We start from the raw sequence: 57,671 nt of genomic DNA, 5'->3' as shown, positions 1-57,671 counted from the left end.
TAAAAGCCAAATAAATAACTGCTACTATGGCTAAAATAACTAAAATACCGATCAACCATAACAGTATTTTTGTAGGCAACCCCATTTTTTTACTTCTTTTATATTCCGAGCGGCTCAATTGTATCACTCCAATTCTCTATTCTATGAGTTTAAGTTCATTCAATGAATTATTATATAGTAAACCATGTCCCTTGACATAGTGCTTAAGACCTATTTATATTTACAGAAATTTAATATTTCGCATATCCATTTCCACTATTTATTATTTGCAATATTTCCTCATGGCACCCTGGATTACTAATAATAAATGGGCCACTTGTGGCATAATCTAAATGTGTATTGCTTAATGTTGTCATTGTCAAACCAAGTTCCTCTGCGAATAAAAACTGTGCAGCTATATCCCATGGTTTAGGATTGGTATTGATATGTGCACCAAATTGTCCTTGTATCACTCTTACTGAATCAAGCCCACATGAACCGATAAAACGATAACTAAAAGCAGCATCGTATAAATCATTAATCGTGTCATTATTCATTACTTGTGAATTGAATGAAATAATTGCATCTGCCAAGTCCATTGTTTCTGGTGGTGTAATAGGTTCACCATTGGTATAAGCTCCATAACCTCTTACTGCTTTATGTAACTGTTGATGTGGATAATCATATATGTAAGATAATGTTGGCACGCCATCAACGAAATAACCTAATATAATACAATAATCCTCTTGCTGCTTTACCAAGTTTGTTGTGCCGTCAATCGGATCCATAATCCATACATGTCCCTCTTTTGGAGTTACTTCGTCATTCGATTTTTCTTCTGCTAATAATTGATGGTCAGGATAGTTATCATTTAAAAATTGTTGGAATTGTAGTTGAATTGTTTTATCAACATTTGTCACTAAATCAAATCTATTGTGTTTTGTTGATGTTTCCATCTCTCCAATTAAATTTGGTATCACTTGATCTAACGTTAATAACCACGACCTAATTGCATTATCTAGTTCGATTAGTTGTTCTTTATTCATAAAATACACCTCTCGTAATTCACTATTTTAGTTATGTATAATTTTCTCTATTCTACCACAGATGACTGATATGCTTATAGCTTAGTTTGCTAAAGTAGAAACAAAAAAACCGACTAGCAATACTAGTCGGCATTAGAAAGGAAAGTAAGTAATAAATATTGAAGATGTTTGAATAGTAACTTGCGCGATTAGATATGTAACAAAAACTATATGTAATAGCCTACCCCTTTGCAATCTAAATCGCTATCCCCTTTTGTTACTGTCTATATATTAACATAACCTTTCGTAAAATGTAAGCGTTTTCTAAAAATTTATTTGTAACTTTTTTGTAAAATGCCTAAGAATGTCGTCACCATCGTATTTATGCTATAATAAATGTAATATGTAATCAATGGGAGGTGACTTTCTATGAATAAGCGTGAGCGACAAAATAAGATTGTTAATGCCATTCATCATAATAAACAAATTTCTGCATCTGATTTAGCTAAACATCTGGACGTCTCAAAGCGGACAATCTTAAGAGATATTCAAGATTTAGAAGACCAAGGTGTCAAAATATTAGCTAAACATGGTAAATTGGGTGGTTACCAGTTACAAGAAGCACAGCAAAATTACGCCATTGAACTTACAGAAAGTCAACTTTCTGCATTATTTTTAGTATTAAATGAAAGCCAATCTATTTCATCTCTTCCATATAAAGAAGAAATTCATGCAATTATAAAAAAATGCTTAAATTTACCATATAATAAATTGCGTAAAACTTTAAAAAAATTAGACCGTTACATTAAATTTGATGACCAACATCACGAAATATTACCAACCTTATTTTCTGATTTACTAATTTATTGTACCGAACGTAATGTTATGGCAATGGAATACTCACATTCTAATGAGCATACGCAGACAGAAAATGTCATTTTTATTGGATTACTGTGCGAACAAGGCCTATGGAAAGCGATTGTCTTTGAAATAGGATCTGGCCGTACAAATGAAATTCCAATTGTTGCTATTCAAGATATCGCATACTCTTTTGAAAAAAAGATCAAAACACATGATATATCAATTAAAAATTATAAAGAGTTTTTAAACCCAGCTGAATTGTAAATTCATAATATAGCTAAACGCTAGTTATTAGTAAAGTCGCATATTTGCACACCAAATCAACATCCATCTGATTGATAATGTAAATATGCGTCTTTAGTTTATTTATATTATCAATCCTTTCCACTTCTTCAGTTATACTTCTTACTTTTAAACACTTCATTACATTTTCATAAGGAGTGCCTCATGTCAAAACAAGTTTACAGTCATATTAAGAATCAACTCAAGCACCTACTCACTTTATTAGAACTTTTTAAATATAAACTAGTAATGGAAGATACAGATATAATAATTACTCAAACAGAACTCCAACAATTTATTAATCAAGCATATAATTATGCCACAATTCATTTTCAATCAAACCAATGCCCACTCATCCAAAATTACCTCCACATGATAACTGACTTACAACAAAATCCCATTTCCCTACTGACTGTTGGTAATACTTATAGTTATATTGATAATTATCAAATATGTGTATATAAACTCTACGAACAATTTGTGCATTTCTGAAATATTGTTACATATTGAAATGAGTTTATTATTCATATTGTAATATATTTTCAAATATAATATAATGTAAGCGATTACAAATATCAGGAGGGATAGCTATGCATGGTTTCTCTGTTTATTTAGGACAGCCTATCAATCAACGTTACATAGATAATTTGATTAGCCTAGGCTATGATACTATCTTCACTTCTATTCAAATTCCTGAAGAAGATGAAACTACTAAACTTATATATTTACAACAATTATTGTCTCACTTACAAGATTGTTCAATTACTTACATTATCGATGTACAACCTACGTTACTCAATCAACAACTCTATGACTTATTGCATCAATATCAAAATTCTCGTTTTTTAATACGCATTGACACAGAAACATCATTAACCGCTGTCAACGAGATCATTCGCCATAACTTTGAATGTTGTCTAAATGCCAGCACAATTGATGCAACCTTGCTTGTTCACCTTTCCAACCATGTCGTTAACTTCAAAGCAATTAGTTATTGTCATAATTATTACCCACGTCCAGATACTGGTTTAAGTTCACAGTTTGTAACCGCACAAAATTCACTTATTAAAACATTTAATCCAAGTGCAGAAATTTTTGGATTTATCGCCGGTACAGAAAAACGTAGTCCCTTACACAAAGGGTTACCTACAATTGAAAAAACGAGATGGACTCATCCGTTATGTAGTGCACAAAATCTAATCGATACAGGTATTGATGGTGTCATCATTGGAGATACATCGTTAGCCAATCATTATGCAGAAAGATTAATAAAACTGTTACATGACCGTCATTTTATCTTGTCGCTTGCTCATATTGAACCATATAGCGAAGACATTTTATTTCAATCGCATACTGCACGACCAGATAATCCAGAAAGTGCTATACGCTCGCAAGAAGCACGACTGTATAAATCTCAGCAAATAGCACCTAATAATAATTTAAACAGAGTGTTCGGTGACATAACATTAGATAATCATTTAAATGGGCGTTATGAATGTGAGTTGCAAATTATCAAAGAAGATTTACCAAAACATCCACATGTGAATTGCGTGGCACGTATCTCTGCAGCAGATCACCCTCTCATACCATTGATAAAGCCAAATGATACATTTGAATTTCAAAAAGGAGTTGCAGACAATGAAACATTTAACGACTGAAAATAGAAATGAAGCTACGATGCACTTAGATGAAATGAGCATTGAAGATGCACTAACTATTATGAATGAAGAAGATCAACGTGTACCTCAAGCAATCAAACAAGTTATCCCGACGCTCAGTAACATTATCAACTTGACGGCAACACAATTTAGTAAAGGAGGAAGATTAATTTATATGGGCGCTGGCACAAGTGGCAGATTAGGTGTACTAGATGCTGCAGAATGCGTTCCTACTTTCAACACTGAACCTACTGACATCATCGGACTTATCGCAGGTGGCGAAAAAGCTATGACAACTGCAATTGAAGGTTCCGAAGATAACGAGACATTAGGAGCAACAGATTTAAAAGATTTAGCTTTAACTTCAATGGATGTCGTCATTGGTATTGCAGCAAGTGGTAGAACACCGTATGTTATAGGCGGCTTGCAATATGCACAATCTATAGCCGCACAAACTGTAGCAATTTCTTGTAATACAGCAAGTGAAATTAGTAAACACGCTGATTATCCCCTAGAAGTTAATGTTGGTCCCGAGGTATTAACTGGTTCTACACGCTTAAAATCTGGAACTGCACAAAAGTTAATATTGAATATGATTTCCACGATTACGATGGTACGTTGTGGTAAAGTCTATGATAATTTAATGATTGATGTTCGACCAACAAATGAAAAGCTTGTACACAGAGCAATCGGTATCATTCAAGATATTTGTGATATTAATTCAACACAAGCACAGCAACTATACGACAAAGCTAATCAAAATTTAAAAGTAGCAGTAGTAATGCATTTATGTGATATAGATAAATCTGCAGCTGAAGCGAAATTAAGTGCACATAACGGTGTAATTAAACAAGCAATACAATCATAAATTAAACAAAGCGGGTGATAGTATGGCAAATGAAAAAAAATTAGCGCATTCAATTATTGATAACGTCGGTGGTATGGAAAATATAGACAACATAATTAATTGTATGACGCGCATACGTATAAAAGTTCATGACGAAAGTAAAGTCGAATTCGATAATTTAAAAGCAATTGATGGTGTAATGGGAGTTGTTCATGATGACCGCATCCAAGTCATTGTCGGTCCAGGAACCGTAAATAAAGTAGCTAACGAAATGGCAGCTAAGAGTGGTGTGGCATTAGGTGACACGATACCGCACGATTATAAAGCTGCAGCTGAAGCAAAAGCAAAGATAAACAAGGAATCATATCAACAAAAGCAAAAGCGTGGTAAATTCAACAAACTCCTCAAAACTATTGCTAATATATTTATACCTTTAATACCAGCATTTATTGGGGCAGGTTTAATTGGTGGTATAGCCGCTGTTCTAAGTAATTTAATGCAAGCTGGTCAAATTTCAGGTGATTGGATAACACAACTTGTGACAGTTTTCAATGTCATTAAAGATGGTATGTTAGCTTACTTAGCGATATTCACCGGTATTAATGCAGCAAAAGAATTTGGCGCAACTCCTGGTCTTGGTGGTGTAATCGGTGGTACTACATTGCTAACAGGACTAACCGATAAAAATATGATTACTAACATTTTTACCGGAGAGCCACTACAAGCAGGACAAGGTGGTATTATTGGAGTTATCTTCGCTGTATGGTTACTCAGTATAGTAGAAAAAAGATTGCATAAAATCGTACCAAATGCAGTCGATATTATAGTGACACCAACTGTTACATTATTTATTATTGGTCTATTAACAATCTTTATCATAATGCCACTGGCTGGCTTTATTTCATCTGGTTTAGTTTTTGTTATTAATTGGATTATTGGTATAGGTGGTATTTTCAGTGGATTTATCATAGGTGCCTTTTTCCTACCACTTGTGATGCTCGGTTTACACCATATCTTCACCCCTATTCATATCGAAATGATTAACCAAACTGGCGCAACTTATTTATTACCAATAGCAGCAATGGCTGGTGCCGGTCAAGTAGGTGCTGCCTTAGCATTATGGGTAAGATGTCGCAAAAATCAAACATTACGCAATACATTGAAAGGTGCACTACCAGTTGGATTTTTAGGTATCGGAGAACCTTTAATATATGGTGTTACATTACCACTAGGTAGACCTTTCTTTACAGCATGTATAGGAGGCGGTATAGGTGGTGCTGTCATAGGTGGCATCGGACATATTGGTTCTACCGCTATTGGACCTAGTGGTATCTCATTATTACCACTCATTTCTGATCACATGTATTTAGGCTATATAGCTGGTTTACTCGCTGCTTATTTAGGTGGATTTGTTTTCACTTATTTACTCGGAACGACAAAAGCTATGCGAGAATCTGACCATTTAGGTGATTAATTATGACAAATATTTTCCATCAAATCGATAACAAATATTTTGAATTAACCAAAAGCGAGAAGAAAATTGCAGACTATATTTTACAATCACCGCAACACATTATTTCCATGTCAGTACAAGATTTAGCGGAAACTGTAAATACAAGCACCGCTTCCATCGTAAGATTTAGTAAGAAAATGTCTACTCAGGGGTTTCAAGACTTAAAAATTGCTATTTCTAGATACTTACCTACTGATAATATGAGTAATCATCATATCGAACTGAAAGCTGGAGAATCAGTAGAAACACTCACCAATAAAATGATTTCGCGCGCAACAAGTACAATGCACGCTGCAGCACAACATATTAACGCCAATATCGTTGATCAAGTCTGCTATGCATTAAAACATGCTAAGACAATCTTTTTGTTTGGTTATGGTGCTTCTTCCATTACAGCAGAAGATTTGTTTCAAAAGTTTTCGCGAATTGGATTGCCGGTCAGATTAATTAAAGAAACACATTTGTTTATGACTACACTCGCAACACACGGTGAACAAGACTGTATTATTTTTATTACCAATCAAGGTAATCATAGTGAGTTACAAGCAATGATTAAAGTCGCCAATGATTATCATATTAATATTATTACAATAACAAGCTCTTATAATAATTACATTGCTTCACATGCTAATTTTACAATCATCTATGGTACAACCGATGAAAATGAATTACGTATGGCTGCTACTACTTCATTATTTGCCCAATTATTCACTGTAGATATTTTATATTATCGCTTTATCGCTTTGAATTATAATGAAGTTTTAGATGCTATAACACAGTCAAAAATGGCACTTAATAATTATCATAAACATATCTCAAAAATTAAATTCAAACATTAAAAAGCAAAGTGCTGTAATAAGCACTTTGCTTTCAAAATGTAGACAAACTTTAGGTGAACGTGACTAAGGTTCCTCTATTTATATCTATTGGATGATTTTATTAAATACCAGTAGTCTTTCAGAGCATTACCACTCCTTTTAATAACCACATTGCCATTTTTTAAGATTCATGATTCCACAAATTAGTGTAGTATCCATGGAAACTTTTATAATTCCTCTGTATCGTTTCCCTTTACGACCATGTTGCTTTTTTGCATCACTGATTTTTTTCTATTGTTGGAGTGCATAATTTATATATTATTGGCAGTGATTTGGGCGGACTCCTGCGGGAATAGCACTAGCCGAAGACTACAGGCTAACGCAGTGATCGCGGAAAGCGTGCACAAAAAACTGCCAACAAAATAAAAGCAAAGTGCTGTAATTAGCACTTTGCTTTTATTACTTCATTGTTTATTGTTGAAAGAATTCAAAAATATTTTTGGCATTGTCTGTATTATCAATATTACCTTTGAATTTTTCCGAACCTTGACCCATAGCATAGGTATTTACATCTTCACCAGTATGCCCATATGTTGTCCATCCAGTATTAGATTTATCATTGATAGGTTTTTGAATCGCGTCCTGTAATTTTTGTAATTGATCTTCGTATTCAGAATCGTCTTCTTTTAACCCTTTCATATTTTCAGCTTCTTCTTTAATATCCGACATGTTATCTTTAGAAATTTCGAAGCCGTAACCTTCATTAATTACTTTTTCTGGATTTTTACCATCTGCAATTTGTTCTGTCATATATTTACCAGAATGCTTCATACTATGAATCGCATCTGGATTCCATTCATAATCTTCACCTTTAGCGACTGACATTCCACCAGTAGCATGGTCAGCTGTAGCTACGACAAGTGTATCAGGGTTAGATTTGGCATATTCGGTAGCATGTTTAAATGCTTTTTCAAATCCGCCCATTTCTGACATTACACCTGTAACATCATTAGGATGTCCTGCTTTATCAATTGAAGCACCTTCAACCATTAAGAAGAAACCTTTATCATTTTTAGATAAACGGTCTAATGCACTTTTTTCCATATCTACAAGTTCTGGATTTTTATTAGGCGCATCTATGTTTAATGGCATATCATTTTTAGCAAACAATCCTAATACTTGATCTCCCTTAGAGTTCTTCAAGTCATTTTTGTTTTTAACAATATCATAACCATCTTTTTTAAATTTCTTAGTTAAATCACCGTTATCTTTACCAAAGTATTCTGAGCCACCACCTAGTAAGACATCTACTTTATGTTCACCATTTATTTTATCATTATAAAATTGTTGTGCGATTTCGTCTTTTTTATCACGATCATCTACGTGAGAAGCATAAGCTGCCGGTGTAGCATCTGTAATTTCAGCAGTTGACACCAATCCAGTTGATTTACCATTTTCTTTAGCCTGTTCTAATACAGTTTTAACTTTTTGCTTATTGGCATCTACTCCAATAGCACCATTAAATGTTTTATGGCCAGAACTGAATGCTGTAGCACCTGCTGCAGAGTCAGTAACATTTTCTTTTGGATCATTGGGATTTGTACGTTGTGTACCGACTAAATGTTCATCAAAAGCTGTTTTGTCCATCTCTTTTGTATTTGGGTCATCTGCAAAATAACGATATGCTGCATTATAAGAAGGTCCCATGCCATCGCCCACTAGGAAAATCACGTTTTTAGGATTTTTAGTGTTCCCAACGTATGATACTTCGTCTTTGTTTTTTGCTGATTCTTTACTTGAAGCTTGAGAGATTGAAGACGTTCCAATAGAACTAGCAGCTATAGAAGTCGCTAACGATAATGTCGCAATTTTCTTCCACATATTCATGCTAAAAAACTCCTTTAGGATATGTATTTGTTAATCTATGGTTTATTTTAATAAACTTTTTTTGAGATACTATTGAGATAACATTAAGTTTGTGTAAATAAGACGGTTTAATGTAAACAAGTGAGCGATAAATCGAAGCATTACTTCGATTTATCAACTCACTTGTTTTTAATTTCATAGTTCGCCTTTAAAGTAGTCTTAAAGTACAAACGAGAAAATTATTAAATTTAATCTTGTTGTTTATGATAACCTTTCACAAAATAGAAAGTTGTCACAAACGCTAAGAAAATTATACCAATTACTACTGAAACAACTGTTTCTTTATTAAATAACATACCGATAAGTACAATAATTAAAAATGCCATTGTTATATAATTTGATAACGCGCCTCCAGGCATTTTGAAAGGATGGCCTTCTAATAAAGCAGGGTTCCCTTTACGGAACCGTAAATGGCTTATTAATATCATAAACCAAGGTACCATACCTGGTAAGATTGATGCACTATATACATAAACAAATATACTATCTGCACCTTCGATAAACATTGGCAAGATTACGTTAAGTAATGCACCAATTAAAATACCGATAGCAATTGCTGTTACAGTATAAACAGGCACACCATTTTTCATTACTTTCAAGAAAATCTTAGGCATTTGACCGCGCTGTGCTAATGTATACGCCATACGACTAGCACTGAATATACCAGAGTTACAACCTGACATCGCTGCAGTTAATACAACAAAGTTAATTAAACCAGCTGCAATAGTAATACCTACTTTAGCGAATGTTGCTACGAAAGGACTTCCTAGATTACCAAGTTCATCCCAAGGATAAACAGTTACAATAACAAAGATAGCACCAACATAGAAAATAAGTATACGCCAAATTACACCGTTTACAGCGCTTTTAATATTTTTTTGTGGATCTTTTGTTTCACCAGCAGTAATACCAATTAATTCTACACCTTGGTATGAACCGATAACGATAGATAATGCAAAGAAGAATCCAAGCCATCCATTTGGGAAGAACCCACCATTAGCCCATAAATTAGATAAGCCAATCGCTTCGCCACCATTACCTAAACCAAAGAAAATAATGCCGAAACCTGCAATAATCATAAGAATTATTGTTACTACCTTAATCATTGCAAACCAAAACTCAAATTCGCCAAAAGCTTTAACCGAAACTAAATTTGCGCATAATAACAATGCTACGACAATGACTCCAGGAATCCACTGTGGTAAATCCGGGAACCAATAATTCATATATTGTCCTACAGCTATAACTTCACTCATCCCGACGACTATCCATTGGAAAATGTTACTCCAAGCAGTCAAATAACCTGCGACCGGATGTATGTAATCACTCGCAAAGTTTGCAAAGGAACCTGTAGTTGGATATAGATAAACCATCTCACCCATAGCTCTCATTACTAAAAATAAAAAGATACCTGCAATTAAATATGCAAATATTACTGAAGGTCCCGTCCATTTAATTGTACTTGTAGCCCCCATAAATAGTCCAACACCTATAGTTCCACCAAGTGCAATCATTCTAATTTGACGCGCACTTAGCCCCCTATGTAATTCATGTTCTTCATTCATTTTATTTAAACCCCATCTCTTTCAAATATAAGTGAGAAACAACACCTATGCATGTCGCTATTATACTATAAATTCTAAAAATTTAAACGATATTTTTTGTATATGAAAGCGTTTTCATTTCCCGCTATTTATTCTATAATATTTTTACAATAATTGCAAAATGTATTTTTTTAATTATTGGATTCTTACAAAATGTAATAATCAACGCACAGTCGCATTACACAATACACTTGCACTTAAATATGATATGTTATAATTCAATTTAGCTTTAACTTAAAGGAGTCCCTTATGAATAAACAATTACTACGCCGTACAATATATACATCAATCGTTTTTGGTTTACTATTTTTCTTTTTGAATTACTTTGGCTCTCAAAATGTCAATGTAGCGCCACTTATAGGTAAATCAATATTAGCAACATGTGTGCTAGCAATTTTATACTTCACATTATTTTCTATGATGCATACACCTGAATTAAAGTTCAAATTTGGTACAACCATACCCATTGCAATGTTGCTTAGTATTTTAATAAGTAGTCTGTTTGGAGCTATCAAAATTGGTATCATAGCAGGCTTGCTTATAGGCGTAATTGCTGGTTATATTTGGGTCTTTATCGAATCAAAGCGTAACGGAGGTGATTCGAAGTGAGTATCTTTTTAGGTATCGTTATTATCATTTTATTAATTGTGAGTCTCATTCCTAACCTCAAAGCAGTTAAAAACAGTAAGCAAACTGGTGAAAAAAATCCTAGATTTGCAATTATGATTGGCATAGATGCAATTTTACTGGTCCTAGTAATTGTAACGTTAGCTTTTCAATTTTTTAAGTAACTAAAAATATACATGTCTATTAAGCGACCGAATTTCTAAATTATTTAGCAATTGGGTTGCTTTTATTTATGTGTCACTGTTGTATCAACGATTGAATACTAGTTGTCTCGTTAACAATGGTCGCTTATGATTAAAACTGATATTGCAATATCAAATAATACAATGCAGTTGCACCTAATAGATATACAACTGAACCTATAAAAAATGATCTTACTTGAATATGAAATGGTATTGTTTTGTTAAAAATTGGGCCCAACACTAAATTACCGATAGCAAGTATTAATGGACCTCCTAAAAACAAAAGTAAAATATATAAATTCATAATGACGTACCTTCTTATTTAGTAAAATAATCAGCAATAATTTCACGTGCGGTTACATTTTTACCGATGAATGGGACTGAACTAAAATCTTGTGCTACTGTCATATCATTCGTATTTACAACGACATCTAATCCAGCTGTAACTGCTGCAGTTGCACCATTAACGGAATCCTCTATTGCTAAACAGTTCACAGGGTTATAATTTAAACGTTGTACTGCAGTTAAATATAATTCAGGATTAGGCTTAACTTCTGCAACGTCTTCTCGCCCTACTATCACATCTATATACTGCTCTAAACCTAGCTTATCGAATGTTGGTTGAATATCCGCGCGATAACTACTTGTAGCAATTGCCATTGGAATATGATGTTGTTTTAAAAAGATCATTAGTTGTTCAATCTCGTCATCGATAGGTAGATCGACACTCGTACGATTGTGGTCTGTGTAGATTGCCTCTTTAGCCTCTTTACCTAATTCCTTCTCTAAGTAGTCATGTAATTCAGTAGCTGCACCGCCTATAGAAGACCTATAGTAATCAAGTGATAAAGGTGTACATTCATGTGCTAATAAGTGTTTATTAATAATTGTAAATAAATGTTTCTCAGTATCTATAATTGTGCCATCAAAATCAAATACTACAGCTTTATACATGGTCATACCTCCTTAATGATATGTTTCTTAATTTAGTCTATCATATTTTATTTTGTAACACTCTAGCAAAACGAAAGACGCTCTCTCCCCATTAAGTAAAAAGCGTCTCACAAACATACATTATTTTAGTATAAAGTCACTTAGTTATTTTTTAGACCAATATCTAGCTAAAATAGGACCCGATATATTATGTATCAAACTAAATACCGCTCCAGGTACTGCTGCTAACGGATTAAAATGGACTGTTGCCAGAGATACAGCTAATCCAGAATTTTGCATACCTACTTCAATCGATACTGCCTTTTTATCAGCTCTATCTAATTTAAATAGTTTAGCAAATGTATAACCTAAAGCATAGCCAATAATATTATGCAGTATAACTACTCCAAAAATCAGTAAGCCAGTTTGTAATATTTGTGATTTACTGCCACCGACAACAGAGGCCAAAATAAGCGAAATGGCTACCACAGAGACAATGGGTAATGCAGTAGCAGTAGTTGTAGCAAGATTCTTAAATAGTTTCTGTAAAACAAAACCAATAATAATAGGTATTAATACTACTTGTACCACTGACCACAACATACTTCCAAATGAAACCTCTAACCATTGATTAGCAAATAGAAAGATTAAAGCTGGTGTGATAATGGGTGCTAATAATGTAGAGACACTTGTTATCGCTACTGATAATGCTACATTGGCATTCGCTAAATAACTCATAACATTACTCGAAGTCCCCCCCGGACAACATCCTACTAAAATGACGCCGATAGCTATCTCAGGTGGCAAATTAAATATTTTAGCAATGGCAAATGCAGTTATTGGCATAATTGTATACTGCAGTATGACGCCTATAATAACAGCACGCGGTGCTTGAAAAATAATTTTAAAATCCTTAGGGTCAATAGTTAACCCCATCCCCAACATAACAATCCCTAATAAATAAGGTACAAATTGACTCACTGTCGCTAATTGCGCTGGAAAGACAAAACCTATAATGGCAGCGAGTAACATCCAGAACAAGAATGTGTTGGTTGCGAATCTACTTACCTTTGTTAACATCATTCAACACTTCCCTTTTAATAGTAATAAAGAAAAATGTATCACATTTTAGAATTTAGCACAATACGTTTTCAGAAAATTGCAAAGATTTAGATTTATATTGTTCATTCCAAAGACCTAGTGTCAGAAAGAAAAAAGAGTGGTACAATTTAATAGAATTAGAAGTGGGTAAAAAATAAAACTCCATTAAAATATTATGCTAATTACACTTCATATATTATTTTTCAGTTCGGAGGGTTTTGATGTTTATAGATAAAACTGAGACTTATATCTTAAATATTGGGGAATTAACAAAGCGCAAACAACGTAATAAGTTATTAAAATTATTGCGCCAGATTACTTTTTGTAAGTCCATACAACACTCAATAAAAAAGAATAACTCAATTTACACAGTAGAAATTATTTTACCGAAGCAACAGTTACCATATGTTATCACTTATCTCAGTCTGCACAACTACACAATCTTTCAAATTTTAACTTCATCAGAACTCGATACATTATTCGATTCAACTCAATTGCCATTATCTTCAAAGCGCTTTGAATTACAAATTGATGGTTTAAATGATGCATTCATCAAAGATAAAGTTATAGATATTATTAACGTGTTAGACAATACAGAAGCTCTATCCTATACATTCACAAAAAATCGCATTAACTTACACTGTTCTGCTGATACATTTTCAAAAATTATTTATCACATTGCTATCCGTAATATTGATATACTTAAAGCAATTTATTTTCCACGCGTTGCACACAAAATGAAATCACATATATCGTAATAATTTACGTTTATTGTATAACATCAATTTAAAGTTACATTAATTACTTGAACTTTAACGTAACCGTGCTAAAAACTAAGTACAAAAAGAGACTGGGACGAAATTAATTCGTCCCAGTCTCTTTTCATAATGCCCATAGATGACCGAACTGAAAATATGCTTAACTTAATCTTTTTACTTTAGTCATTATAGACGGAGAGGAGACCACGAAAACTTTTTATTACCATTAGATCTCTGTCTCACTCTCCTTTTATTATGCTTCATCTTCAGTAAATACCATATTTTCAAATGCTTCTCTTACTTGTGGTACTGACATTCCAACAATAACTTGAACGTTTTTACCACTTTTTACTAATCCATGTGCCATCTGATTATGAATAAAGTAATCATTATCTTCTACTTTTTCTTGGTCTTTCACTGTTAAGCGTAATCTCGTCGCACAATTTGTGACATCTTTAATGTTCTCTGCGCCACCCAATCCTTGTAAATAGTAATTCGCTTTATCAGTATATTCATCGCCTGTAGCTGCATAAACAGAATCATTAGCACCTTGTTTTTCTTTGTAATCTTGCTTACTATATAACTTCACTTCTGATTTCTCTTTATCACGACCTGGTAATGGTATATTAAATTTCAATATTAAAAATCTAAATACTACAAAATATATACCTGTAAAGATTAAACCAATAATTATTTGGATAACATAAGTTAACCAATGGTTTTGTGCTAGTGGAATCCAATTTGTAGCAAAGAAATCAATAAGTCCGCCACCAAAGTTTCCTACTAAACCAAAGCCATACATAATTGTATCCATTGATGCTGATAGGATTGCATGTAATACAAATAAATATGGAGCAATAAATAAGAATGTGAATTCTAATGGCTCAGTAATACCTACTACCACAGCTGTTAATGTTGCTGGAAGAAGTAAAGCTGCAATTTTCTTCTTGTTTTCAGCAGGTGTAGTTGAATACATTGCCAACGCTATACCAATTGATCCGAATACTTTACCGTTACCTTGTAACATAAAGCCGTATGGAAACTGTTCTTTTAATGGTTTAGTACTATTGGCAAATTCATTAACGTGTTTAAACCATTCTGCTTTTAAACCATGATTTACTACTACTGGTCCTACTTCTATTGGAGCGTAAATAAAATGATGTAGTCCTGTTGGAATCAACACCCGTTCTAGGAAATGGAATAACCAGACGCCAATAAAACCAGAGCCTACAATAAATCCTTGTAATGATGTTATACCAGCTTGAATCGTAGGCCATACAATACAAGTAAGCAACGCCATAGGAAGCATAACAAAAAATGAAATACTTACTACAAACGTTAATCCTTGGAAGACACCTAGCATTTCAGGTAATTTTTTATTGTAGTATCTATTATGTATCCAAGTCACTATACTGGAAATAATAATACCACCTAAAATATTTGTATCTAATGTTTCAATACCGGCAATAGCTTTTAATCCTGTAACGTTTTCTACGCCTTTTTCTAAATTGGCACCAAATGTATGTGGCCATTGCGTTAAAATCGCATTAATAAAAGTATTAAACATTAAATATCCCATTAATGCAGCTAACGCAGCATGTCCCGGTGCTCGCTTAGCTAGTGAAATAGGTAAACCTACTACAAACACAATTTCCATATGATTGAAAATTGTCCAGCCACCCGATTCAATCACTGACCATATTTTAAACCAAGTTGTTCCATCCTCTGCTATACTTCCCATAATTGCTGGATTTTTAAATAATGTAGCAAATCCTAGTACAATACCAAAGAAAGCAAACATAAGTACCGGTACAATCATGGCACTACCAAAACGTTTTATAGCATTCATTACTGCCACCCCAATTCATAAAATTAAATCTCATTAATCAAATACTGTTATTTACAACTTTGACCGTATACAAGTTGTATGTCTTAACAACATCTTAAGGTAAACGCTTACATATAAACAAGGGTTTGACTTAAAATTGAAATCTTTTGTATAATCAGATTATATTTTCAAATGAAGGAAATATTTTCAATTATGAAGAGGTGAATGCGTTGTTACTAGACGAACGCTTAAATAACAATTTCGAAAAGTTAAACGATAACGATATACAAATTGCACATTATGTAAATACACATATACGAGAATGTAAAACTATGAAAATCCAAGAGCTTGCTGCACGTACGCATGCTTCCAATGCTTCAATACACCGGTTTACTAAAAAATTAGGATTCGATGGTTATAGTGATTTCAAGTCATACTTAAAGTTTGAAACAGAACATCCCTCACAGTTACCATCCGATTCCATAGACCAATTCAAACAAGAAATATCCAATACATTCTCATACTTGGAACGTGTGGATTATCACTTAATTACAGATAAAATCTACCACGCAGACACGATTTATTTATATGGTACAGGTTTAGCTCAAATGAACGTAGCACAGGAAGCTCGACGTATACTATTAACTATCCATAAAAATGTAATAGTCTTACATGATATTCATGAATTTAAAATGATATTAAATAAATCGACAAATAAAGATATTTTCTTCATTATTTCTTTATCAGGTGAATCACAGCAATTAACCGAGATCACCAATTATTTGCAAGTGAGACAAAAATATTTCTTTTCTATCACAACGTTAAAAGATAACAATTTAGCACAAAAAGCCAATTATAATATTTATGTTTCTAGTAATACTTTCTATTTAACAGATGGTACCGATTATTCAAGCTTTATTAGCTATCATATATTTTTTGAAACTGTACTACGCAAATACCACGAACGTATGGTGCAACAAAATTTCACATAAAAAAGACGAAGCGATATCAAACATTACTGTCTGCCATATTGCTTCGTCTATTATCAAGGTGACTAGATTGCTAATACTTAGTATATAAATGTGTTCAGCATATAGTCACCTATTTATATATACTAAATTGTTGTATTTATATTCCGCGCACTATAATTTTAATTTATTCTTTAAATATTTTTATAATTTTCACGATAGTCTTCAATTGTTTCCTGTAGCCTATCGAATAACATTTCGAAACCATGAGCTGTTGAATCATGATATTCTTTTTTCTTTTGCTTATATTCTAATTGCGTCAATCGTCGCTCTTTAGGAACTATCGCACTATACGTAAATAGCATTTGTGTAATACCAGCTTCACGCTCAAATATTTCAACTTGAATAGTATCTTCACCATCACTCAGTTCTGGCATGCCGATTGTCATTTCAATATAGTCATGCGGTTCAAGGGTAACGAATGTCCCTTGGACTCTATTTGCTTTCCCTTTGCGTACATCAACAATTTCATATTTACCTTCTTCACGCGCATCAATTGTTATACTTTGATTCGTCCGTTCAGAAGTCATAAACCAACGTTTCAAAAATTGTTGCTCAGTCCAAGCTTGATATACCAATTCTGGTTCAACTTTAAACAATCGTTCCAATTGTACTTGCACATTATCATTCTCAATGTTGTACTTGGCCAAAATAGTCACCTACCTTTAATCTTACCTTTATCTTACCGTAATACTCATCAATTCAAAACTGTAACGTTTCAAATAAAATTAGTAGTTGTAGTTATAGTTATTAACTAATATATTTTATCGTCAAAACACTAGAACGTCAAAGTAATCGCTACTTTTGTGTTTTTGGTTTTAATTTTGGTAGTTTTAAGAAAATAGCAACTAAGCCACAAAGACCTAATAGCATTGGATAAAAGCTATATGGCACCAATTCTAATGGAGATACTTTTGCTACACCTGCAGCAGCAATAAGTTGTGGACTATATGGTAGGATTCCTTGGAAACAACTAGCGAAAATATCTAAAATACTTGCGGATTTTCTTGGATCCACGTCATACTCGTCAGCAATATCTTTTGCTAATGGGCCTGCCATCAATATTGAAATTGTATTATTAGCTGTAGAAATATCAGCTGTACTTACTAAACCAGCTATACCTAACTCTGCCCCACGCTTTGATTTCACTCTATTCCGAACAAAATTCAATAACCATGCAATGCCGCCATTATGTTGGATAAGTGCTACAAGTCCACCAATCATTAATGCAATGATGGCAATATCTTCCATACCTATAATACCTTTAGAAATAGATTGTAATAAACTCGTCCACTTAAATGAACCATCAATCAGACCTATAATTGCTGATAATAACGTACCACCTATTAACACAATTACAACATTAACCCCTACTATCGCTAAAATTAAGACCATAAGATAAGGCAATACTTTAATAAAGTTAAAATCATAATTTTTTGTGTCAGCAACTTGTGTACCTTGTGTCAAAAACCATAGCGCGATAATAGTTAAGAGTGCACCCGGCAGAACAATTTTAAAATTGACTTTAAATTTGTCGCTCATTTTTGTTTTTTGAGTACGTACTGCTGCAATAGTAGTATCTGAAATCATAGATAAATTATCACCAAACATGGCACCGCCTACTACTGTAGCCATAGTAATTGCTGAAGATATGTCTGTCGCTTGACTAAGTCCAAAACCTACTGGGGCAATGGCTGCAACAGTACCAACTGATGTCCCCATTGAAATCGATACAAACATCGAAATTACAAACAACCCTACAATTAATAAATTCTCAGGTATCAATGTTAATCCGAGATTAACAGTAGATTGTACGCCTCCCATATCTTCCGTTGTTTGTGAAAAGGCACCCGCTAAAATAAAGATCAACACCATTAAAATAATATTAGGATGACCTGCACCTTTTGTAAAAATATCTATTTTTTCACCAAATGGCTTTTTCCTATTTTGTACCAAACCAAAAATTGAAGCAATGACAATTGCTACATTTAATGGCATCGTAGTAAAATCACCTGTAATAATACCAACGCCTAAAAATAATAGTACAAATACTATTAATGGCGATAGTGCCCAAAAACTACCTTGTTGTAATTTACTCATAACTAACCTACTTTCTTCATATTAAAAAAGCTCTTTCCTTATTGAAGAAAAGAGCGGCATTAGACCTTGTCATCTTATCTTCTAGCAGTATGTTTGCTGCTACTGGAATTGGCACACGCATTACCATGTTGCCGAAGCTTCCTAGGGCCAGTCCCTCCACTTCTCTTGATAAGCTATTTAAATTCGTTATTACGTTACAACATTTTAGATAGTACGTCAACAGTTTGTAGCTAAACTATTAACTGAGTAACTATAAAATTAATTGTTTGGTCTAATTATCGTAAATGTTTCACCTATGTGAGCATAATCATTACCAGCTAATCTACTAACAGCTTGTAAAGTGTCAGGGTTTATTTTACTGTCTTCAAAATATACATCATCAGCTATATGAAACATGACTACTTCACCAATAATAAGATCAGAACCTTCAAGCTTATCACCTAGTGGGATGATTCTATCCAGCTTACACTCCATACGTACTTTAGCTTGTGCAATCCCTGGTACATCTACTGCTTCAGAATCCACAAGATTTAATGATGTTCTTTCTAATTCATTTAATTCTATAGCAATAGGAGCTGCCGTCTTATTTACTTCTTCTACAATATTATTATCTGTAATATGAACAACAAATTGTCCGGTTTGCTCTATATTTACTGAAGTATCTTTTCTTTTCCCATTTGCTCGCGTTGTTGAAATCATTATCATTGGGGGCGCACTATTCACCACGTTAAAAAAACTAAATGGTGCTGCATTCATTACGCCGGTTTCGCTTTGAGTCGTGACAAAAGCAATGGGTCTCGGAATGACACTACCACTTAATAATTTATAATTCTGTTTTTTAGTTAATCCTTGTGGGTCAATTCTTTTCATTTGTTCATACTCCTAATTCAATAATAAGCGATTCCAAATACTAACAAAATTCAATGCTAATACAAGTTACTCTTATGTTTAATCTATTTGTATACCAATAGAATTTCATAACCTTGATAAGACATTTTACCGCCATAAATCAAGGGGTATTCCCGTACTAATTATTCTTGTTGTAGTAAATCAGCATTAGAAAATTTAATTCTTAGATTTATATTAGACATAAACACACTCGCCTATTAAATTTTTATACTTTTGTTTACCCCAAAACGCTGGTAGCAATTACATATTATACCATTCATTCGTTTAATAATTTTTGGACAAATGCTACAAAATAATCAGGTACTAATCGTAATATTTCTTCGTTCGGATCATATTTTGGGTGATGTAAATCATACATACTATCTGACCCAATAAATGCAAATACACTTGGGTACTGGTTTGAAAAACCTGAAAAATCTTCTCCTATAGTTAACGGTTTATCCATTATTGTGACGTTATAACCAACGTTACGAGCCACATCGATAGCATCCTGTGTTAGTTGTTCATCATTTACCACTGCTCCCGGCAGTTTATGATAAGTTAGCTCAATTTCCACATCAAAAGTTTGCGCAAGGCCATCACATATTTGTTGTAAACGTTGTTCTATTAAATGTTGTACTTCCACGTCAAACGTACGTACTGTACCTTGTACATAAGCATTGTCAGCAATTACATTCCATGTATTACCTGAAGACACTTCACCGATAGTCACGACACCTTGATCAAAGGCAGATAAATTCCGACTTACTATTGATTGAATACTAGTAATGAGTTGGCCTAAGACGATTGTTGGATCATTACCTTGTTCAGGTTTAGCAGCATGTGCACCTTTACCATGGATTGTTATTTCAAAACGGTCTACTGCTGAGGTCACCGTTCCTTGTTTGATAGCAAATTCACCGACAGCTAATGAAGGATAATTGTGATAACCTAATACTGCTTTCACACCTTCCAATGCTCCAGTATTAGTAATACTATATGCGCCATGTGCTATTTCTTCTGCAGGTTGAAAAATAATGCGTACACGACCATTTAATTGCGTTTCCATAGCTTTAAGTTTTATTGCTACGGCTAAAATACTTGCCATATGAATATCATGACCACAAGCATGCATTACGCCTTCTGCAGTCGATTTAAAATCATGTTCAACTTGTTCAATTATAGGTAAAGCATCTATATCAGTACGTACCGCTATAAACTGCTCACCTTGTCCGACTTCAGCAACTAAACCTGTATCCAACGGCAAATCTAATATTTTAATATCATATGATTCCAAAATAGTTCTAATTTTTTTAGTTGTTTCATATTCATAATCTGATACTTCAGGATATTGATGTAAAAGACGTCTCCATTTTACATAATCATCAAAACTTGTCATCCCTTCTCACTCCTTTGATATTGTCGATGTGTATATTTTATAGAAACATATAGTTCTTATTCTGCCTTAAAACAGCTTTCCATTTATACACATGACTACTTTTATTAAATAACCGACTAAATCAATCGCTTTTATTTACTATAGCCTATTATAGCAAGAAGTAATAACGAATAGTTTAAACTTGCTCGTTAAAAAGCTAAGCTATTTTTTCCAACAAGCACATGTTAAAACGTTAAATTACTCCCATTCGTAGTTTTAAACAGAGACTATGTAAATTAATTTATGTTCTTTATATTATCATAGTTAGCGGAATTTAAAATTTAACATTAAAAATAGGACAGGCATAAATCATTTACATGTTTATCGTTGCTTCAATAACATGCTATGATTATGCTTGTCCCATAGCTCTTTATATTAATTTTGTAACTGATATTGATTATCTACAATAACTTTGCCGTCTTTTATAACTTTAGAAGCATGATTAATACCATAATGGTAAAGAACATATTCATGATTAGGTGCGTCCCAAATGACAATATTCGCTTTGTCACCTTTATCAATAGTTCCGGCATCAACGTCAATGGCTTTAGCCGCATTTACAGTTACTGCATTCCATATTTCATTTGCAGAAAGCTTTAATTTTAAGGAAGCAATAGCCATGACTAGTTGTAAATTGTTAGTAACACAACTTCCTGGGTTAAAATCAGTAGCAATAGCAATCGCACCATTATTGTCAATCATGCCACGTGCATCTGCATATTGTTCCTTACCTAAATAAAACGTTGTTCCAGGTAATAGCACAGCTACAGTATCACTATCACGTAATTTTGCTTTGCCTTCTTCGCTAGATGCTACAAGATGATCTGCAGAAATCGCTTGTTCATCAATAGCTAATTCCAAACCACCTAATGGATCAATTTCATCTGCATGAATTTTCACTTTAAAACCTTGTTGCTTAGCTGCTTCCATATATACTTTAGACTCATCAATAGTAAAGACGCCTGTCTCACAAAATATATCGGCAAAGTCAGCATATGGTTTAACTTCTGGTAATAAGTCAATCATTTCTTGTAAAAATGCTTGATTAGACGTTGCGTCTTTAGGCACTGCATGTGGCCCTAAAAATGTATGTCTCATAGTTAAATTATATTTCTCAGCTAATTGATTGGATACTTTTAATTGTTTTAATTCATTTTCTTTATCTAAGCCATATCCACTTTTACTTTCAATTGTAAGCACACCATGTTGAACCATAGTTAATAAGTTTTTTTCAGCTTTAGAGAATAATTCCGCTTCACTCGCTTGTCTAGTGGCATCTACTGTATTTAAAATACCGCCACCCTGTTCTAAAATTTCTAAGTAAGATACACCTTGTCTTTTTAAAGACATCTCATGCTCACGAGAACCTCCATGTACTAAATGCGTATGTGCTTCAACAAGCGCAGGTGATACCACTTTATCACTAGCATCAATTGTCTCTGTCGCTTCATATTCAGTAGTATAAGGACCAGAATAAACAATTTTGCCATCATTAACTACAACTGTCCCATTTTCAATGAGTTCTAAGTCATTTAACTCTTGCCCTTTTAATGGTTTGTCTGTTTTTTTTGGTAAAATTAACTGTTTAATATTTTGAATAACTAAATCATTCATTATGTGTCACCTCTTTTGTAATCATTGGAATATGAATACCTTTCTCTTTTGCCACTTCTACAGACTTGTCGTATCCAGCATCTGCATGTCTCACAACACCCATGCCTGGATCAGTTGTTAATACACGTTCTAAACGTTTTTCTGCACGTTCTGAACCATCTGCGACTACGACCATACCAGCATGTAGAGAATAGCCCATTCCTACGCCACCACCATGGTGGAATGAAATCCAAGAACCGCCTGCAGCAGTATTCACAAGTGCATTTAAAATAGCCCAATCACCAACTGCATCTGATCCATCTTGCATACCTTCAGTTTCTCTGTTAGGACTAGCTACTGAACCAGAGTCTAAATGATCACGACCAATGACAACAGGTGCCGAAATCTCGCCATCACGTACTAATTTATTTAATGCAACTCCCATTTTTGCACGTTCACCATAACCTAACCATGCAATTCGAGATGGTAACCCTTGGAACGCAATTTTTTCCGTTGCTAAGTCTAGCCAACGATTTAATTTTTCGTTATCTGGGAATAATTTTCTCATTTCCTCATCTGCACGTTCAATATCTTTTGGATCTCCACTTAATGCTGCAAATCTAAATGGCCCTTTACCTTCACAAAATAACGGTCTTATATAAGCAGGAACAAATCCTGGGAAATCAAATGCATTACTTACACCATTATTAAATGCAACTTGTCTTATATTATTACCATAATCAAATGCAATAGCACCATTTTGTTGAAATGCTAGCATTAACTCTACATGCTGTGCCATAGATTGTTCAGATTTTTTAACATATTCTTTAGGATCTTTCTGTCTAAGTGCTTTTGCCTCTTCTATTGAATACCCTTGTGGTATATAACCATTTAATGGGTCATGCGCACTTGTTTGGTCCGTGATAATATCAATTTTAAAACCTTTATCTAAAATTGCTTTATGAACATCAACAGCATTGCCTATTAAACCAATAGATAATGGTTGGCCAGCCGTTCTTGCTTCATCAGCTAATTTTAGCGCTTCGTCTAAACTGTCCGTTTTAACATCACAATATTTCGTTTCAATTCGCTTATCGATTCTAGATTCATCGACATCGACACCGATTACGACACCACCATTCATAGTTACTGCTAATGGTTGAGCACCACCCATGCCACCTAGTCCTGCAGTGAGTGTTACCGTTCCATTTAATTTACCATTGTAATGTTGGTTCGCTAACTCACCAAACGTTTCATAAGTTCCTTGTACAATTCCTTGAGAGCCAATATATATCCAACTACCAGCTGTCATTTGTCCATACATCATTAATCCTTTTTTATCCAATTCATTAAAATGCTCCCAGTTCGCCCATTCAGGAACTAATACTGAATTTGACAGTAATACTCTTGGTGCTTCTTCATGTGTCTTGAATACAGCAACAGGTTTACCAGATTGGACTAACATAGTTTCATCCGCTTCTAAATTACGTAATGTTTCTTCAATTGCTTCAAATGCTTCCCAATTTCTAGCTGCTTTGCCAATACCGCCATAGACAACTAAATCTTCAGGTCGCTCTGCTACTTCTGGGTCTAAATTGTTATACAGCATACGCAATACCGCTTCTTGTTCCCAACCTTTACATTCAATATCTAACCCTTTTTTAGCTTGGATTTTTCTCATATTTATTCCACTCCATTCCTCTGTTTAATTACAGTTGTCATGTATAGTCATGTCCAGCGACTACAGAAAGCAAACCCCTTATTAATATGCTTTGTGTTTACAACAGATAAAATTTATGTACCTTATGACTTAAGTATAATATGATTATTTATAGATAACCAATATTAATAAACTAATGATTCATAACTTAAAACTATAAATAAACGTTAGGAGTGTTATGTATATGAAAATAATTCAACTAGAGTATTTTCTAGCTATAGTAAAATACAATAACTTTACACAAGCTGCTCAATTTTTACATATAAGCCAGCCTTCTTTAACAGCTACGATCAAAAAAATGGAAGCAGATTTAGGCTACGATTTATTTACGCGTACGACAAAAGATATCAAAATTACAGAAAAAGGTATCCAATTTTATAACTATGCTGTTGACCTAGTACAAAACTACCATCAAACAATGGAGAAAATGCATGATTTAAATATTAGTGAAGTCCCTAAAATTAAATTTTCCATTCTGGAATCTACAAATCAATGGGTATCTCAAATCATAACGACACACCGTTCAACTTTTCCAAACCAAACTTATCAAATCTCGGAAGTACATGATCAAGCGATTATATTAGAGAACTTGTTAAATTTTGAAACACATTTAGCTTTAACCAATGAACAAATCACTCATGAAGACATACAGTCTATTCCATTATATGAAGAATCGTATGTCTTACTTACACCACAAAATGCTTTTAAACAACAACGTACAATTATTATCAAATCATTACCACTAATATTACCTTCTAAAGGTTTACAAGTACGCAAACATTTAGATGATTATTTCATGCGTATGAATATTCATCCTAACATCGTTATTGAGGCTGACCGTTTTGAAGCTGCTACAAATTTTGTACATCGTGGTTTAGGTTACGCTGTTATTCCAAGATTTTATTATCAGTCATTCAATGCTAACAATTTAGATGCAATTGAGATTAAACCAAAACTTGGGCGCACAATTTTTATTAATTATTACAAAAAACGAAAGCACTCTCAACGTGTGCTTTCGTTGGTAGATCACTGTAAAGATTATTGGAACGTCATAAAATAAAGTGATGGAAAAAGTTAGCTGTTAATTTTGCTGTCCTATTATCAACATCATATTGAGGATTGGTTTCGGCGATACTAATCGTTGAAACCTTTTCGCTAGGTATAATTCTTTTGGCCATTTCTAATACTAGGTTCGGATAAAGTCCTAGCACTGCTGTAGCACTGACTCCTGGTGCAAAGGCACTATCAATGACGTCCATACATATTGTGAACATAATGACATCATGATGATGTATAAAACGTTCTATTTTTTCTTTAATTGGTGGTGATAATTGGTGTAATAACTCGTCGGCATATACATATTGTATACCTTTAGCATCCGCATAATTAAATAGTGCTGCTGTATTGCCCCCTTGTTGAATACCAAGTACCAAATATGCAGTATTATCATCTTCTTCTAATATTTGTCGAAAACTTGTACCCGAAGTAGAACTCTGCTCTTCCCTTGTATCAAAATGCGCATCAATGTTAATAACACCGATTGAAGCATCTGGATACGCTTCTCTCACGCCTAAATATTGCGCATATGCTATATCATGACCGCCACCTAAGAGAAACGTTTGCTTATGGCGACTAATAGATTCTGCAACTAAATGGCCATACTCTTGTTGTGTTTTTATTAGTTGACTCTCATGGTGCTCAACATTACCGTAATCACAAATGGAACATTGACTAAGATCAGGTAAATTGGCAAAAGCTTTCCTTATAGCATCTGGTCCTTCTTTAGCACCCATTCTACCTTTGTTAAGCTCTACACCTTTATCAACAGCGTAACCTAATAATCCAACACCTTGTTTTTCATTAATATTTAATTGTTGTGTTAAATCACCAAACTTTATTGTTTGGAAATGCCTAAAGTGTTCTTGATTTGTTGCACTATCTGTTCTGCCAGTCCAAAGCTCAGTATCAGGTAACTTATACATAGTTCTCCCCCTTTAAAAACTAAATGAACAATTAAAGTATACGCTTACATTTTTTTGAATTCAATTCCTAAATTTCTTTTACCCGTTACAATGTGCGTTTAATGCATTGATTACAATACAAATTGTTTCACTTATATGAATAAATCATCAGAACTATTACATTTCAATGATATTTTTGATTAATGATTTATTTCTAACAGCTAAATCTGTATAATTACCATTAAATGATTTTTTTCATACCTATTATGGAGGTTACATAAATGAATAATAAACGTATACCAGGTTTTCAGTGGGCAATGATTGTATTCCTGTTCTTTATCATTGCATACGTACTACCTATTATACTCAAAGATTTCCAAGGTAGTTTACCTTATAAATCTTTCGTATTTGACATAACAGCTATTGCTCCATTTATCGGTGCTCTATTCTGTTTATTAATTTTCAAACATAAACGTCTTCAATTAGGCGGTTTAAAATTTACCATTGGTTTAAAAACAATAGAACGTATCCTTTTAGCATTAATTTTACCGTTAACTATTTTAGCAGTTGCAATGGTTAGTTTTAATATTCTTGCTGATAGTTTTATTTTATTACAAGCAGAAGACTTTTCCGTTTCTCTAACTACTGTAATTATCGGACAATTAATCACAGCAATGTTAATTGAATTTGGCTTCCGTTCTTACTTACAAAACATTGTAGAAAATCGTATTTATACTTTTTTCGCATCAATTCTTGTAGGGATTCTATATTCAATCTGGAACTTAAACCTTAGTTTCGGTATGACATTCGCTGCATATAACTTCTTATATACATTCGCTTTTTCAATGATTATTGGCGAATTAATTAGAGGTACGAAAGGTAGAACAATTTATATTGCTACACTGTTCCACTTTGTTATGTCATTTGGCTTAGTATTTTTATTTAATGAAGAGCTAGGCAATGTCTTTGCTATGAAAGTGATTGCCTTATCAACAGTAGCAGTTGGTGTTGTATACTTACTAATTACTATGATTATACGAGTTATATTATACTTCTTCACGAAAAGAAACTTAGATGAAATTGAAGAAAATAACTATATGGATCACCTAGATGACGAGTCACATTTAGATGTGAATGACACGCCAGCAGAAACTGAACAAGCAACAAATGACTATGAACCAGCTTCTGCCGATACATCGTCTACCGTTCATGATGAGCAAGATGAAATGAATTCTACTCATCAAGAAAATGACGATACTTCATCAACAGTAGCTACTGCTAGCCAAGATAACAACATTGCGAAAAATGTCGCTAATGATACTGAAACAACATCTCATCAACTGCATCAATCAGAAGAAATAGAACCTTCGCTTAACGAAGATGAAAGTCAAACATCAACAGATGATGAACCTACAAACGACAACACAGAAACTCAAAATCAACGTTCATCATTCTTTTTGAAAAGTAAACGACGTAATCGAAGATAATTTCATAATTACAATACAAAAAGCATGTGTTTTGAAATAGTTATTGATACAACTATTCAAAACACATGCTTTCTTTATTTATTAATAATATTTACACCATTTTGTGTGCCAATAATTACTTGGTCTGTGACATCTAAGAAATATCCAGTCTCTAATACACCTACTAAGTGAATTAAAAACTCATGCATCTCATATGGATCGATTGTATGATTTAGCGTTATATCTAATATATAATTACCATTATCCGTGACAAATGGAATGTCATTAGCCAGTCGTCTTTCCACTTGTAATTGGCCATAAGCCTCTATTTTCTTAGCCACTAATAACCAATTAAATTTATCAACTTCTACGGGTAATTTGAATGTTTCACCAAGATAATCCACTAACTTAGAATCATCTGCTAAAACAATAAATCGCTCTGCCATAGCATCTATTACTTTTTCCCTAAATAGTGCTCCACCGCCACCTTTAATCAAATTAAGCTGTGGATCCACTTCATCTGCACCATCAATAGCGAGATCAATATAGTCGACATCATTTACATCTATAATATGCATACCTAAATTTTTTGCAATATATGCAGTTTTGTTAGAAGTACATACGCCAGTAATTGACAGTTGTTCATGCTCAATTTTTTCAGCAATTTTAGGTACAAGGAGTTCAATCGTTGAACCAGAACCAATACCCAATATCATACCATCTGTAATTTGGCTTAAAGCATCACTAAATGTACTTATCTTCAACTGTTTTTTATTCATATTGTTGCCCCTTTATAACCATTCTTTTAATATCATTGTACATTAGAATTTTTAAAAGATATAGATATAAACTAAAAACAGCCAACTGAAAACTTCCAGTAGATGCTCACTCAATTTAAGCGTTTATTTTTTTCATCTATGATTTTACCGTTTCTTCCTATACAATAAAGCGTAACGATACAAGGAGGTTACACTATGATTTATGAATTAAATGCCATTTCAACTGGTAAAATCGAAACCCTCACATACGGTAAAAAGCAAATGCAATCTGCTTTAAACAAAACAGTATTCACAGATACATGCTGGCTTACGACAACTGGTTTTTGCGACGATGAACAAGCTTATAAAGGACATGGTGGTCCAGACAAAGCATTATGCTTATTCAGTAAATCAAATTATCAAATGTGGCAAGATGATATCACAGAATTACCAGATTACGCGATGTTTGGAGAAAATTTAACTGCTAAACATATGGATGAAAAGACAACTTACTTTGGTAATCAATACCAACTCGGTTCTGCAATCATTGAAGTTTCTGAAATAAGAGAACCTTGTTGGAAAATTCAAACGAAATATCAAATTCCAGATTTAGTAAAACGTATGTCTAGTTCAGGAAGAACTGGATTTTATTTTAGAGTGTTAAAAGAGGGCTATGTCGCTCCAGATGATAACTTACATTTAATTCAGCAGGCTCCTGATGATACGTTGCTTTCTGTTTTTGAGCTCAATCACCTTATGTATAATGATCGCAATAATATTTCTAAATTAACTTATGCACTTCAAAACCCTTATTTAACAACCGCACGTATCGACAAATTACAACGATTATTAACCAAAGCTCAACAACTATAAAATTACTGCGCGATTGTTACTATTAATTAATGCTACCGTTCTGCTAACTTATCTAAATGAAAGCTGATGTAAAGTACATATCATTTATTGCATAAAAAAAAGAGGCTCGAGCGACATTTTGCTCAAGCTTCTTTTAAAGTGTTTTATTTTAATCGTGTCTTATAATACTCATTTACTTATTAAATGTCTGCTTTTTCAAATATTTTATATGACGTCTTAGAGTAATATGGTTGATCTGGTGTAATAATAGACGGTGCTTTGTCACCATAAAGATTTATATCATTAGGGATACATTGTGTTTCCAATGTAAAACCAGAATGTGCTTTATAAATATTGAAGTCACTATCCCAACTACTAGTATCATTAAAAGTAAAAATAACAATATTCGGCATATCTGTCTTTACTTGTAATACAAAACGTTTATTTTCTACTGCCATTTCACCATTTTCAACTTCAAAAGGATGATCAACACCATTAAACATGTCCATTTGTTGTTTGATTTTAGGATTTTCACTTGTAAAAAGCTCTTTAAATTGAATCTTATTACTATTAAATATAGTAGACAAATCTATAGTATCGGTACTGTTAACTATATTGTCTTCACCTAATGGGTACATTGCTAATTTATTACTACTTATATAATGATTATCAATCATATTATTGTCTCTATTTAAATTAAAATACACATGATTCATAGGATTGAATAGTGTTTTTTCGGTAGTTGTTGCTTCGTATTCTATCGTCCATTTATGATCCATATCATAAGTATGAATAACTTTTAATTCAATATCACCTGGGAAATAATCATCTGTACTTTTAATTTGGGTTGTAAAAATGATTTTAATCTGACCAACTTGTTCTTCAATTTGATAATCAAAAAAGCGTGAATCTAAACCGTTAGTACCCCCATGAATATTGTGAGCACCATCATTGTGCTCTAAATGATATGTTTTACCATCTAACTCAAATGTAGCGTTAGCAATGCGGCCACCGTATCGTCCCACTGTAGCCCCAAAGAAAAATGGATTAGGTTCGTAGAATTCATCCGCTTCCACAATATTTCCTAACACAATGCTGTTATCGTCATACTTCCAAGATACTATACGAGCACCGTAATTAGTAAAGACTATCTTGGTTTCTTCATTATCAATATTAATTAGTACTATCCCATTTCTTTGTTTTTCAACTGTAGCAAACATCTTCAATTACTCCCTTTCAGACTAACACCTGCATCAATGCCTAAAGACAACTTGTTGACGTCGATAATTAGATAGAAATTGTTTAACAATAAAATCATGATACTTATTATAGCAAGCTTAACACACACTTACATGCCCTTTCCTAAAACATGTCGTCTGTATTGAACGATTTCACAATGATGACTTTAAACCGAGATGCTAAGTAAAAGCTTAATTTTTGCTTCATATTCCTTTACTGTTAGTTAAATACATTGTAACAATTAATTTCAAAATAAATCTATACTATTTGTAAATTTTTACAAATTAATAAATTGAATTATCGTTTACCAAACACTTTTTTCATTGCCGTAGCAGCACTTTTGTCAAAGCTAAGGACAGAATCCTTATAGCTTTTAATAGCAATCCATAATAAAATAATAGTTACTATAATTGCGAGCACAATACTAACAACGATTTCCCAAAGTTGTACTTCTGGTGAAGCAGCACGCACAAACATTACAAATGGTGAAAATAACGGAATAAAGCTTGTTATTTTCGTTAATAGCGTATCATTGTTCATTACACTATATAAGGAAACGTAGAACGCTATCATACTTATTAAGGTCATAGGCATTAACGCTTGATTAATGTCTTCAATACGAGATGTGATAGAGCCTAGTATAGCGGCCAAGATGACATATGATAGTATACCAATAATCAAATTAATAATTCCTACAATAACTATTTGAAGTGTTAACTCATTAGGTTTAACTTCAAAACCTTGTAACATCTCACTCATATCAAAAGCGAAAAAGGCTAGAATACCTACTAAAACAAATATCGCAATTTGAGTTAACGCTACCGCAATGACACCTGTAATTTTAGCTAAAATGTGTGTGATGGGCGAAACACTAGTGATAATCATTTCTATTACACGCGATGTTTTCTCTGTAGCAATCTCCATGGCAATTTGACTAGCATAATTAATAATAATAAAGAACATAAGCATAAGCCCAGCATAAACTACAATAATATTAAATGATTTTTGTGCTTCACTTAATTTTGTATCATCTTTATTTGTTGAAACCATTTCTGATTCAACTTTACTTTTACTTTGTAGTTCCTTTAACTCAGCTTGTGATAAATTAAGTTGGGCCGCAGTCATTTGAGTTTGGATTGTCGTCAATACTGTCTCTAAGTTTTGTTTATCTTCTTGGTCTACAGAATCTTTACTTAAAATTTTAGCGGTCAATTTATTATTCTCTTCGGTAATGACATAACCCATATTAAGTTTTTCTGACCTGATTTGTTTTTTTAAATCTGCTGAAGAGACTCGAGTAAATTTGGCATCATTATTTATATGGTCTCCTTGCTCTTTTATTACTTTATATATGTCACTGTTCGTTGTAGCAACACCAATTTCATCTGGTCCATCATCGAAAAAATCTATAATTTTATTTGCGTTAGCAGCTACTAAAATAAGCAATACTACTAATCCAGTAAAAATTAAAAATGACTTAGTTTTAACTTTATTTATATAACTCAACTTGAAAGTAGCTAAAAATCTATCCATTATAATCACCTACTTTTTCAATGAAAATTTCATTTAATGATGGTTCCACCACTTCAAACCGTTTCACAAAGCCATAAGAAGTTACAATATCAAAAATTTCTGTTGCCACTGCTTCATTGTCAATTTCAACTTTGATATCTCGTTTTGTTCTCGTAACTTCTTTAACACCTGGAATACTATCTATCTCAGACATTTCGGCATCCGTTTCTATTATCACACGCTTATTGCCATGATTTTTTTTCACTTCATCAATCGGCCCTACAACTACTATTTGACCTTGATTCATAATGCATACATCATCACATAATTCTTCTACGTGCTCCATCCTATGCGAACTATAAATGATAGTAGTACCGTTGTCGTTCATATCTTGTACTGCTGATTTCAATAATTCAACATTGACTGGGTCTAACCCACTAAAAGGTTCGTCTAATATTAATAAATCAGGTTCATGAATCATACTCGCCAATAATTGTATTTTTTGTTGATTACCTTTTGATAAGGCTTCAATCTTCTTATCTTTATTTTGGACAATATCAAAACGTGTTAACCAATAATCAATAGCTTGTTTGATTTTTTGAGATTTCATACCTTTTAGCGTAGCAAGATAAAACAATTCATCATATACCTTCATTTTAGGATGTAATCCACGTTCTTCAGGTAGGTAGCCAATTTTATCGTACAATTTTTTATCTATAATTTGATTATTGTAAGTGATGGAACCTTCAGTAATGGGGGTCAAACCTAAGATCATCCTAAAAGTCGTAGTTTTACCTGCCCCATTTCTACCTAAAAATCCTAACATCTTCCCTTTTTCTAACTTTAAAGATATATCATTAACTGCCGTGACCGATTTATATTTTTTTGTGACACCATTGATTTGCAATGTCATTACGCAACTACTCCTTCTATTTTTTATTATCTATGTTAAGCTTATTGATTTTTATACTTTTACAATAAAAAGCATTTATCACAGTGAATTCTTTGTTGATAAATGCTTTTGTCTAATCCAGTTAGTAGTCATCCTTATGATAAACACTAGCCTCATGTTTAATCATATCTTTCGGATACACGCCGTATTTGTTATTTTTCGAAACGCTATCGAAACAACATATTACTATTTGATAAATAGCTAGTATCTGGATCGTTATGTACATGAAACTTAATAGAACCCAACTTGATACGTTTTCAAAATTTGGATCCATTAAATTGATAGTATTAACAAATATATAAAATGTTATTCCTAGTGCTGACGCTAAAATAGGTATGAACATCGTTCTATCCGTGTCATGAAAACGTCTTACTTGTAGTGCTAAATTAGGTATAAATGTTGCAATGCCGTATAGTAAGCCATAACCTATCATTAATAGTAATAATACTATGCCTACAGCTGTCATGGCTTCGGCCTCTGTTACTATTCCCATAATTATTAAAAGTATACTAATTACACCAATTACAATAGCTGGAACCATGAAAATTAAGTGCCAAATAATCATATACCAATATTCGCTTCGTCTCGATCGTCCTGTAAAATTAACATAATTACGCCAAAACAATTTAAATGCCCTGCCAAAACTGATTTTTTGTGTTATCATTCCACTCCTAAATAAGTAAATTAAGCACGTTATATAGCTGCTTAACTACTTTGCTTGCAGCTACAATTTAATATATTATGTTAAAGTACAATAATTTGATTATCTTGATATCTTAAATTGTTTATTTTAGATAGTATACCAAACATTTTTATATCTATATATATTTATCGAAAACATTTAACTTATAAATATTTTTGCATTAATTATAATGATTAACAAGGAGGCTAACATTTGGACTTTATACAGCGAGATACAATAACGATTGCAAAAGATTTATTAGGTGTTCGTGTACTATACCATGACAAACAGCAAACCTATAGTGGCTATATAGTCGAAACAGAGGCATATTTAGGTGTAGTTGATCAAGCAGCTCATGGTTTTAATAGCAAACGCACTCCTAAAGTAGAATCCCTTTATAAAGAAGGTGGTACAATCTATGCTCACGTTATGCATACACATTTGCTTATCAATTTTGTAACACAACTGGAAAATATTCCAGAAGGCGTACTTATTCGTGCAGTTGAACCTGAAGAAGGTGTAGAAGCAATGACAGCAAATCGAGGTAAAAGTGGTATAGATTTAACAAATGGTCCGGGTAAATGGACTAAAGCCTTCAATATACCTCGATATTTAGATGGTTCTAAACTGAATGAAGGTAGATTAGAAATCGATACCAAAAATCGCAAATATCCTCAAGCAATAATTTCAAGCCGTCGCATTGGCATTCCAAATAAAGGCGATTGGACCTATAAACCATTGCGTTATACCGTACGAGGAAACCCATATGTTTCACATATGAGAAAATCTGATATGTTACCCCCTCAAGATACTTGGAGATAATTGCTTTTTAATGACATTAAATAGAGCTTGGAACATTGATTATGTTCCAAGCTCTATTATTAATTTATTTCATTATAACTCCAACTGTCTTTGGTTAATCCAAGATTCTAACTTTGGACTAAAAACGAGTTGAGATTGTTTTAAATCTTCTATTGTTCTTGCATTAAGCATCGTCATTATCGTTTTAATTTGTGCTACAAATTGGTCGACATATTCTAATGTTTCGGTAATACCATGATTTTCAATTTGATTTAAGAACGGACGTGACATTCCAACTGCATTTGCACCTAACGCTAGACATTTCACTGCATCTAATGGCGTACGTACCCCGCCACTAGCTAGAATATTCATATCTTTCTGGAAAGATGTGCTTTCTAGTAATGATTCTACCGTTGTTTGACCCCAATTTGATAAATAATTCATATCTTTAAGTGAACGTCTTTCATTTTCAATATCTACGAAATTGGTGCCACCTCTACCACTAACATCAACATAGCGCACTCCTATTTTTTGAAGTTGACGTATTGTTTCTTTACTCATACCAAAACCAACTTCTTTGACTATAACAGGTACATCAACACGTGAAACAATACGAGCTAAATTATCCATCCATGTTGAAAAAGTACGATTGCCCTCTGGCATAACTAACTCTTGTGGTGAATTCACGTGGACTTGTAACGCTTGAGCATTGAGTAAGTCAACGGCCTCTATAGCTTTGTCTACAGGGACATCAGCGCCCACATTACTAAAGATAATTCCTTCTGGATTAGTCTCTCTTACTACACTAAATGATGAAGCCATTTTACTATTACGTAACGCTGCATGTGTAGAACCTAAAGCCATTGCTAGTCCCGCTTCACGTGCAATAACAGCTAATTTTTCATTAATCTGCTTTGTCCAATCACTACCACCTGTCATAGCATTGATATAGATTGGAATGTCTAAAGTGAAATCACTTAATTCACTTGTCAGTTCGACATCTTTAACATCGATATCGGGTATGGAGTGATGTACAAATCTCATTTCATCAAAATCAGATAATTTAGCATCAGTTTGCGCCATAGCAATTTCTACATGATCATTCTTTCTTTGTTCTCGCTTTAAATCGCTCACTTTCGTCCCCACTTTCATCTTGATGGTTCATATTGCAAATAACTCAAACTAACTTAAAACCATCTCTTTTTTTTAAAATACCAAATACATACAATAGTTATGATTAACATTATTGACAATACTATAAAATAACCATAATGCCAATTTAATTCTGGCATATAGCGAAAATTCATACCATATATGCCTGCTATGAGTGTTAAAGGTAAAAATACCATAGAAACTAAAGTTAACACTTCCATTATTTTGTTCATTTTATATGATGTGTAAGACACATAATTTTCTCTTATTTCATTAGTCATCTCTTGCGATACTTTTAAAATATTCTCTTGTTTGATGATATGATCTTCAACATGTTGTTTATATAATTCGCTTTGATGATCAGTAAATAATACTTGATCTTCTTTCAAATCTATAATGAGTGTTTGCATTGGATATACTAGACGCTTTAGTTTAATAACGTCAGATCGTAATTTAAACACATCATCCATGATTTGTTGATTTGAAACACCATTTACTTGAGTGTCTTCAAATTCATAAACTTTATCTTCTATATTATACGTATAATCAAAGTAATCATCAATCAAACTATCTAGTATTTTCAACACCATATGTGCGCTTATCAGCTGTTCATTTCTATTTGTTTGCATATAATCAACAATACTTTCTAATACTTGATGTGTTTCATGGTGATAAGTAACTAAGACGTTATGTTGAATAAATATATTCAATGCTTTAGGTCCTAGATCAGCACTACGAATGCCATGCATGACTAGATATTGATATGTTTGATATGTTTTGTATTTTGCTCTAGGTGTTTCATTAACTGTATCATCAATTTCCAATTGATTAAACTTAAAATGTGTTGCTAATAACTTATTTTCATCTTCGGAAGGTTGATTAAAATCATACCAAACAAATCGAGCATCTGCTGGAATTTGTACAATATGATGCGCTGTTGCTATTTTGTTATCAATAGTCTGAAAACGAATAGTAAGTGTCATGATTACCTCCCGAAAAGACTTTTCTCTATTTTATCATGAAACACATTAGATGTATGTTTAAACTATTTTTAGTAAAATATAGTTAACAATTCATTTTAAACTTTATAGGAGTTGACAGAAATATGACAGGCACTTTTACGGTCACTTATACAGTTAGTGACGACATGATTGATCACAATCAACATATGCATGACGCTAATTACAATAGTGTCTTTAGTACCGCAATTAATCAATTCAATTATACACATGGTCTTTCATTGGCTGAACGTGAAACATTAAATTTCACTATCTTTACTGCCGAAGAACAAACTTCCTATTTGTCAGAACTTAAATTACACGATACTTTTACTATTCACTTGTATTTGTATGATTTTGATGCTAAACGTGTACACTTTTTCGCAATGCTTATTAAGGATGACGGGTCTGTAGCTGCAACTAACGAAGCTATGATGCTAGGCATAGATCGCGCTACCAAAAAGGTCAGTCCTTTTCCAGATTCATATTACAATCAATTAACACTTTATAAGCAACAACAAGCTACTATTGATTGGCCGAAACAGCTCGGTCATCAAATTGGCATACCAAAATAAATGAGGTGATACAATGGAACATCCAATAACTGAACAAGTAAACCTACAGTTATATGACTATTTTGATAATGTTAAAGTAGCTTTAAGTGAACTTAACCAATCTAAAGCTTTAGTAATAAATGGCCCTACTGAGAAATTATTAAAGCGCGGATTTGATATGAGTTACTACCAAGGTCAAAAAAAGGCAATAGATGCTATTAATACTTTGCTTCAAACTTATTCAACAGATGAAAAATTCATACAAATTTTCACTGATTATGCTATCGAAACTGATGAATCTTATAGCAGAGCGTTAGAACAATTCAGCAAATTATTAGATATACCTGGCGAATTTGACACACAATTAGCTACTTTTTATCAATTAAAAGGACAAAAGTTTATTATCGACAATATTAATGCGCTAATACGTGAAAATTAACTATTAATAGCCACTAATACAAAGTAAGAAGCTGAAATCTATCAATGTGATTTCAGCTTCTTCTATTTACAACAAAATGATTTAGTGTTCAGTATTTCAAAATATACAGATAGTCTCTGAGCATTATTAAGCTTCCCTATAATTGTGATAGTATCAAAAATTAATATTGGTTGAGAAAACTCCCAAATCGGAATCTTAACCAGCTATTAGAGTATCTATCCAATTTTAGTAAAATTTGAATTTTCATATTCTATGATTTGACTTGAATGAATTTTTTCTCTTTTTATTCATAAAAATCGACTTCTTAATTTTATATTGTTGTTCTTCCTTAAATTCGGCTATCATAAAATCTCTAAATCAATGATTAACTGCAATCCAAATTTCACTGTAAGCAGTTTCTCTATTAGAATCATTAAATTTACTAAAAGAAAACATTGGAATATCAGCTAAATTATACTCTGTTTTTGGTAACCACTCTGAAAAGATCTTAGCATATGTGTCTTGTAACACTTTTGGGAATTCACCCTCATTTTCAAAGACTACCCATTTACTTTCATCAATATTTATAACATCAAACTGATTACTTATATTATTCTCAGTTGTCAAAACACCAATCATATGAGTTAAAAATCCTTCTTCCTTAGTAAAATCTTCATCAACATTATATGAAACATTTATAAATTCATTAGGTCCAATATTTTGTAAATAGTGCATTTGTTTATTTTGATCACTAGTAATGTTATTTGCTAATTCTTCAATTTCATTATTAACACCTTCAAATTGCATAGAAACACGCTTTTTAAATCCGACTATATTAACTTCTGGTAATTCTTCAATTCTAGTTTTCATATTTATTCCTCCTTTAACATTAATAGCAAATGAAAGTTTTGGATATGAAATTAAAACTTGGTCTTCATATATTTGAGATGGTAGATATCCACTCCATTCTTTAAAGGATTTTGTAAAACCATCAATCGAATATCCATATTTTATAGCTACATCTGTTACAGATTTCTTATCCAATAAATCTTTATTAGCAAAATATAATTTTCTCTTTTTTATATATTCAGATAAGCCTATACCAGTGAGAAATATAAATAAATTTCTGTAGTGTTGCTCAGGTATACCAACAAAATGCGCTATATCAGACAAACTCAAATTTTTAGTTAAATTTTCATCTATATAATCTATAGAATTATTCAAGTCTTTTAATATCATATCTATCACCTTTCGACTTTATAATAATTAATGACAAAATAAATGACTCGATAATCTCTATATAAAAATTATCGAGTCATTTATTTTACTTCCGAAATCTAAATTCACGCTGCCAAAAACCAATTTGTTTTACAATTGCTTTTCGACCGCTTTCATCAAACAATAACGCAATGATTGTATACATGTCTAAAACTTTTTCAATTGTCGAGAGTGCTCTGTAGTTCAACACACACTTCTTATTAATTTGTAGCTTTCGCACACTTAACTAACTATAATCAACATCAAAGTTAATCTTGTAACGAAGCTACAATTTGTCTTACTGCTTTATGTGATTGTCGAATTGGGTATAGCGGGAAATCATGGACCATTCTTTTATATGGATAAAAATGTATTGCACGCTGATTAAATTCCAACAACTCTACAAGTTTTTGCATATCTGGATAATACACTTCTTTAGTACTGCCAAACATATATACAGGAGGCAATTGTGTTAAATCACCATTAATCGGTGATATTAAAGGATGATTTAAAGTTAAATCACCGGCCCAGCATTGTAAAACTTGTTTAATTCCTTCTTTATTAATTAATTTATCACGCTTTTCCATACCTTCTGTTATAACGTCATTATTTAATTCAGCATCTAGCAATGGCGAAATCAAATATATTTTATTAGGCGTTGGCTTATTTTGCGCTAATAACTGTTGCACAAAACTTAAAACTAAACTACCGCCAGTCCCATCACCCATTATTACAATATCTTTACTATCTACTTCTTTTAATAATGAATCATATAAGTCCATAATAGCTTGATAAGTAGTATGAACATGTGCAATAGGTGCTTTAGGATATATAGGCATAATTACTTCATGTAATGTATTTAAAGCTAATTTATCCATAAAACGCCAATGAAATACAGATGGCTGTAAAACATTATAGCCACCATGAATATAAAGCAATTTTTGTTTGTTATTATGCCTAAAATTAAATCTAAATACTTGCATGCCTTGAAAATCTTGTTTTTCTAAATTAGACTTTACATTTAAACTTTCTGGTTGTTTATGTTTTTCTTGATTTTTAGTTCTTCGTTTTTCCAAAAATTGTTGTAGCGCCTCATCATTATCAAATTTCATCGTTCTATTATGCAATAAATACTTTTTTATGACACTATTCATTAAATTAAGTTCCATTAATTTATCAATCCTACTTTTTTGTTTATAAATAATTATATTTTAATATTTTTATTGTAATTTTAGAAGTAACTTGTAATAAGACACTAATAATTTTATACTTATTTGCTCAAAACAGTTATAATTAATACTATATTTAAACAACTCGATTGTCCACGTACTTAATATTAATTATTTTTATACCAATTTATATTAAGTTATTTTATATTATAACAAACCTGACATTAAAATGATAAAGTTAGAAAATACAGTGTTATAATAGGAGGAAAACATATGGCCAAAGACACACATCACTTCAAAAACTTTGAACATACTTTAACGACCGCTCCTATGCAAAGAGGTGCACAATATGCAGAAAAAAAGAAAAAATCATGGGTTAGCCTAATTATTCATATTATTATTTTAATACTGTTAGCAATTACAGGTTATAGTATGTATAATGATCCAATTGTTAATCTAGTGTTGGCTGACGAACAAATTACTTTTAGCCAAATTACTCATTTTCAAGACACCTTAAACAATATTTCAAATTTGAATATTAATATAGACAACATAGAGAATCTACATTCTATTATTGATACTTTAATTTTCATTTTTTATATTTTTTTTATTGCGATTATTTTAAGTTTAATTTTCACAATTTTCATCCTAATATTTAATCGTACTGTCTTAAAAATCATAAATTTATTTATCATGATTATTATGTTAGTCATTACATTTGGTTTTTCTATTATAATCAAAAATATTGCGAGTCGTATCGCGAATTCTATGAGCCAATATTATATAACAGTTAAGCCTAGTAACGTATTGATAGAAGCAGATGCCATCCATAATGCTTTAATATTATTAAGTTGTGCTGTTGCTCTTGTTATCATAAGTTTGTTCTTTAGAAATAGACGTACACGTATCAGTTAAAAAACAATTGAATAACTTCACTATTAATAGTGCTAATATATAACAAAAAGATCTGGGACATACTGTCCCAACTTCAGAACGTAAACAACCCCTTTGCAGTAATTTGCGAAGGGGTTGTTTATTTTCTATTTATATAATTTTTTCAAAATAGTACTGATTCTTTTACTAACCACATTGCTATTTTTAGATTTATGGCATCACAAATTAGCGTGGTCTCCATGGAAAATTTTTTAATTCCTCTGTTTAATTTATATAATTTATAATATCTTCCGTATAATATTGGCAGTGATTTGGGCCGACTCCTGCGGGAATAGCGCTAGCCGAAGACTACAGGCTGAGGCAGTGCCCGCGGAAAGCGTGCACAAAAAAAACTGCCAACAAAGTCAAAGACTTTGTCGACAGTCTAAAGCTGGGACGTTCTGTCTCGGTTTTTTTAATCTCACTTTTTATTCTTTAGAAATATAGTGTTCTTTACCTCGTAAGAATAAACTTAAAATAAACGCTAATGCACTTAATGCTGTCGCAACTAAGAATGCACTATTCACACCATTTATAGATGCCAGTTTTTGAACAAATTCTAGTATTTTCTGTGTTGCCATTTGTTCGCCACCCATTGCTTGAGCCATCTCTTGTAAGCGATCTTTAATAAATGGATTTGTTTTATCTAAATCTTGTGAATATGTCGAAACATATTGTGTTGTTTGCGTTGACATAACAGTAACAAGTAACGCTGTACCAATTGACCCTGCCAATTGACGTAACGTATTCGACAATGCATTACCATGCGAAATTAATCGTTGTGGCAATGAATTCATACCCGCTGTCATGATAGGCATCATTATAAAACTCATACCAAATGAACGTATAATATAAATAACCATCAAATGACTATATGTTGTATTCATATTTAGTTTTGTTAATTCCCAAGTGGCATACGTCATAATACCAGTACCAATAAGTGCCAATGGTTTAATACCTATTGTATCAAGTAAACGACCTGCTATCGGACCCATAAAGCCCATAATAAGAGCGCCAGGTAGTAGCAATAGTCCTGATTGTAATGGGGTAAATCCTCTTAAATTTTGTAAATATAGTGGTAATAAAATCATTCCACCAAACAAACTCATTGTTACAATCATATTGATTATTGTCGTCAATGTAAATCCAGAATATTTTAATACTTCTAAATTCAACATTGGTACACGCATAGTCAATTCGCGAATCACAAATGCCACAATAAATACGACACCTAAAAGTAAAGTAATTACTACTGATGGCGCGGTCCAACTATTATTACCAGCTTCACTGAAACCATATAGTAAAGAACCAAAACCAATAGTACTAAATATTATACCTGGGATATCTGCTTTAGGATTAGTTGTAACTTGATAAACTCTAAACCATATATAGGCTATTGCGAGAGAAATCAAACCAATAATAAACATACCGTAAAACATAATATTCCAATGGTAGTTTTCAACGATATAACCAGATAACGTTGGACCAATAGCTGGAGCAAGAATCATTGCAATTCCTAATGTCCCCATTGCTGCGCCACGTTTTTCTGGTGGGAATATTGTCATAAAAACATTAGTCCCTAAAGGCATTAAGATACCTGCACCAATAGCTTGTAATACTCTCCCTACCATCATTATAGTAAATGAACCAGAAATACCACAGACAAGTGAACCTAAAGTAAACAGAGTCATCGCAACTAGAAATAGTTTACGATATGAATATTTATTGAATAGGAACGCACTTATTGGTATTAAAATACCATTTACTAACATAAACCCTGTCATCAACCATTGTCCTGTATTAGCTGAAATATTAAAATCAGTATTAATTTTAGGTAATGCCACATTGAGCAAGGTTTGATTTAAAATTGCTATAAACATCCCAAAAATCATTGCAATTAAGACTTTTCCTTGGGACGTACCTTTACCAAACATAAATGCACTATGCTTTTGTTTTAACTTTTCGTTAATTTCTTCCTCTTGCGTATGTGATTCTTCATGCTGAGTAACAGCATTCTGATCACTTGTAAGAGCCTCAGTTTCATCAGAATTATTAGAAATGTTAAGCTTACCATTCTCTTCTGAAATTGCATTAGCATCATTAGCTTCTGATGTTTCATCTGTGTCTCTTATATTAAATTTAGATTGATAACTTTGATGTGATGTATCATTTTCACTTAATGTTTGTTCCGTACGTTGGGTTTTCATTTTCCGTTTACGTTTTGACATAAACAGGTTTACCAAACCAACAAGAATGAGCGCTATGACTACATAAACGATAATGAAGGTCATTGTCATGATTAGACCTCCTTAATTTTTATGAATTTTAACTTCAGCGTTCATTCCTGGAACAACATTTTTAGATGGTTTAGAATCTAATGAAATTTTCACAGGTACAACTTGTGAAACTTTTGTATAGTTACCATCACTGTTTGATGAAGGCATTAATGAAAAACTAGAGGCAGTAGCTTTGCCAACTTCTTCCACTTTACCTTTAAGTTCAGCATCTTCACCATCAAGCTTAATATTTACATCTTTTCCTTCTTCAACATCTGCAATATCTTTTTCATCGACATTAGCAGTCACATTTAACTCATCTAAATTATACGCATAAGCAATTGGTGTTCCAGCTTGTGCCATAGCACCTTTAAGAGCATCTTTTTTCACAATAGTACCATCTTGAGGCATTGTAATACTCGTATTTTGAGCTTGACCATCTTCACCTTTTGCTGCAATTTCAGCGACTTTATCGCCTTTTTCTAATTTGTCATTATTTTTAACATCGAACGACTCAATTTTACCATTAGCTGGTGCAGAAATCTTAATTTGATCTCCATCAACTTTAGCGTTCTCTGTAGTTACGTAACTTGTTGCTTGATTATAGAAATGGAATCCAACTACTCCTATAATTACCAATACAACAATAGTAATGACATTAATCAATATCATTTTCTTCATTACTCTTTTCCTCCTGTTTGCTTTTAAAATTCACTTTATATATTATAGAGACATATGAATTAAAAAAACACCAACACTTCTATAAAATGTGTCGGCTGTTTTAAACTAGATAACGTAGGTGTCCATATGAAACAAAAAGCTAAGTATAAAATCATACGTAATATGATTATTTTACTTGAGGAACATCCATTTGAAGAAATAACAATTAAAATGATTTGTGCATATAGTGGTGTCAACAGAACTACATTTTACGATTATTTTTTAGATAAATATGACTTAATTTCCAAAATACAACAATATCATCTAACTAAATATAAAACCTTATTAACCTCTCTTTTGAGTAGCTTTCTTCAAGCTAATTACAGCCAAGCAAAAATCTACAAGTTTTTTAAAATTATTTTAACGTACATTAAACGAAACTATGGATACTTTCATGCAATTTTAGTAACCTATCCCAACAAATCCTTATTTTCAGATTATGTAGCGGCTACAAAGTCATCTTATAAAGAAATTCTCGATTTACAAGACAGCATTTATAATAAGAAGCAGTTTGTTATCTATACGATAGGCGGTCAATTAGGTATTATATATTTTTGGATCAAAGAAGGCTGCACTGAATCAGAAGATCAATTAGCACAAATTTTATTAGCCAATACCATTAAATTACAACGCTAATATTATTTAGTGTTTGTTTTTTATTACTTACTAAAAAATGAGGCTGAGACAATATTGATTGTCTTAGTCTTTTTTCATATTGGCAGTAGCTGACTGCATTGAAAATGCGCTTCAAATCAAGCTTTTTTCAATGCTAGTCATCCTTGCCGGGGTGGGACGACGAAATCATTTTTTCAAAATCAGATTTCTGTCCCACTTCATGTTTTATTCGAAACCTTTTTCATATGGGCAGTAGCTGACTGCATTGAAAATGCGCTTCAAATCAAGCTTTTTTCAATGCTAGTCATCCTTGCCGGGGTGGGACGACGAAATCATTTTTTCAAAATCAGATTTCTGTCCCACTCCCATTTTGCAATTCATTTTTAACTTCCATAAAAACCTAACATCCTAATAATATGGAATTGAAATCATTATGTATTAACGAAATACTCGGTAATTAATTATTTGTAATATTATCAATCCTATTGCTGTAATACTTATAATAACAAGATACGGTAGATAACTATCTTCTCCCATTATTCCTACTAACGGGGCAACTAAACCACCGAATAAATATTGTACGAGCCCTAATAAACTAGATGCACTACCACTACCACCTGAACGCTCATCCATAGCAATAGAAAAACCTAATGTCGCAATACCTGTCACTGGTGCAACTAATATAATAAATCCAATTATTAACATATATAAAGGCAGATGATTGAGTAAAGTTATACCAATCCCGAGCACACCAACAATTTGAATTACTGTCAACGCTCTAAACAGTGTCTGTCTAGCGAAATAATCAACTAGCTTCCCGGTTAATTGACTCGAAATTATCAATGTTATGCCCACAGTCGCAAACATCCAACTAAATTGTAAAGCATTCATATTATAAATACGCTGTGCAATAAAAGGTGATGCTGAAATATAGCTAAATAAAAATATAAATGTAAAACCTTGTATTAACATAGGTAATACAAATTTGGGTTTGGCTAATAATTGTTTAAAGTTATAAAAAATAGAACCTAAATTAGCTGGTGTTCTCTGCTCAGTCGTCAGTGATTCTTTAATATAACACACTATCCCTACGCACATAACTAAGCCAAAGACTGTTAAGATGATAAATATCATACGCCATGTAGCAAATGTTAACACGATGCCACCAAGTGCAGGTGCTAATACAGGTGCCACTCCATTAACTAACATAAGTATTGCTAAAAATTTAGTGAGTTGCTTCCCACTATATAAATCACTTGAAATAGCACGTGAAATAACTGCTCCAGCTCCTCCACAACACCCTTGTACGAAACGCAAGAATATCATTACCCCAATATTTGTAGTAAATACTATCGCTACACTAGCAATTGTAAACAAAGCCATTGTAATGAGTAATGGTTTTTTTCTGCCTAGTGAATCCGATAAAGGACCTACAAATAAATTACCTAGTGCTAACCCAACCATAAAAAAAGATAAAGTCAACTGAGCATTTGATGTTGTCGTTCCAAAATCATTTTGTAATTCAGGTAAGCCCGGTAAAAACATATCAATCGATAATGCACCGATAGCCGTTAAAGCTCCTAATATAACAATAAAAATAAGCGAACTACTTTGTTTATTTTCAGACATAATGTAATCTCCTAAGCATGTAATACTATTATTATATAGAACAGTTAGGCAGATTAAAATGGTAGCGTAATAAATAACCTTTATTATTATAACAATTGAATTACACTAGGTATACTTGCTAACCATCTCGATACTATAAAGAGGCTGGAATAACATTATTCCAGCCTCTAATTATTCGCTATAATTTATCACTTGTAAGTCATCACCTTTAGATGTACCCTCGAGGACATAATTCACTTCACCATATTGTCCATCACGTTTCAAGGCGTAACCAGTAACATAAAATTTATCGTCTAACCTAACTATTTCAGAAATTTGCGGAATTTGGAAAAATCTATATTGATTTGAACTTATTCCGTTTTTAGTTGCTTTATAGTTAGATGATCCTTTTTTGACAAACTCTGACACCATATCAAAATTATTTTGTGTATATGCTGTATTTAATGCAGGTGTGTAGTCACTAAAAAAATTAGTTATTTTATTTCGGAAGCTATTCTCTTCTTTTTCTTTCTTTTTCACATATTTATCAATTTCTTCTTCATCAAAATTAATAGATACAGTTGTATTGTCTTTTAAGTTATCTGTTTGAATTGTCGTTTCGTCAGAACTAAATTCTTTTTTCTTTGCTTCCCCGACCGCTTTCACTGTGATTTGTTTTGTTTTTGGATATGGACCATAAGCTTTAGAATTGTCATAATCAAATGATTTATCATTTATTTTCACTTTAATCGTATCTTTATCAAGATTATCTGCACCATTGAGGTTAAAACGTAAATATGCTTCATTAAAGGATTGATTTACATCAACCGTTTCATTATTACTATCATTAAAATTAAATTTCAACTCACCGCTAAATTGACCATTTTCCGTTTCTCTTTTAGCTTCAATACTATAATCTCCCGGGATAAATTTCCCTAATGATGTTGCTTGATTTTTATCAGCAGTAACTGTACGTTGTTTATCATTTGATCTAAATTTATACGTAGCATCAAATTTGGGTTTTACAATTGCTTCTTTAGTAGGAGCAGTAAAATTCATATTGTTAAAGAGGAAAAAACGTGTACCATTTTTGGTGATTTTCAATACTTTTTCACTGTTACGCGCAGTAACATAATTCGAAACTTGACTATCACCTTCATTTAGTTTGGATATTTTATCATGTATACTTTCCGCAAAGTTTTTCATGCCTACTTCTTCTTTTATATACTTTATGTAAGCTGTTGCTTCGTCTTCATCTACATTATTATTTTGAGTACTTAATACAGAGGATACTTTTTGTGTATCGTTATTATCTATCGCATTAACTAATAAATCAGCTTGAGCTTCAGGAGAATTAAAATTCTTAAGTAAAAAGAATATGATAATCAATAATATGATGATAAATAATGCAATACCCCATGGGATGATTTTGCGAACTTTATTATTTAATGTTTTATTATTTTGTCGGGTTGCTCGTTTTTTATTGTTAGAAGGTCTACTCCTTAACGATTGTCCACAATACGGGCATACTTTGTTAACTGTATTTACCGTTTCTCCACATTTTGGACAGTTTTGCATCTTATCACCTCTACTTCTACATTTCGCACTATCACGTTATTTTAACATAATTTACAATGAAACAATATATATGAACGAATAACATCCTAATTTTTACGTCTATTTCGTTATAACTATAACCTTCTTTATTATATAAAGTATTAGTTGTATTTGAAATACTTATTTAGTCTAATATCTATTTACAATATATTAATATTTTATAAAAGCTCACTTAGTTGACTGTCATCAACCAAAAATAGTATATTTTAAGTGTTAGTAATACTAAGGAGGTTATTATGAAGACGATATTGAAGTTCAAATGGTTAATATCCATTATTGTTATTATTGCTGTTGCTTGTTCGTTAATATTTTCACCGAATTTAGCCCAATTAGCAGCTGATAAAGGTGAAATCATTCCACCAAAAGACACTACATCTCAACAATACGAACAAATACTTAAAGATGTTAATGCTGATTCTAATAGTATTAGTGCGGTTGTTCAATTAGATAATAAGTTGGATAATCAAGATGAGAAGAAGTTAAAATCTTACATATCAAAAATTGAAAACGTAAATGGTGTAAAAAATGTTATTTCGCCATTTGATAACTCAGCGATTGAAGATAAGTTAGTTTCAGAAGATAAAAAATCTATCATGATTCCAATCGAAACTTCTGCCAATAAAGACAAATCATTAGAAGCTTCAAAAGATATTGATGACATTAATCATTCTTTCAAAGGTTCCTATTTAACAGGTACAAATAACATCCAAGACCAAATTAACACGAGTATTAATGAAGGGTTAAAAACAATTGAAGTTATAACCGTAATACTTATTTTAGGTATTTTATTCTTAGTCTTTCGCTCTGTAGTAACACCATTTGTGCCACTATTATTAGTTGGATTATCTTATATATTTTCACAAGGCATCATTGCATTATTAGTGAAATACGCTGACTTCCCAGTGTCAATTTATATTCAACCATTTTTACTTGCACTACTCTTTGGTATAGGTACAGATTACTGTATTTTATTACTCAATAGATATAAAGAAGAATTAGGCAAAGATCAAAGTAATTTTGATGCTGTACTTAATACATTTAAAAACGGAGGACGTACAATTCTTATTTGTGCAATTACCGTTTTAGTTGGCTTTACAGCACTGTTCTTTGTTGAATTTAGTTTATTTAAATCTGCAGTCGGTATTGCGGTCGGTGCATTATGCTTAATGATTGTGTTGTTTACACTCTTACCAACCTTGTTATTAGTAATCGGTGGTAAAGTATTTTGGCCAAGTAAAAATACAGCTGGTCATAAAGATAGTGCACTTTGGGGCAAATTAGGTAATTTCACTACAAAAAAACCATTTTTAGCATTGGTCTTAGTTTTAATTATTTTAATACCGATCATCGTATTCGCCCCTAATAATATTACTTATGATAATACTAATGAAATTAGTGATGAATACGACTCAATTAAAGCTATCAACATCATTAAAGATGACTTTAGTGTGGGCCAAGCATTTCCGGTTCAAATCGCTATAAAAGACGATAAAAAACTGACAACAGAAAACGGCGTCAGTGACGTTGAAACATTAGCGAAATCACTGGAAAAAATTGAAGGTGTCGACGGAGTAAACACGATTACACGTCCTACTGGTAACCCTATTGAACAACTTACAACAACGTATCAACTTGACCAAATGCAGCAACAATTATCACAAGCTAATGATGGCATTAATCAAGTTAATACTGGTTTAAACAGTGCGCAACAAGCAGGTCAAGGTCAATCTGCCCAAATGTCTCAAGGCCTATCTCAAGTACAATCTGGTCAAGAACAAATACAACAACGAATGGAAGATATGGCCAATGATAAATCAGTTGATGAATCGGGCATGTATATTACAAAAGATATGCTGCAAGATTCTGAATTAAAACAATCTGTTAATCAATATAGTGAGGATGACGGCAATATTGTATTACTTAATGTAGAATTAAGTGACGATCCTTTCTCCAAAAAGGCTATGAATACAGTGGAGAAAGTTGAACAGTCTGTAACAAATCAAGTAAAAGGTACTAGCTTTAACGATAGTCAAATAGAAATTGGTGGTACGTCTGCTGAAAACAAAGATTTACAGACTACTATTGATAATGACATGACTAAAGCTATTGTGTTAATTACTATTTTCTTATTTGTTGTATTACTTGTATTCCAACGCTCTATTATTATGCCAATTTACATGATTGCTTCCATTCTAATCACATATTATGCATCAATTGGTATAGCAAATATTATCTTTGACAATATACTTGGATTAGGTGGTTTATTATTAGTCGTACCATTCTTTAGCTTTGTAGTACTAATGGCTCTAGGTGTTGACTATGCAATATTCTTAGTCAATCGCTTCTCTGAAGAAGCTTACCAAGGTATCGTCCCTGCATTATTAATCGCCATGCGCAAAATGGGTACAGTAATTATGACTGCCTGTCTCATTTTAGTTGGTACCATAGCTGCTCTTTATTCTTCAGGTGCTATGACATTAATGCAAATTGCAACAGTTGTCATTGTCGGTCTACTATTATATAACATTTTAATGTTACCACTATTTATACCTTCCATAGCCAAATCATTCGGCAAAGGAAACTGGTGGCCATTTAAAACCAAAGAAAGTAAGAAAAAATAAATTTAATAAAAGCCTACACTTCAATGAAGTGTAGGCTTTTATTATGCATATTAGGAATTGTTAATATTAAAATTTTTCAATCTATGATCAATAATCTCTAATACATAGCGTGCTTGTTCAATCTGTTCTTCAGATAAATCAGATAGCATATCACTCACGATATTACTTACTATTGATTTACACTCACTATTAAATTGTTGGCCTTTATCGGTCAATTTAATATACTTCAGGCGCTGATCAGCATGTGTTTCTGTTTTGTCCCATTCTACTAAATCAGATTGGATTAATTTTTTAATCCGTCTACTTACAGCTGCCTTATTCACTCCTTGCTTTTCAGTTATTTCTGTTAATGTCATTGCTCTCTCATTTTCAAGCATTAAAATGACATTTGCTTGTTCTTTCGATATGTTATATTCCGCTCTTAAATCTCTGAGTAATTTTGCTACTAAAGTATTCACATCGTCTATAAACATACCCATAAAATCAATATGATTTCTTAAGTTTTTTACCATGTCCTGCACCTCTAAGCTATACAATATCTAGAATTGTCTTTTTTCTAGCACTTTATAGTCTTTTACTTATTACCCTAATAATATCAATAAATATCACTAGATAAAAGATTAAAAACCATTATGTTCAAAATTATATTATATTCCAATAACTTTATTGCAGTCATCATAAATATTACTTATTATTTAACAGATTGTAGTTGCTAATTTAATTTCAATCCTCTACATTTAGTATAATAGATTAACTATTTGAGGTGCTGTATGGATTTATTAACTATCATTTTGTGTTTCTTTATTTTTATAGCTTACATCAGTTTGTTTTTTAACCAAACGATACTGTTATCACTAAATGCATATATTTCCATTGTTATACTAGGTTACTGTGTAATCATCTACCATATTGGTCGCCATCATATCCCAATCGATTTGATTATCGTGTTGATTCTAGGTGTTATACTAATACATTTGAAGCATCGCCATTTATTTAACAATGATATTAGTCTTCGCTTTATGAAGCGCTTATATAAGCGTGGTGTTAAACTTATTGTAATAACATTGGCTTGTGCCTATATTAGTTTAATGCCAATTGGTATTAATATTATCTTTCTGTGGTTAGCAGCTATCGCTTTTAGTGCCTTATTCACCTTTGTTTGTTATGCTACATGGTCATCTGCTTATGCCACTCGTTCGAACAATGTACATTATGATGTGATTCTAACACTTGGCGCTGGCATTTTTACTGAGGAAGTTACGCCAATGTTAGCCAAACGATTGGATAAAGCTTTGGTATTGTTTAACAACAATAGTGATGCCACGATGATTGTGAGTGGCGGTCAAGGTCCAGACGAACCAATACCAGAATCATTAGCCATGAAACGCTACTTAATCGCTAACGGGGTACCTGAACAACAAATTATTATGGAATATCAATCTACCAATACATTTGAAAATATTAAAAACACTAAAGACTTATTAGCGACATATATACCGAGACAAGCGCAAGTTGTTTGTGTAACGAGTCAATTTCATGTGCTTAGAGCATTGCGTTTTGGACAAATTTTAAATGTTCGCATGACTGGCTTAGGTAGTACCACGCCCTATCATTTTTTAGAAATTGCATTAATTAGAGATTTTTTAGGTTTAATGTATCAATACCGCTTACTATTAACAGTGTATTTCGCGATACTCTTTTTTATTTGTATTATCTCATTTTGGCAAATTCCAAGTTATTTATAACACAACTTAGGCGACAGTTCTTATTGCATAACTGTCGCCTATTTTTTGCTTTTATTTTATTGTTGTACTATTTTCCCATCTTCTAGTTCTATTATTCTATCTGCATATTCTAATAATCTATTATCATGGGTTATCATAATAGCAATCATTTGCTCGTCTTTCACTTGCTTTTTAAACATCTCAACTACTTCCGTCGCACGCGCAGCGTCTAAACTAGCTGTAGGTTCGTCTGCTAAAATAATTTTAGGATTATTCATAAAGGCACGCATAATAGCTACACGCTGCTTTTCTCCACCAGATAACATATGAGGAAAGACATCTAGTCTGTGATTTAGACCTATACGATTGAGCAACATTTCAGCTTTAGTTCGAGCTTCTTTTTTCGTCATACCCGCTTCAACACCAATAGTTATGAGCTGATCTTGCACTTTTAAATATGGTACCAAATGTGCTGATTGGAAGATAAAACCTATCTCTGTTAAACGTAATGCTGCTGGTTTACTTTGAGCTGAAAATAATGGTGCATTATTATATAAAATCTGTCCGTCATTAGCTGTTAACAAACCACCTAGGATAGTTAATAATGTAGTTTTACCTGAACCTGAAGCACCTTTTAAAATAACAAATTCTCCATTATCGACGTTAAAATCAATCCCTTTCAACACTTGTGTTTCCGCTTGTCCTCGGCCAAAGGATTTTGTAATATTTTGTATTTCTAAAGTCATTATTCTCCACCTCCTATAGCTTCAATTGGATCAACTTTAAATAATTTAATAAACGATAATATAGCTCCTATCATAGCGACTACAATAAAGATAATAGTCACGAGCAATAAATTAAATGTAGTAATGTGGAACGGCATCGATACAGGCATTACTATCGATAATAAACTGATAATAGCGATTGCTATAATTACGCCAATCATAGTAGTTAATAAAATTTGGAATACAAGCGCGCTTAATAAGTGACGTGTTTTGATCCCTATTGCTTTTAAAATACCTATCTCTGATATTTTTTGAATTGTCATAACGTAGAAAAATGCGCTTAACACAATCGCAGTAATTACATATAAACTTACGATCATCATATTCAATGGTGCTTGTTCAGCTTGATAACTTGGAATTTCATCGGTAATGTCTTGTTCACTATAAATGTTGACACCTGAAATGTTTTCTAACTGTTGTGCTTTATTATCTGATAAATCAGTAACTGGATAAATCGTAGACACTTGATTATTTAACGATTCAAAACCAGCATCTGACATCATCACTACTGAACTATGTGAGTGCATTGTATCTGTAAGTACACCACTAATCGTTAATTTATTACCATCTTTTGTTGTAACAGTATCACCTACAGTGAGACCATCAGCCGTTAACTTTTTATTTATGGCAATGTCACTTTTCTTTTTTGGATAGTGGCCCTGTTCTAATTCAGGTTTATGATCTTTCACAGTATTAATCATCATGACATCTTCATCTTCATTTTTTAGTTTTAATGTTTGACCTGCTAACTGCATCGGTTCTGACTGCGTAATTTTTTCTATCTTTTCTTGCTGTGAATCTTTCAATAGTGATTTTTCTATTTGAGGTTGTTTACTATCCTGCATAACATACTTTTCTGCATTTACATTGTCTAACATCGAAACATTTTCTCTTGCTAATCCTTGTGCTAATCCACTAATAAATAACACCATAATACTCAATAGTAATATGATAAGCATAATTAAAATAAAACGAAATTTATAAAATTTCATTTCCGCCCATGCTAGTTTCATTACTTACTCACTCCCTGTTCAAATTGATTAATTGTATTGTATGATGCCTTTATGAACTCAATATGAACTTTTATGACTTCTTAATAAATTTTTATTCACCTTGTTTCTTTTTAATAAGTGATTAGAATTTTATTTGGTTAATTACAGATATAATATGTATAATGAAAATAAATTAGAAGGAGTGACATAGTATGACTACGTGTTTAATTGTCGATGATGATCCAAAAATCCTACAATATGTCTCAAACCACTTAGATAGAGAAGGTTTACATACAGTAACGAAACCAAGTGCTGAAACAGCACTTTCGTACTTAATGGATAATCAAATAGATATTGCTGTTGTCGACGTTATGATGGAAGGCATGAATGGATTTGAACTATGTCAAATATTAAAAGATGACTATCAGTTGCCTGTTATTATGCTCACTGCACGAGATGCTTTAAGCGATAAAGAAAAAGCCTTTTTAACAGGTACCGATGATTATGTTACGAAACCATTTGAAATAAAAGAGTTAATTTTTCGAATCAGAGCGATATTACGAAGATACAACATCAATACAAACAATGAAATTATTGTAGGTAATTTATTGCTTAATCAAGCTTATCTAGAAATTCAAGTTGAAGGAAAGACAATGAATTTACCTAATAAAGAATTTCAATTGCTTTATACTTTAGCTGCTAACCCTAAACAAGTATTTAGCAGAGATGCGTTAATAGAAAAAATATGGGGCTTTGATTATGAAGGTGATGAACGGACAGTAGATGTGCATGTTAAGAGGCTTCGTAAGAGACTAGAAAGACTCAATTCTTCAGTTAACATCATTACAGTAAGAGGACTCGGTTATAAGGTGGATGACTATGTTTAAATCTTTATATACACGTATAGCAATTTATACTATCGTTGTTTTACTATTCAGTGCCATTATGAGTTTTCTAATTACTAATGTTTACTATCATCTCTATTTAAAGGAAAACAATGATGCTAAAATTATGCGCACACTTAAAGAAGCGAAAAATTATCAATCTGAATCTAACGTCACCTCATTAGATCAATATTTTACACATATGGGTGAAATGAATTATCAAGTAATGACAGTCACAACCTCTGGAAAAAAATCATTTTACGGTACACCTTTTAGAGAAGACAATATTTCACAATCCGCTGTGCAACAAGTATTAGCAGACAAACCTTTCCATGGTATTAAAAATCAACCCTTCCAACCATTTATTACAGGTTTTTTTGAAAATGTGACGTCAAATACTGTTGGCGTGCCATTTCATTCCGATGGCGAAAAAGTAGCAGTATTTATGAGACCAGATATTGGACAAACCTTTAGCGAATTTCGTATATTTTTAGCACTGTTAATTACATTGCTACTTGTTATTTCAATCACGCTTGTTATTTTATCTACTAATGCCATTGTAAAACCTATACAACAGCTGAAGCGCTCCACAGAACGTATGATGCATGGAGATTTTGACACACCTACTGAAATCACACGTAAAGATGAATTAGGTACACTACAGTATCGTTTCGATACTATGCGTCAATCACTCAAACAATTAGATGATATGCGACAACACTTTGTGCAAAATGTGTCTCATGAAATTAAGACACCTCTAACACATATCCATCATTTACTAGATAAAATGAAGCATGCTAAAACTACAACTGCACAACATCAATATATAGATGATATTTACCAAATCACTACGCAATTAAGTGATTTGACTAAAGCATTGTTGCTTCTGTCAGAATTAGATAACAATGTACATTTAAAATTTAATGATGCAATTCAAATAAATCAATTATTAACTGAAATAATACGTCACGAACAATATAGTGCAAATGAAAAAGACTTAATTATTCTCTCAGATTTTGAAGCTGTATCATATACTGGTAATCGTCGGCTACTACACCAAGCCTTCCAAAATTTAATTACCAATGCCATTAAATATTCACCTAAAGATGGTGCGATTGATATTATGCTCCATCAAGATAGCGAAAATATTACTTTCATGATACAAAATGAGGGAGAACCAATGTCTCAAATGACACAACAACATATTTTTGAACGCTTTTATAAAATAAGTGAATATGACAATAGTAACGGTTTAGGTTTAGCGATTGTAAAAACAATTGTCGAATTACATCAAGGCCAAGTTACTGTTGACAGTACTTATGAAAAAGGTACCGTCTTTACTATCAAATTACCATTAGACAATAATAATTAACATTACACAGAAAGCCTGCACGTGTCGATCATAGACAACGTGCAGGCTTAATTTGATTATATAAAAAGTATTACTATAACATTAGTCAACTTTTAAATATTTTTTAATTTCTTCATTAATTTCTTTATATAAATCTTCGTTATCTGTCAGACGTTGACCATAAGAAGGAATCATTTCTTTAATTTTACCTTCCCATTGCTTAAACTCATCTTTATAACATTTTTGTAATAAATCTAGCATAATGTCTACAGCTGTAGAGGCACCTGGTGAAGCGCCTAATAATGCAGATAACGTACCATCTTCAGAAGTCACAAGCTCGGTACCAAATTGTAAAGTCCCTTTACCAGTCTCAGTATCTTTTATTACTTGAACTCGTTGACCGGCAACAACTACATGCCAATCTTCGCTATTAGCATCAGGTACAAAGGTACGTAATTCTTCCATGCGTTCTTCATTTGATAAAGTTAATTGAGAAATAAGATACTTAGTTAAATTTATTTCTTTAACTCCTGCAGACAACATCGTAATCAAGTTATTAGGTTTAACTGATTTTACTAAATCCATATTAGACCCAGTTTTTAGGAACTTCGGAGAAAAACCAGCAAATGGTCCAAATAACAATGTACGTTTGCCATCAATATAACGTGTATCTAAATGTGGCACCGACATTGGTGGCGCACCAACAGATGCTTTACCATACACTTTGGCATTATGTTTTTTAGTAATTTCTTCTTTAGTACATACTAAGAAAAGTCCACTTACTGGGAAACCACCAATATGCTTAGATTCTTTTATGCCTGTCTTTTGTAAAAGTGGTAAACTTGCGCCACCTGCACCGATGAAAACAAACTTACTTTCTACTATTTTGACTTCACCAGTCGTTAAATCTTTAACTTTAACTTCCCATTTACCATCTTTTCTTTGTTTTAAATCTTCTACTTCATGGTTATAATTTAATTCTACATTTTGTTTTTCTAAGTTATCGAACAGTTTGTTAGTTAAATTACTAAAGTTAACGTCTGTACCTGTTTTATCATATGAAAT

General features: G+C 32.5%; 55 protein-coding genes and 1 riboswitch (2 of these 56 running past the window's edge). Of the genes, 22 read left to right on the top strand and 33 right to left on the bottom strand.

All coding sequences use genetic code 11. The features are described 5' to 3' along the window. Together MUA37_RS03125 and MUA37_RS03120 are read right to left on the bottom strand one after the other, a co-directional pair. Positions 1-85 carry the 5' end (the start) of an LCP family glycopolymer transferase gene (locus MUA37_RS03125; protein ID WP_002510088.1) on the bottom strand. Its footprint begins 842 nt before the window's first position, so the window shows 85 of its 927 coding nt (coding positions 1-85); it begins with the start codon at positions 83-85; the stop codon falls past the left edge of the window. A 145-nt stretch (positions 86-230) separates the two neighbouring features. Continuing rightward, complete coding sequence (locus MUA37_RS03120) at positions 231-1,025, bottom strand: inositol monophosphatase family protein (RefSeq protein WP_002510089.1); 795 nt, start codon at positions 1,023-1,025, stop codon at positions 231-233. 408 nt (positions 1,026-1,433) lie between these two features. Between MUA37_RS03120 and MUA37_RS03115 the strand changes: the two genes are divergently transcribed. The 6 genes from MUA37_RS03115 to MUA37_RS03090 all read left to right on the top strand — a co-directional run bounded on the left by MUA37_RS03115 (position 1,434) and on the right by MUA37_RS03090 (position 7,004). Then, positions 1,434-2,129 carry a helix-turn-helix transcriptional regulator gene (locus tag MUA37_RS03115; RefSeq protein WP_142019452.1) on the top strand — a complete coding sequence of 232 codons (696 nt, stop codon included), beginning with the start codon at positions 1,434-1,436 and terminating at the stop codon, positions 2,127-2,129. 183 nt (positions 2,130-2,312) lie between these two features. Next, positions 2,313-2,639 (top strand): hypothetical protein, encoded by a 327-nt coding sequence (locus MUA37_RS03110; protein ID WP_142019451.1) that lies wholly within the window; start codon positions 2,313-2,315, stop codon positions 2,637-2,639. Between the two features lie 98 nt (positions 2,640-2,737). Next, positions 2,738-3,805, top strand: a complete 1,068-nt coding sequence (locus MUA37_RS03105) for a MupG family TIM beta-alpha barrel fold protein (RefSeq protein WP_142019450.1) — start codon at positions 2,738-2,740, stop codon at positions 3,803-3,805. Beyond that, a complete protein-coding gene (gene murQ, locus MUA37_RS03100; protein ID WP_142019449.1) occupies positions 3,786-4,673 on the top strand; it encodes an N-acetylmuramic acid 6-phosphate etherase in 888 nt (295 codons plus the stop codon). The genes MUA37_RS03105 and murQ overlap by 20 nt, the downstream gene beginning before the upstream one ends. A gap of 22 nt (positions 4,674-4,695) precedes the next feature. Next, entirely contained in the window at positions 4,696-6,126 is a 1,431-nt protein-coding gene (locus tag MUA37_RS03095) for a PTS transporter subunit EIIC (RefSeq protein WP_142019448.1), read from the top strand. A gap of 2 nt (positions 6,127-6,128) precedes the next feature. Next, complete coding sequence (locus MUA37_RS03090; RefSeq protein WP_002510095.1) at positions 6,129-7,004, top strand: MurR/RpiR family transcriptional regulator; 876 nt, start codon at positions 6,129-6,131, stop codon at positions 7,002-7,004. Positions 7,005-7,142: 138 nt separating this feature from the next. On the opposite strand, the gene MUA37_RS13355 is transcribed toward MUA37_RS03090, so the two are convergent. The 3 genes from MUA37_RS13355 to MUA37_RS03080 all read right to left on the bottom strand — a co-directional run bounded on the left by MUA37_RS13355 (position 7,143) and on the right by MUA37_RS03080 (position 10,474). After that, positions 7,143-7,268 carry a transposase gene (locus MUA37_RS13355; RefSeq protein WP_107376767.1) on the bottom strand — a complete coding sequence of 42 codons (126 nt, stop codon included), beginning with the start codon at positions 7,266-7,268 and terminating at the stop codon, positions 7,143-7,145. A 186-nt stretch (positions 7,269-7,454) separates the two neighbouring features. Further along, the gene (locus MUA37_RS03085) at positions 7,455-8,870 is read right to left on the bottom strand and encodes an alkaline phosphatase (protein WP_002510096.1); all 1,416 of its coding nucleotides are present in this window, start codon (positions 8,868-8,870) and stop codon (positions 7,455-7,457) included. Between the two features lie 227 nt (positions 8,871-9,097). Next, a complete protein-coding gene (locus MUA37_RS03080; RefSeq protein ID WP_002510097.1) occupies positions 9,098-10,474 on the bottom strand; it encodes an amino acid permease in 1,377 nt (458 codons plus the stop codon). A 288-nt stretch (positions 10,475-10,762) separates the two neighbouring features. Between MUA37_RS03080 and MUA37_RS03075 the strand changes: the two genes are divergently transcribed. Both MUA37_RS03075 and MUA37_RS03070 read left to right on the top strand, forming a co-directional pair. Beyond that, entirely contained in the window at positions 10,763-11,122 is a 360-nt protein-coding gene (locus tag MUA37_RS03075; RefSeq protein ID WP_002510098.1) for a hypothetical protein, read from the top strand. Beyond that, positions 11,119-11,304 (top strand): hypothetical protein, encoded by a 186-nt coding sequence (locus tag MUA37_RS03070; protein ID WP_002510099.1) that lies wholly within the window; start codon positions 11,119-11,121, stop codon positions 11,302-11,304. Before MUA37_RS03075 ends, MUA37_RS03070 begins: the two co-directional genes overlap by 4 nt. A gap of 130 nt (positions 11,305-11,434) precedes the next feature. Here the strand turns inward: MUA37_RS03070 and MUA37_RS03065 are convergent, their stop codons facing one another. From MUA37_RS03065 to MUA37_RS03055, 3 genes are all read right to left on the bottom strand, one after another. After that, positions 11,435-11,626: a hypothetical protein gene (locus MUA37_RS03065; protein ID WP_002510100.1), complete on the bottom strand. Its 192-nt coding sequence runs from the start codon at positions 11,624-11,626 to the stop codon at positions 11,435-11,437. A gap of 14 nt (positions 11,627-11,640) precedes the next feature. Then, positions 11,641-12,276: an HAD-IA family hydrolase gene (locus tag MUA37_RS03060; protein ID WP_002510101.1), complete on the bottom strand. Its 636-nt coding sequence runs from the start codon at positions 12,274-12,276 to the stop codon at positions 11,641-11,643. A 144-nt stretch (positions 12,277-12,420) separates the two neighbouring features. Beyond that, entirely contained in the window at positions 12,421-13,335 is a 915-nt protein-coding gene (locus MUA37_RS03055; protein ID WP_002510102.1) for a bile acid:sodium symporter family protein, read from the bottom strand. 242 nt (positions 13,336-13,577) lie between these two features. Here MUA37_RS03055 and MUA37_RS03050 point away from each other — a divergent pair, with 242 nt between their 5' ends. After that, a complete protein-coding gene (locus MUA37_RS03050; protein WP_002510103.1) occupies positions 13,578-14,114 on the top strand; it encodes a hypothetical protein in 537 nt (178 codons plus the stop codon). A 253-nt stretch (positions 14,115-14,367) separates the two neighbouring features. On the opposite strand, the gene MUA37_RS03045 is transcribed toward MUA37_RS03050, so the two are convergent. Further along, positions 14,368-15,963, bottom strand: coding sequence for an alpha-glucoside-specific PTS transporter subunit IIBC (locus tag MUA37_RS03045; protein WP_002510281.1), 1,596 nt, complete (start codon positions 15,961-15,963; stop codon positions 14,368-14,370). A gap of 209 nt (positions 15,964-16,172) precedes the next feature. Between MUA37_RS03045 and MUA37_RS03040 the strand changes: the two genes are divergently transcribed. Beyond that, positions 16,173-16,934 carry a MurR/RpiR family transcriptional regulator gene (locus tag MUA37_RS03040; RefSeq protein WP_002510282.1) on the top strand — a complete coding sequence of 254 codons (762 nt, stop codon included), beginning with the start codon at positions 16,173-16,175 and terminating at the stop codon, positions 16,932-16,934. A gap of 170 nt (positions 16,935-17,104) precedes the next feature. Here MUA37_RS03040 and MUA37_RS03035 read toward each other — a convergent pair whose 3' ends face one another. The 6 genes from MUA37_RS03035 to hutU all read right to left on the bottom strand — a co-directional run bounded on the left by MUA37_RS03035 (position 17,105) and on the right by hutU (position 24,670). Further along, on the bottom strand, positions 17,105-17,620 hold the full coding sequence (locus tag MUA37_RS03035) for an SRPBCC family protein (protein ID WP_002510283.1): 516 nt from the start codon (positions 17,618-17,620) through the stop codon (positions 17,105-17,107). A gap of 148 nt (positions 17,621-17,768) precedes the next feature. Beyond that, a complete protein-coding gene (locus tag MUA37_RS03030; RefSeq protein ID WP_002510284.1) occupies positions 17,769-19,070 on the bottom strand; it encodes a Na+/H+ antiporter NhaC family protein in 1,302 nt (433 codons plus the stop codon). A gap of 71 nt (positions 19,071-19,141) precedes the next feature. After that, a riboswitch (SAM riboswitch) is annotated at positions 19,142-19,245 on the bottom strand. Positions 19,246-19,328: 83 nt separating this feature from the next. Continuing rightward, the gene (locus MUA37_RS03025; protein WP_021459703.1) at positions 19,329-19,940 is read right to left on the bottom strand and encodes a flavin reductase family protein; all 612 of its coding nucleotides are present in this window, start codon (positions 19,938-19,940) and stop codon (positions 19,329-19,331) included. Between the two features lie 295 nt (positions 19,941-20,235). Then, the gene (locus MUA37_RS03020) at positions 20,236-21,357 is read right to left on the bottom strand and encodes an amidohydrolase (protein WP_142019444.1); all 1,122 of its coding nucleotides are present in this window, start codon (positions 21,355-21,357) and stop codon (positions 20,236-20,238) included. A gap of 414 nt (positions 21,358-21,771) precedes the next feature. Next, the gene (hutI, locus tag MUA37_RS03015) at positions 21,772-23,010 is read right to left on the bottom strand and encodes an imidazolonepropionase (protein WP_262624828.1); all 1,239 of its coding nucleotides are present in this window, start codon (positions 23,008-23,010) and stop codon (positions 21,772-21,774) included. Continuing rightward, entirely contained in the window at positions 23,003-24,670 is a 1,668-nt protein-coding gene (hutU, locus tag MUA37_RS03010; protein ID WP_002510288.1) for a urocanate hydratase, read from the bottom strand. The genes hutI and hutU overlap by 8 nt, the downstream gene beginning before the upstream one ends. 223 nt (positions 24,671-24,893) lie before the next feature. Between hutU and MUA37_RS03005 the strand changes: the two genes are divergently transcribed. Beyond that, positions 24,894-25,769, top strand: coding sequence for a LysR family transcriptional regulator (locus MUA37_RS03005; RefSeq protein WP_262624827.1), 876 nt, complete (start codon positions 24,894-24,896; stop codon positions 25,767-25,769). On the opposite strand, the gene hutG is transcribed toward MUA37_RS03005, so the two are convergent. Then, positions 25,759-26,691 carry a formimidoylglutamase gene (gene hutG / locus MUA37_RS03000; RefSeq protein ID WP_262624826.1) on the bottom strand — a complete coding sequence of 311 codons (933 nt, stop codon included), beginning with the start codon at positions 26,689-26,691 and terminating at the stop codon, positions 25,759-25,761. The genes MUA37_RS03005 and hutG overlap by 11 nt on opposite strands. Positions 26,692-26,951: 260 nt before the next feature. Here hutG and MUA37_RS02995 point away from each other — a divergent pair, with 260 nt between their 5' ends. Beyond that, complete coding sequence (locus MUA37_RS02995) at positions 26,952-28,157, top strand: peptidoglycan release complex CPBP-like subunit SdpC (RefSeq protein WP_002510291.1); 1,206 nt, start codon at positions 26,952-26,954, stop codon at positions 28,155-28,157. Positions 28,158-28,231: 74 nt separating this feature from the next. Here MUA37_RS02995 and MUA37_RS02990 read toward each other — a convergent pair whose 3' ends face one another. Continuing rightward, positions 28,232-28,915 carry a ribose 5-phosphate isomerase A gene (locus MUA37_RS02990; RefSeq protein WP_002510292.1) on the bottom strand — a complete coding sequence of 228 codons (684 nt, stop codon included), beginning with the start codon at positions 28,913-28,915 and terminating at the stop codon, positions 28,232-28,234. 198 nt (positions 28,916-29,113) lie between these two features. On the opposite strand from MUA37_RS02990, the gene MUA37_RS02985 reads away from it, so the two are divergent. Beyond that, positions 29,114-29,767 carry an MOSC domain-containing protein gene (locus tag MUA37_RS02985; RefSeq protein WP_031266797.1) on the top strand — a complete coding sequence of 218 codons (654 nt, stop codon included), beginning with the start codon at positions 29,114-29,116 and terminating at the stop codon, positions 29,765-29,767. A gap of 179 nt (positions 29,768-29,946) precedes the next feature. On the opposite strand, the gene MUA37_RS02980 is transcribed toward MUA37_RS02985, so the two are convergent. The 4 genes from MUA37_RS02980 to MUA37_RS02965 all read right to left on the bottom strand — a co-directional run bounded on the left by MUA37_RS02980 (position 29,947) and on the right by MUA37_RS02965 (position 34,014). Next, entirely contained in the window at positions 29,947-30,966 is a 1,020-nt protein-coding gene (locus tag MUA37_RS02980) for an aldose epimerase family protein (RefSeq protein ID WP_021459706.1), read from the bottom strand. A gap of 316 nt (positions 30,967-31,282) precedes the next feature. Then, positions 31,283-32,518, bottom strand: a complete 1,236-nt coding sequence (locus MUA37_RS02975) for an ABC transporter permease (protein WP_262624825.1) — start codon at positions 32,516-32,518, stop codon at positions 31,283-31,285. Continuing rightward, positions 32,511-33,410 (bottom strand): ABC transporter ATP-binding protein, encoded by a 900-nt coding sequence (locus tag MUA37_RS02970; protein WP_002510296.1) that lies wholly within the window; start codon positions 33,408-33,410, stop codon positions 32,511-32,513. The genes MUA37_RS02975 and MUA37_RS02970 overlap by 8 nt, the downstream gene beginning before the upstream one ends. Before the next feature lie 121 nt (positions 33,411-33,531). Next, positions 33,532-34,014: a DUF805 domain-containing protein gene (locus MUA37_RS02965; protein ID WP_245300836.1), complete on the bottom strand. Its 483-nt coding sequence runs from the start codon at positions 34,012-34,014 to the stop codon at positions 33,532-33,534. 330 nt (positions 34,015-34,344) lie between these two features. Between MUA37_RS02965 and MUA37_RS02960 the strand changes: the two genes are divergently transcribed. Further along, positions 34,345-34,953, top strand: a complete 609-nt coding sequence (locus MUA37_RS02960) for a DNA-3-methyladenine glycosylase (RefSeq protein WP_002510298.1) — start codon at positions 34,345-34,347, stop codon at positions 34,951-34,953. Between the two features lie 72 nt (positions 34,954-35,025). Here MUA37_RS02960 and fni read toward each other — a convergent pair whose 3' ends face one another. Then, complete coding sequence (gene fni / locus MUA37_RS02955; RefSeq protein WP_262624824.1) at positions 35,026-36,066, bottom strand: type 2 isopentenyl-diphosphate Delta-isomerase; 1,041 nt, start codon at positions 36,064-36,066, stop codon at positions 35,026-35,028. A 53-nt stretch (positions 36,067-36,119) separates the two neighbouring features. Beyond that, positions 36,120-37,067 carry a magnesium/cobalt transporter CorA gene (gene corA / locus MUA37_RS02950; protein ID WP_262624823.1) on the bottom strand — a complete coding sequence of 316 codons (948 nt, stop codon included), beginning with the start codon at positions 37,065-37,067 and terminating at the stop codon, positions 36,120-36,122. Positions 37,068-37,189: 122 nt separating this feature from the next. On the opposite strand from corA, the gene MUA37_RS02945 reads away from it, so the two are divergent. Both MUA37_RS02945 and MUA37_RS02940 read left to right on the top strand, forming a co-directional pair. Next, complete coding sequence (locus MUA37_RS02945) at positions 37,190-37,657, top strand: thioesterase family protein (RefSeq protein WP_002510301.1); 468 nt, start codon at positions 37,190-37,192, stop codon at positions 37,655-37,657. A 13-nt stretch (positions 37,658-37,670) separates the two neighbouring features. Next, positions 37,671-38,075 carry a hypothetical protein gene (locus MUA37_RS02940; protein ID WP_002510302.1) on the top strand — a complete coding sequence of 135 codons (405 nt, stop codon included), beginning with the start codon at positions 37,671-37,673 and terminating at the stop codon, positions 38,073-38,075. A gap of 357 nt (positions 38,076-38,432) precedes the next feature. On the opposite strand, the gene MUA37_RS02935 is transcribed toward MUA37_RS02940, so the two are convergent. Beyond that, positions 38,433-39,293, bottom strand: coding sequence for an AraC family transcriptional regulator (locus MUA37_RS02935; protein ID WP_002510303.1), 861 nt, complete (start codon positions 39,291-39,293; stop codon positions 38,433-38,435). Between the two features lie 287 nt (positions 39,294-39,580). Then, positions 39,581-40,480, bottom strand: coding sequence for an alpha/beta hydrolase fold domain-containing protein (locus MUA37_RS02930; RefSeq protein ID WP_002510304.1), 900 nt, complete (start codon positions 40,478-40,480; stop codon positions 39,581-39,583). Positions 40,481-40,753: 273 nt separating this feature from the next. Here MUA37_RS02930 and MUA37_RS02925 point away from each other — a divergent pair, with 273 nt between their 5' ends. Continuing rightward, on the top strand, positions 40,754-41,395 hold the full coding sequence (locus MUA37_RS02925) for a hypothetical protein (protein ID WP_002510305.1): 642 nt from the start codon (positions 40,754-40,756) through the stop codon (positions 41,393-41,395). 446 nt (positions 41,396-41,841) lie between these two features. On the opposite strand, the gene MUA37_RS02920 is transcribed toward MUA37_RS02925, so the two are convergent. Continuing rightward, complete coding sequence (locus MUA37_RS02920; protein WP_002510306.1) at positions 41,842-43,710, bottom strand: DHA2 family efflux MFS transporter permease subunit; 1,869 nt, start codon at positions 43,708-43,710, stop codon at positions 41,842-41,844. Between the two features lie 12 nt (positions 43,711-43,722). Then, positions 43,723-44,370 (bottom strand): HlyD family efflux transporter periplasmic adaptor subunit, encoded by a 648-nt coding sequence (locus tag MUA37_RS02915; protein WP_002510307.1) that lies wholly within the window; start codon positions 44,368-44,370, stop codon positions 43,723-43,725. Between the two features lie 126 nt (positions 44,371-44,496). Here MUA37_RS02915 and MUA37_RS02910 point away from each other — a divergent pair, with 126 nt between their 5' ends. Then, positions 44,497-45,045: a TetR/AcrR family transcriptional regulator gene (locus tag MUA37_RS02910; RefSeq protein WP_021459717.1), complete on the top strand. Its 549-nt coding sequence runs from the start codon at positions 44,497-44,499 to the stop codon at positions 45,043-45,045. Between the two features lie 417 nt (positions 45,046-45,462). On the opposite strand, the gene MUA37_RS02905 is transcribed toward MUA37_RS02910, so the two are convergent. Then, entirely contained in the window at positions 45,463-46,653 is a 1,191-nt protein-coding gene (locus MUA37_RS02905; RefSeq protein WP_142019436.1) for a putative multidrug effflux MFS transporter TcaB, read from the bottom strand. Positions 46,654-46,824: 171 nt separating this feature from the next. After that, positions 46,825-48,210: a membrane-associated protein TcaA gene (locus MUA37_RS02900; RefSeq protein ID WP_021459719.1), complete on the bottom strand. Its 1,386-nt coding sequence runs from the start codon at positions 48,208-48,210 to the stop codon at positions 46,825-46,827. A 275-nt stretch (positions 48,211-48,485) separates the two neighbouring features. Between MUA37_RS02900 and MUA37_RS02895 the strand changes: the two genes are divergently transcribed. Further along, positions 48,486-50,870 carry an MMPL family transporter gene (locus tag MUA37_RS02895; protein ID WP_262624822.1) on the top strand — a complete coding sequence of 795 codons (2,385 nt, stop codon included), beginning with the start codon at positions 48,486-48,488 and terminating at the stop codon, positions 50,868-50,870. A gap of 50 nt (positions 50,871-50,920) precedes the next feature. On the opposite strand, the gene MUA37_RS02890 is transcribed toward MUA37_RS02895, so the two are convergent. Next, positions 50,921-51,382, bottom strand: coding sequence for a MarR family transcriptional regulator TcaR (locus tag MUA37_RS02890; protein WP_002509089.1), 462 nt, complete (start codon positions 51,380-51,382; stop codon positions 50,921-50,923). Positions 51,383-51,640: 258 nt separating this feature from the next. Here MUA37_RS02890 and MUA37_RS02885 point away from each other — a divergent pair, with 258 nt between their 5' ends. Next, a complete protein-coding gene (locus tag MUA37_RS02885; RefSeq protein ID WP_021459720.1) occupies positions 51,641-52,615 on the top strand; it encodes a YdcF family protein in 975 nt (324 codons plus the stop codon). A gap of 56 nt (positions 52,616-52,671) precedes the next feature. On the opposite strand, the gene MUA37_RS02880 is transcribed toward MUA37_RS02885, so the two are convergent. Both MUA37_RS02880 and MUA37_RS02875 read right to left on the bottom strand, forming a co-directional pair. Continuing rightward, a complete protein-coding gene (locus MUA37_RS02880) occupies positions 52,672-53,340 on the bottom strand; it encodes an ABC transporter ATP-binding protein (protein ID WP_002509087.1) in 669 nt (222 codons plus the stop codon). Further along, positions 53,340-54,392, bottom strand: a complete 1,053-nt coding sequence (locus tag MUA37_RS02875) for an ABC transporter permease (protein WP_103388770.1) — start codon at positions 54,390-54,392, stop codon at positions 53,340-53,342. Before MUA37_RS02875 ends, MUA37_RS02880 begins: the two co-directional genes overlap by 1 nt. A gap of 191 nt (positions 54,393-54,583) precedes the next feature. On the opposite strand from MUA37_RS02875, the gene MUA37_RS02870 reads away from it, so the two are divergent. Both MUA37_RS02870 and MUA37_RS02865 read left to right on the top strand, forming a co-directional pair. Next, positions 54,584-55,258 (top strand): response regulator transcription factor, encoded by a 675-nt coding sequence (locus MUA37_RS02870; RefSeq protein WP_002509085.1) that lies wholly within the window; start codon positions 54,584-54,586, stop codon positions 55,256-55,258. Next, positions 55,251-56,627 (top strand): HAMP domain-containing sensor histidine kinase, encoded by a 1,377-nt coding sequence (locus tag MUA37_RS02865; RefSeq protein ID WP_103388769.1) that lies wholly within the window; start codon positions 55,251-55,253, stop codon positions 56,625-56,627. The genes MUA37_RS02870 and MUA37_RS02865 overlap by 8 nt, the downstream gene beginning before the upstream one ends. Before the next feature lie 81 nt (positions 56,628-56,708). Here MUA37_RS02865 and mqo read toward each other — a convergent pair whose 3' ends face one another. Next, a protein-coding gene (mqo, locus tag MUA37_RS02860; protein ID WP_204171512.1) for a malate dehydrogenase (quinone) crosses the window boundary here: on the bottom strand, positions 56,709-57,671 show its 3' portion. The gene runs 516 nt beyond the window's last position; only the last 963 of its 1,479 coding nucleotides appear in the window; the start codon falls outside the window, past its right edge; its stop codon occupies positions 56,709-56,711.

The organism is Staphylococcus arlettae (genome assembly GCF_025560845.1).
GTDB classification, from domain to species: domain Bacteria; phylum Bacillota; class Bacilli; order Staphylococcales; family Staphylococcaceae; genus Staphylococcus; species Staphylococcus arlettae.
This window is presented reverse-complemented; position numbering and strand designations above follow the sequence as displayed.

Coding starts and splice junctions, on each gene's coding strand:
- MUA37_RS03120 (WP_002510089.1), bottom strand. CDS start 1,025: ATGAATAAAGAACAACTAATCGAACTAGATAATGCAATTAGGTCGTGG.
- MUA37_RS03115 (WP_142019452.1), top strand. CDS start 1,434: ATGAATAAGCGTGAGCGACAAAATAAGATTGTTAATGCCATTCATCAT.
- MUA37_RS03110 (WP_142019451.1), top strand. CDS start 2,313: ATGTCAAAACAAGTTTACAGTCATATTAAGAATCAACTCAAGCACCTA.
- MUA37_RS03105 (WP_142019450.1), top strand. CDS start 2,738: ATGCATGGTTTCTCTGTTTATTTAGGACAGCCTATCAATCAACGTTAC.
- murQ (WP_142019449.1), top strand. CDS start 3,786: ATGAAACATTTAACGACTGAAAATAGAAATGAAGCTACGATGCACTTA.
- MUA37_RS03095 (WP_142019448.1), top strand. CDS start 4,696: ATGGCAAATGAAAAAAAATTAGCGCATTCAATTATTGATAACGTCGGT.
- MUA37_RS03090 (WP_002510095.1), top strand. CDS start 6,129: ATGACAAATATTTTCCATCAAATCGATAACAAATATTTTGAATTAACC.
- MUA37_RS03085 (WP_002510096.1), bottom strand. CDS start 8,870: ATGAATATGTGGAAGAAAATTGCGACATTATCGTTAGCGACTTCTATA.
- MUA37_RS03080 (WP_002510097.1), bottom strand. CDS start 10,474: ATGAATGAAGAACATGAATTACATAGGGGGCTAAGTGCGCGTCAAATT.
- MUA37_RS03075 (WP_002510098.1), top strand. CDS start 10,763: ATGAATAAACAATTACTACGCCGTACAATATATACATCAATCGTTTTT.
- MUA37_RS03065 (WP_002510100.1), bottom strand. CDS start 11,626: ATGAATTTATATATTTTACTTTTGTTTTTAGGAGGTCCATTAATACTT.
- MUA37_RS03060 (WP_002510101.1), bottom strand. CDS start 12,276: ATGTATAAAGCTGTAGTATTTGATTTTGATGGCACAATTATAGATACT.
- MUA37_RS03055 (WP_002510102.1), bottom strand. CDS start 13,335: ATGTTAACAAAGGTAAGTAGATTCGCAACCAACACATTCTTGTTCTGG.
- MUA37_RS03050 (WP_002510103.1), top strand. CDS start 13,578: ATGTTTATAGATAAAACTGAGACTTATATCTTAAATATTGGGGAATTA.
- MUA37_RS03045 (WP_002510281.1), bottom strand. CDS start 15,963: ATGAATGCTATAAAACGTTTTGGTAGTGCCATGATTGTACCGGTACTT.
- MUA37_RS03030 (WP_002510284.1), bottom strand. CDS start 19,070: ATGAGTAAATTACAACAAGGTAGTTTTTGGGCACTATCGCCATTAATA.
- MUA37_RS03025 (WP_021459703.1), bottom strand. CDS start 19,940: ATGAAAAGAATTGACCCACAAGGATTAACTAAAAAACAGAATTATAAA.
- MUA37_RS03020 (WP_142019444.1), bottom strand. CDS start 21,357: ATGACAAGTTTTGATGATTATGTAAAATGGAGACGTCTTTTACATCAA.
- hutI (WP_262624828.1), bottom strand. CDS start 23,010: ATGAATGATTTAGTTATTCAAAATATTAAACAGTTAATTTTACCAAAA.
- hutU (WP_002510288.1), bottom strand. CDS start 24,670: ATGAGAAAAATCCAAGCTAAAAAAGGGTTAGATATTGAATGTAAAGGT.
- MUA37_RS03005 (WP_262624827.1), top strand. CDS start 24,894: ATGAAAATAATTCAACTAGAGTATTTTCTAGCTATAGTAAAATACAAT.
- hutG (WP_262624826.1), bottom strand. CDS start 26,691: ATGTATAAGTTACCTGATACTGAGCTTTGGACTGGCAGAACAGATAGT.
- MUA37_RS02995 (WP_002510291.1), top strand. CDS start 26,952: ATGAATAATAAACGTATACCAGGTTTTCAGTGGGCAATGATTGTATTC.
- MUA37_RS02990 (WP_002510292.1), bottom strand. CDS start 28,915: ATGAATAAAAAACAGTTGAAGATAAGTACATTTAGTGATGCTTTAAGC.
- MUA37_RS02980 (WP_021459706.1), bottom strand. CDS start 30,966: ATGTTTGCTACAGTTGAAAAACAAAGAAATGGGATAGTACTAATTAAT.
- MUA37_RS02975 (WP_262624825.1), bottom strand. CDS start 32,518: ATGGATAGATTTTTAGCTACTTTCAAGTTGAGTTATATAAATAAAGTT.
- MUA37_RS02970 (WP_002510296.1), bottom strand. CDS start 33,410: ATGACATTGCAAATCAATGGTGTCACAAAAAAATATAAATCGGTCACG.
- MUA37_RS02965 (WP_245300836.1), bottom strand. CDS start 34,014: ATGATTATTTGGCACTTAATTTTCATGGTTCCAGCTATTGTAATTGGT.
- corA (WP_262624823.1), bottom strand. CDS start 37,067: ATGACACTTACTATTCGTTTTCAGACTATTGATAACAAAATAGCAACA.
- MUA37_RS02945 (WP_002510301.1), top strand. CDS start 37,190: ATGACAGGCACTTTTACGGTCACTTATACAGTTAGTGACGACATGATT.
- MUA37_RS02940 (WP_002510302.1), top strand. CDS start 37,671: ATGGAACATCCAATAACTGAACAAGTAAACCTACAGTTATATGACTAT.
- MUA37_RS02935 (WP_002510303.1), bottom strand. CDS start 39,293: ATGATATTAAAAGACTTGAATAATTCTATAGATTATATAGATGAAAAT.
- MUA37_RS02930 (WP_002510304.1), bottom strand. CDS start 40,480: ATGGAACTTAATTTAATGAATAGTGTCATAAAAAAGTATTTATTGCAT.
- MUA37_RS02925 (WP_002510305.1), top strand. CDS start 40,754: ATGGCCAAAGACACACATCACTTCAAAAACTTTGAACATACTTTAACG.
- MUA37_RS02920 (WP_002510306.1), bottom strand. CDS start 43,710: ATGACAATGACCTTCATTATCGTTTATGTAGTCATAGCGCTCATTCTT.
- MUA37_RS02915 (WP_002510307.1), bottom strand. CDS start 44,370: ATGAAGAAAATGATATTGATTAATGTCATTACTATTGTTGTATTGGTA.
- MUA37_RS02910 (WP_021459717.1), top strand. CDS start 44,497: ATGAAACAAAAAGCTAAGTATAAAATCATACGTAATATGATTATTTTA.
- MUA37_RS02905 (WP_142019436.1), bottom strand. CDS start 46,653: ATGTCTGAAAATAAACAAAGTAGTTCGCTTATTTTTATTGTTATATTA.
- MUA37_RS02900 (WP_021459719.1), bottom strand. CDS start 48,210: ATGCAAAACTGTCCAAAATGTGGAGAAACGGTAAATACAGTTAACAAA.
- MUA37_RS02895 (WP_262624822.1), top strand. CDS start 48,486: ATGAAGACGATATTGAAGTTCAAATGGTTAATATCCATTATTGTTATT.
- MUA37_RS02890 (WP_002509089.1), bottom strand. CDS start 51,382: ATGGTAAAAAACTTAAGAAATCATATTGATTTTATGGGTATGTTTATA.
- MUA37_RS02885 (WP_021459720.1), top strand. CDS start 51,641: ATGGATTTATTAACTATCATTTTGTGTTTCTTTATTTTTATAGCTTAC.
- MUA37_RS02880 (WP_002509087.1), bottom strand. CDS start 53,340: ATGACTTTAGAAATACAAAATATTACAAAATCCTTTGGCCGAGGACAA.
- MUA37_RS02875 (WP_103388770.1), bottom strand. CDS start 54,392: ATGAAACTAGCATGGGCGGAAATGAAATTTTATAAATTTCGTTTTATT.
- MUA37_RS02870 (WP_002509085.1), top strand. CDS start 54,584: ATGACTACGTGTTTAATTGTCGATGATGATCCAAAAATCCTACAATAT.
- MUA37_RS02865 (WP_103388769.1), top strand. CDS start 55,251: ATGTTTAAATCTTTATATACACGTATAGCAATTTATACTATCGTTGTT.